Genomic DNA, 41,390 nt, shown 5'->3' on the forward strand with positions numbered 1-41,390 from the left:
CTCGTTCCTCACCGCGGTCCTGGTCGAACTGCCGCTCGCGATCATCCTGATGACCGGTGCCTTGCGCATCCTGCAGATCACGGCCACCCGCCTGTACCTGCTCGAACCCGGTAAGCCGTTGTGGCGGGTTCCGTTGTTGCCGTGAGTATTACCGCTTGACCGCCTCGACGAAGTAGCCGCGCGGCACGTTCGGCACGTCCAGCGGCACCGCGGGCGCGAACCAGCGGTTCCACCGGTTGCCCGGTTCGGCCACGTCGGTGACCACCGCAGACCAACCCAGCCGCTCGCACAGTTCCCCGGGTTTGTCGGTGGCGAACAGCCAAGGTGCGCCGTTGCGAGCCATCCGCTCGCGGACCGCCGCCAGCACCACGTTCTCCAGGAGCGCCTTGCCGACGATGTCGTAGAGCAGTACCGAACCGGGCGCCGACATCGCGTCGACCCGCTCGAACACCGTGCGCACGGCCGACTCGTCGAGGTACTGCAGCAGCCCTTCGGCCAACCACACCGCAGGCACGCTCGGGTCGAAGCCGTTGGCCCGCAACACGTCGGTCCAGCCCTCGGCCAGGTTGACACCGATGGTCACCCGGCGGCAGCGCGGCTCGTCGCCGGCCAGCGCTTCGGCCTTGGTGGCGATCACCGCTGGTTGGTCGAGTTCGAAGACGGTGGTGCCGTCCGGCCATGGCAACCGGTAGGCCCGGGCGTCCATGCCCGCCGCGAGGATCACCACCTGGGTGAGTGGGGGCACCGCGCGTGACAGTGCCTCGTCCCAGAACCGGGTGCGCACGACGATCTGCAGCATGGACTTGTCACCCATTGCCGCGACGGACTCGGCAAGCATCCGCCGCCCTGATTCACCGGCGAGTTTCTCCGCGAACGGATCGGCGAACAGCCGGTCGGGACGTCGGGTTTCCTCGGCACGGATGGCTGCCACCAGGATGCCGGTGTCGGCGACAGCCTGCCCTGGGTTCTGGCCGGAGTTGGTCATGTCGCCATCATGCGCGCCCGGTCGGAGGCCGGTCTTGGATTTTTTTGCCGGCATGCATCTTGACCGATGTCGCTACGCGCATTAACTTGTTAGACAACAAGCAAGTGAAAGGTGCGGGTGACCATGCGAGCACTCGTCGGAGGTGTCGGAGTGGCCGGCGGGATGTGCCATGGTTGACCCGTCCGCGCGGCGCAGCCAGGAGCAACGTCGCGGTGAGGCCGAACGCAGGCTCATCACGGCGGCCGCCGAATTGGTGGGTGAAGTCGGGCCGTCCGGGGTCACGCTGGCCAACGTCGGAGAACGCGCCGGGTACAGCAGGGGGTTGGCCACACACCACTTCGGCTCCAAAGGCGCACTGATGCAACGCCTCGTGGAGACCGTCACCCATCAGTTCCGCGAAGCCATGTTCGACGAGTCGGGCTCCGATGCGCTCGGTGAACTGGAGACGCTGATCGGCATCTACTTCGCAGTGCTGTCGAATCCACAGCCCGTCAACCGGGCTCGGCTCGTGCTGTGGGCCGAGGCCGTCACCACCCCGTCGGAGGAGATCCGGCCCGCCATGGTGGCCGCCGACCGGGAATTCCGTGAAGAGATCGAGAAGCGATTGCAATTGGCCGTCGCGGCGGGCCAGGTGCCGGCATCGGTCAACCCCCACGGATTGGCCACCGTGATCATCGCCATGCTGCGCGGCGTAGCGCTGCAGGCGTTGATCGACGAGCACGTCGACCTGGCCGCGGCCCGGTCTGAAATCGAACGACTACTCACCACCCGACTCACCCAGGAGGACCCGTCATGAGCCGAATGTTCGGCAATATCAACCAGATCGGATACGTCGTACGCGACATCCACGCTTCGATGGACCGATGGGTCCAGTGCGGTGTCGGGCCGTGGTTCTACATCGAGAACGTCGTCACCGACTACTTCCGGTACCGCGGCGCGGATTCGGAGATGACCATGAGCATCGCGCTGGCCAACTCCGGTGACGTCCAGCTCGAACTGATCCAGCCCACCAACGACGCCCCGTCGATGTACCGCGACTTCCTGGCCTCCGGACGCGAAGGCGCACAGCACATCTCCTACTGGAGCACCGACTACCAGGGCCTCTACGACCGCGCCCTTGCGGCCGGTTACGTCGTAGGCCAGGAGGGATGCATCGGCGGTGAACAAGGCCGATTCGCGTATCTGGACACCGAATTCGACCAGGGCACGGTGATCGAGATCAGCGACATCAGCGGGCCCAAGGGACAGATGTTCGCCTACGTCCGCGAGGTCGCAGCCAACTGGGACGGCGCAGAGCCGATTCGGGTGCTGGGATGACCTCCGAATTCGCCTACCCGGATCTGGACACGCTGCCCGACGACTTGCGCGAGGCCGTCACCCGACGTGCGTCGCTGAACATCTTTCGCATGATCGCCCACAGCCCGAACCTGGCTCCGGGTTTTCTGTCCTTCGCCGCCGATGTGCTGCAGCACAATTCGCTGCCGCCGACGTGGCGCGAACTGGTCATCCTGCGCGTCGGCTATCGCTACGAGGCCGGCTACGAGACCTACCAGCACGTCAACATCGGCCGAGCTGTCGGCATGAGTGAGGATGCGATCGCTGCCGCGAAGTCCGGATCGCCTGACGGTCTCGACGAGCAGGAGGTCCTGCTGCTGAGGCTGACGGATACTCTGCTCGACCACCACACCCTCACCGATGCCGAACGCGACGACGCACTGACCGTGCTTACGGCCAACCAACTCACCGACTTCACCCTGACGGTCGGGTTCTACCAACTGGTCTGCAATTTCCTCAACACCTTCGGTGTCCGACCCGAGAGTGCTGATCGGTGAAGGTCCACCACCTCAACTGCGGGACCATGCGCGCGCCGGGTGCCCCGCTGGTCTGTCACGTGCTGCTGGCCGAGACCGCGAACGGACTGGTGTTGGTGGACACCGGGTTCGGCACGCAGGATTGCGCCGACCCCGCCGGGCGGCTGGGTGCGGCCCGCTATGCTTTCCGGCCGGTGCTGAGCCCGACCGAAACCGCGGTACACCAGATCGAAGCGCTCGGCTTCGACGCCGCCGATGTGCGGCATATCGTGCTCACCCATTTCGATCTCGACCACATCGGTGGCCTGGCGGACTTCCCCGATGCTCAGGTCCATGTCACCGCCGCCGAAGCGCGCGGCGCCGTACACGCACCGTCGTGGCGGGAACGGATGCGGTACCGCGCCGGGCAGTGGGCCCACGGTCCACGATTGGTCGAGTACCCCCCCGAGGGCGAGACCTGGCGTGGATTCGCTTCCGCAACACCGTTGGACGCGATCGGCGACGGACTGGTTTTGATCTCGTTGCCCGGTCATACCCGCGGGCACGCCGCCGTGGCCATCGACGCCGGACACCGGTGGATCTTCCACGCCGGGGACGCGTTCTACCATCCGGGCACCGTCGATCGGAGATCCCGCGTGCCGTGGGCGCTGCGGGCGCAGGACGTTCTGGTCAACTACGACCGAAAGCAGCTGCGCGACAACCAGGACCGGCTCTCGGAGCTGTACCTTCGGGGCGATCAGGACCTGCTGATCGTCTGCGCGCACGATCCCGGTCTCTATGCCCACGCCCAGGCGACCGCTATCGGCACCGGTCACTGAGGCCGACGTGACTGGGCAGCCACATGCGGCGCTGCGCATACTGCGTCGGCGTCATCGCGGTGAATGACCGGAATTCCCGGGTGAAATGGGCCTGGTCGAAGTAGCCGAGGCTGGCAGCGACATCCGCGCCGCGGTTCGTGCCGTCGTCGAGCAGCCGCAGGGAGGCCTGCAGCCGTCGCACCCTCAGGTAGGTCTTGGGTGGCAAGCCGACCTCGGTGCGGAACAGCCCGATCAACCGCTTCGGTGAAAGTCCGGTCAGTGCAACGGCATGCGCGACGCGCATGGACGGGTCGTGTTCGGCGGCCTCGAGTACCGCGGATATCCCGCGGTGCCGAGGCCGGATCCGGGCCAGCAGGAATGCCTCCACCAGCGCGAGCCGGGGCCGCACAGACGGCGCGTCGAGCAGTCGTTCGGACAGCTCGTCACCGGCGCGGCCCCAGACGTCGGCCAGCCCGACGCAGGAGTTCTCCAACTCGCCCAGGGGAGTGGTGAGTACGGCTCCGGGGTGGAAGTGGATCGTCAAAACGGTTTGGGCTGCGTCGATCTGGGTGACGTAGGAGATGTTGCCCGCGCCGGCGACGAAGGCGGGCGGTACGTCGAGGCGGGTGGTCCCGTCGGCGGCGTAGAAGTCGACCTGCTGTCGGGGGCTGAGGTCGATGATCACGGTCGCCGCGCCGCGGGGAAGCGCGCGGCTGCGGTGGGTCGGCCCGCCGGCGCGGTCCCAGTAGCCGAAGAAGTCGACGTGCGACGCCAGCGGTGCGCTGGGCCGGAACAGCTCGGGGCCGCTCACGGCACCTTTCGTCGAGACTCGATTCCGGCAAGCCCGTCGAGCATCGATCGCAGTTGCTCGATCAGTTGCTCCGGGCTCAGCCTGATGTCACCGGCCAGCCACGCGCTGATGGTCTGCGCCACCCCGCCGACAGCGAAATGGGCTGTGGCTCTGAGTTGTTCGTTGTCATCGAGGTTAAGCTCCGCTTCGGCGTGCTGGCCGAGCAGCATCGCGAAGAAGGTTGTCGACTCGACGCGCTTGCGGGCCAGCATCTCGTTGGAGAGCTCCGTGCTGAACAACAACCGGCCCACCCGCGGATCGTCGGCGATGGTGCGCACGATGTTGCCCATTGCTGCGCCAGTCTGTTCGGCCAGGGGAGCGGCCGCCACAACAGCTTGCGTGGATGTGGCGATGTCACCGATCACCCAGTCATATACCGAGGCGACGAAGTGGTCCTTGTCGGTGAAACTCTCGTAGAAGTACCGGGCGGCGAGGCCGGCCTGTCGGCAGACCGCCCGCACCGTGAGATCGGTGGCCTCGGCCGCCTCCGCGCCGAGTAGATCGAGCCCCGCCGTCAGCAACTGACCGCGCCGCTGGGAGAGGCGGGCGGTGGCGTCGACGCCGCGGTAGGGCCGGACGGGTGTCACCTAGATATCGTGACACATCTTGACACCTGTCAGACGTCCCGCCAATATCAGGAAACAGACGTTCTCAACTTTGCGACAGGGGTAATCATGACGGTCGACGAGCCGATCCTGCATGTCGAGCGCGCCATGGGCGAGCCGGCGCATCCGATGCTCGCGGCCAGGCGACGCAGGCGCGGCGCCACGATCGACGACGGTTTGATGGGTGTGGCCCTGCTGGCAGGCCCGGCGAACGTGATCATGCAGCTCGCACGGCCCGGCGTCGGCTACGGCGTGATGGAGAGCCGGGTCGAGAGCGGACGCGTCGACCGGCACCCGATCAAGCGGGCCCGTACCACCTTCACCTACCTGGCCGTGGCGACCCGGGGCACCGAGCAGCAGAAGGCGGCGTTCCGGCGCGCGGTGAACAAGGCGCACGCGCAGGTGTACTCAACCGAAGACAGCCCGGTGCAGTACAACGCGTTCGACAAGGGCCTGCAGTTGTGGGTGGCCGCATGCCTGTACAAGGGCGCCGTCGACGTGTACCGGATGTTCGTCGGGGAGATGGACCAGGCGACCGCGGACCGGCACTACCAGGAGGGTGTGGCGCTGGGGTCGACGTTGCAGGTGCCACCGGAGATGTGGCCCGCCGACCGGGCCGCGTTCGACCGGTACTGGCAGGAGGCGCTCGCCCACGTGCACATCGACGACGCCGTCCGTGAGTACCTGTATCCGATCGCCGTGGCGCGGTTGCGGGGCCTGAACCTGCCCGGCCCGCTTCGGCGGGCTTCCGAGGGTCTGGCCCAGCTGATCACCACCGGCTTTCTGCCGCAACGATTCCGCGACGAGATGCGGCTGCCGTGGGACGCCCGGCGGCAGCGCCGGTTCGACCGGCTCATCGCGGTCTTGCGTACCGCCAACCACGTGCTGCCCGCGATGGTGCGCCAGTTCCCGTTCAACGTGTTGCTGGTGGATCTGGATTGGCGGATCAGAACCGGCCGTCCGCTGGTGTAGCAGGCTACGTTACGCCGAAACTGGTTGCAGGGAAGGGCTTTTCATGCTTTGGGACGCCGGCTTGGCGCTCCAGACCGCCACGGCGAAGGCGATGGTGATCGGTCCCGGAGCCCCGACCATGCCGCCGGCGATGAAGCCGTTGATGGTGCCGTACACGGGTGCGGCCACCAGCGCGGTGATGCAGGCTGCTATCGGTGCGGCCGCCACTCCTGCGAGCATCCAGCGCCAGCGCTGTTCGAGGACTGGTGTGTTCCGAACGCGTGACTTGCCGACGCCGACCAGGGTGACACCGATGGCAAGCCATAGCGGCAGCAGGTGGAACCAGACGAACACCGGCGGCACCTCGGCCGGCAGGCGGCTGAACAAGGCTCCGTAGCCGATCGATCCGGCGATCGCCACGGCGAGCAGACCGGCGTAGACCGTCGGTGCCCCCGGCCGCACGGCGGCGGTAGTCGAGCTTCTCTGGTGGGTGAGCAGGAAGGCAACCGCGGCCCCGAACGGGGCGGCCACCCCCAGCAGGACAGCGGCAGCGCCGAGGTTGTCGAGCAGTTCGGGCTGCGGCACCAGGGGCTGGACTCCGATCCATAGCACGCGCAGCAGCGGTGCCGTCATCATGAGCGCGATGCTGTAGCCCATCCAGGCTCGGTGACTGATCACATCGCCGCGGCGGATCGCCACAAGGGCGTACCACGCGCTGGCAAGTGTGCCGAGGGCAAGCGTCCACAGTTGCAGGTCGAAGGCACCCCCGATGAAATGGGTTACCGGCGTCGTGGCGGCCAGGAACACCAGCGCGGTGAGCATGCTGATCGACATCAGGACCAGATAGGTGCGGCCGGTCCACCGATGGACGGCTGGGTGCCGGTTTCGCAGGCGTGCGGAGAACTGGAACATCGCCAGGCTCAGGGCCAGCGCGCCCAGCGTGGTGTGAATCAGCATGACCATGCGATGGTGCGAGTAGTCGACGTGCCGGACCGCTTCCACGGAGCCGGGCCCGACGGCATACGCGTGACCGTTGACCAGTGTGTTGACACTGTCCTGCAGGCGCGGCGCCGGGAAGAACAGGGGCCAGGTGTAGTTGACGGCCAGCGGCAGATACAACACGGCGACGGCGGCCACGACGCCGAAACCCACCCGGGAGAGCGTGATTCGGCGTTTGGCGGAGGCTCTGACGGAAGTTGTGGTCACGCCTGGTCGCCCCCGGCCTCGGTGAGCCGGATGATGGGGATGACCCGGTCCGTACGCGCGGCACGGTCGCGATAGTCGGCGAAGAGGGGGTAGACGCGATCGGCCAACGCCCACAGGCGCGTCTGCTCAGCGGGCTCGGTGACCTCGGCGGCCGTCATTGCCAGCCCGGGGTGGCTCCCCACCCGTACCTCGGGATGGGCCTTCGGGTTGAAGTACCAGGCTGGATGGTGTTCGCGACCGTAGCTCGACGCGATGACGATCACGTCGGCTCCGTCGTGGAAGTACAGCACCGCGTGGGTGCGTGGCAGGCGGCTCTTGGCGCCCGTCGTGGTCAGGAGCGTGGAGGGCAACATCAATGCCATCCCGATTCGTCCTCCGGTGACGCGCAGAAGCCACGGATCGACCTTCGGAGCGATGTTGATCGCGGTCCACCGGCCGGCCGAGGTTCGGAGAAACGCGACGTAGGCCCGTGATGCTGGTCCGATGGGGGCAGCCGGATCCACCCGCTGCAGATCTGTGGGCGACATGCGTGACCACTACTCCTGACGAAGGTTCGCGGCTCCATTGATTTTAGAGTCGCACTCTAGAACTCTATTTTAGAGTGCGACTCTAAAACTGGCAACGGGTCAGCCGTTTGTGACGCCGCTGATGATGATCGACCGGGCCTGCCGCAGGCATTGCTCGACCTCGTCGGGGGTCAGCCGCGATGCGTCCCGGCGTAGGGCGAGGGCAGCCACCCCGTTCCAGGCGCCGAACAGGAAGTACGAGAACAGCCGACTGTCCAGCGGCCGGATCTCCCCGCTGTCCACCGCGGCCTGGATCCGCTCCTCGAGGGCTGCGCGCAGCAGGTCCACCCGGGCGGCCACAGCGTCGTCCATCGAAAGTTCCGGCCCGCCAAGGGCATTGACCGACAGGTAGCGCGTCAGGGCGGGGTGTTCGACCAGCAACCGCATGTACGCCAGACCGGCCTCCTGGGCCTGGTCGAACGCACTGCCATCACCTGTGTACGCGGCCATGATCGATTCCCCCGCCACATCCAAGAGGCGCTGAACGGTCGCCGAGACGAGCGCGTCCTTGGTGCCGAAGTGCACGTACACCGACGCCGGCGAGATCCCCGCAACTGCAGCGACGTCCTCCATCCGGATTGCGTCGGCAGACCGCTCGGACAACAACCTTTCGGCGGCGTCCAACACCGCCGCCTGGGTCTTGAGCCGGCGACGCTGACCGCGGGCCCCGGGCTCGTTCGACGCCGCGCTGCTGGTAGTCACGTGTCGAACCTACTGACTGGCTCCGCGATCCGTTCCGCTGTCAGCTGCCGCGCGTACGCTCGCGGCCGTGAACAGCCGTACCGATAAGGACACCTGGGACATCTCCACCAGCGTCGGCCAGACCGCGTTGTTCGTAGCCGCGGCAAGGGCTTTGGAGGCACAGAAACCTGATCCGCTGGCCGTCGACCGGTATGCCGAGGTGTTCTGTCGCGCCGTCGGCGGCGACGCGGCCGCGGCACTCGACGACCCCGACGCGGACTTCCCGCTGCGCACCGAGTGGGGTGGACACTTCGTCAACTTCCAGGGCGCCCGCACCCGGTACTTCGACGACTACTTTCACCGCGTCGCGCAGGCCGGTGTGCAGCAGATCGTGCTGCTGGCGGCCGGCCTGGATTCCCGGGCCTATCGGCTGTCCTGGAGCGCGGGCACCGTGGTCTACGAACTCGACCAGCCGCGGGTGCTGCAGTTCAAACGCGAGACGATGGACAGCCACGGCGACATGCCGACGGCCGAGCGTCGCGAGATCGCAGTCGATTTGCGCGACGACTGGCCGCAGGCGTTGCGCAGCCACGGATTCGACCCGTCGAAGCCGTCGGCGTGGATCGCCGAGGGCCTGCTGATCTATTTGCCTGCGGCCGCGCAAGAACAGTTGTTCGCCGGCATCGACGCACTGGCTGCCCCGGGCAGCTTCGTCGCCGTCGAGGAAGCGATGCCGATGGATCGCGAGGTGTTCGGGGCCAAGCGTGCCGAGGGCCGCGTCTCCGGGCAGGAAACCGAGTTCTTCTCGCTGGTCTACAACGAACAGCACGCTCCCGCCGAACAGTGGTTCTCCGAGCGTGGCTGGACTGCGACCACCACCGGCCTGTCGGGCTACATCCACCAGCTGGGCCGAGAACTGCCTGATCCGGGCACTGACGCGCGGTACATGCTCGATTCCAACAGTCTGGTCACCGCCCGCAAGACGTGAGACGGCTCACGTCTCTTCCCGATACCGTGCGTCTCGACACTTAAGTTATGCAATGCTAACTTCAGCCAAAAGTTAGCTTAGGCATACATAAGGGAGAGAGACGGGGGCGAATGTCGCTTCCGCGCACGCATATGGGTAGTGACACGCTCGCCGCTCCGCTTCAGGGAGCACCCAGGCTCGACCGTGACGTGGTCAGCCGATTTGCCACATGCTGTCGCGCGCTCGGCTTGTCGGTCAACGACCGGCAACGCCCGGCGGATCTGGCCGCCGCTCGATCAGGGTTTGCCGGACTGACACACATCGCGCACGACCACTGTGACGCCTGGATCGGGCTGGCCGCCGCGGGCGACGTGTCGGCTCCGGTGATCGACTCGGTGTGGCGCACGGTAGCGAGTGCCGGCCTGCTGCAGCGGGAGATCGACCTCGCTGCGGGCGACCTCGGATTCACCTACGACACCGGTCTGTACCTGGGATTCCGGGCCACCGACCCGGACGACTTCCAGCTCGCGTACGCCGCGCGGCGCTGCGAGGCCGATGAACTGGCCGAGGCCGACGCACTCGTCGACGACGTCCTGACGCGACGGCCGGGATGGTTCAACGCGCGCTGGCTGCGGATCGCGATCAATCACCGCGCACAGCGCTGGTCGGACGTCGTGCGGCTGCTGACGCCCGTGGTGACCGACGAGTCCCTCGACGACGTAAGCGCCCACGCCGCCAAGACCACCCTCGGTATCGCGTTGGCCCGGCTGGGCATGTTCGCGCCCGCCCTGTCCTACCTGGAGGAACCGTCCGGCCCGGTCGCCGTGGCCGCCGTCGACGGTGCGCTGGCCAAGGCCCTGACCCTGCGCGGCCAGGGCGAGGACGACGACGCCAACGAAGTCCTGCAGGATCTGTTCGCCGCGCACCCGGAGAACAGGCAAGTCGAAGAGGCGCTACTGGACCCGACATTCGGTCTGGTCACCACCACATCGGCGCGCATCGACGCCCGCAGCAATCCATGGGACCCGGCGACCGAGCCGAGCGAGGACGAGTTCGTCGACCCGGGCGCCAAGGAGCGCAAGGCCCATCTGCTGGTCGAAGCCGAGGCCGAGCTGGCCGAGTTCATCGGTCTTGAAGAAGTGAAGTTTCAGGTCGCCCGGCTCAAAAGCTCGGTGGCCATGGCCATCCGGCGTCAGGAACGCGGCCTGGCCGTCGCGCAGCGGACCAACCACCTGGTGTTCGCCGGACCGCCAGGAACCGGTAAGACCACCATCGCCCGCGTGGTCGCCAAAATCTATTGCGGTCTGGGCCTTTTGAAAAAAGAGACGGTCCGCGAAGTGCACCGCGCCGACCTGATCGGCCAGCACATCGGAGAGACCGAGGCCAAGACCAACGCGATCATCGACAGCGCCCTGGACGGCGTGCTGTTCCTCGACGAGGCGTACGCCCTGGTTTCCACGGGTGCCAAGAACGACTTCGGTCTGGTCGCCATCGACACGCTGCTGGCCCGGATGGAGAACGACCGCGACCGGCTGGTGGTGATCGTCGCGGGCTACCGCAAGGATCTGGACAACTTCCTGGACACCAACGAGGGTCTCCGGTCGCGTTTCACGCGCAGCATCGACTTCCCGTCCTACAGCTCGCCCGAACTGGTGGAGATCGCGGTCCGAATGGCCGAGAAGCGCGACAGCCTGTTCGAGACCGCCGCCCACGACGACATGGAAAAGCTGTTCGGCCATCTCGCCGAGGCCACCACACCCGACGCCAACGGGGTGCCTCGACGCAGCCTGGACATCGCAGGCAATGGCCGCTTCGTCCGCAACCTGGTCGAGCGTTCCGAAGAGGAACGCGAATACCGGCTGGACCACCTGGAATCCGATGACTTCACCGACGAGGAGATGATGACGATCACGGCCGGTGACGTCCGTAACTCGGCCGCCCCGCTGCTGCGCGGCCTCGGTTTGACGGTGCCCGAATGAGCGAGCGCAGGTCGTTCAGCTCCCGCACGCCGGCCAACGACAACCCCGACCGCGTGCAGTATCGCCGCGGGTTCGTCACCAGGCACCAGGTGACCGGATGGCGATTCATCATGCGCCGCATCGCATCCGGCGTCGCGCTGCACGACACGCGCATGCTCGTCGACCCGCTGCGCACCCAGAGCCGGGCCGTGGTGACCGGCGCGCTGATCGTCGCCACGGGGCTGATCGGCTGCTTCGTTTTCTCGCTCATCCGTCCCGGCGGCGTCGCCGGGCACGACAAGGTGCTTGCCGACCGGTCGACCGCGGCGCTCTACGTGCTCGTCGGTGAGCAACTGCATCCGGTGCTGAACCTGACCTCGGCCCGGCTGATCGCCGGTGCCGCGGACAACCCCACCACAGTCAAGACCAGCGAGATCGACAAGTATCCGCGCGGCAACCTGCTCGGCATTCCCGGCGCACCCGAGCGGATGGTGCAGACCGCCGCGACGGACGCGGATTGGACTGTGTGCGAATCGGTTTCGGGTATCAATTCCGGCGTGACGGTGCTGGCGGGCCGACCGAGCACCGACGGTGAGCGGGCGGTGTGGCTGCCCGCTGATCGGGGTGTGCTGGTGCACAACGCTTCCGGGCCGAACCCAGGTGACTGGCTGCTGTGGGGCGGCAAGCGCAGCCCGATCGACGTGGGCAACCGCGCCGTGGCCGAGGCGCTCGGTCTCGGTGCCGATGTCCCCGCACCCCGACCGATCGCGGCCGGGCTGTTCAACGCGATCCCCGAGGCTCCGGCGCTGGCCCCGCCGGCCATCGTCGACGCCGGTGCGCCCCCGCACTTCGAACTGCCGATCCAGGTGCCGGTCGGGGCCGTGGTGAGTGCTTTCGCCACGGACAACAGCCTGCGTTACTACGCCGTGCTGGCCGACGGTCTGCAGCCGGTATCACCGGTGCTGGCCGCGATCCTGCGCAACAGCGACTCCTACGGGCTTGAACAGCCGCCACGGCTGAGCGCTGACGCGGTCGCCGCGGCACCGGTCTCTCGCGGCATCGACACCGCCGCCTTCCCCGAGCAGCCGATCCATCTGGTGTCGGCCTCGGCGGATCCTGTCACGTGCGCAGAGTGGACGAAACCGAGTGGGGCGAACGAGAGTTCGCTGAGACTGCTGTCAGGCGCAACGCTGCCGCTGCCCGACGGGCTGCACACCGTCGACCTCGTCGGCGCAGGCCGGGACGGCGCGGCCAACCGCGTCGCGCTGACCCCGGGCACCGGCTACTTCGTGCAAACCGTTGGCGCCGAACCCGGCTCGCCGACGGCAGGCTCGCTGTTCTGGGTGAGTGACACCGGCGTGCGTTACGGCATCGAGACCGCCGGCGACGACAAAATCGTTGGCGCACTTGGCCTGCGCAGCCCCGCCCTGCCCATCCCGTGGTCGGTGCTTGCCCAGTTCGCGGCCGGCCCCACCCTGTCCCGAGGCGACGCTCTGGTGGCACACGACGCCCTATCGGCTGATTCGGGCGCGGCCCGGTTGGAGGCCCATTCATGAGCAGGCTGATCTTCGAGCACCGGCGCCGCATCGCGCCGCCGACCACTCGCAAGGGCACCATCACCATCGAACCGCCGCCGGAATTGCCGCGGGTGGTCCCACCGTCACTGCTGCGCCGGGTGTTGCCGTACCTCATCGTCATCCTGATCGTCGGCATCATCGTGGCGCTGGTGGCCACCGGTATGCGGCTGATCTCGCCGACCATCCTGTTCTTCCCGTTCGTGATGCTGTTGGCCGCGACCGCGCTGTACCGCGGCGGCGGCGACAAGATGCGCACCGAGGAGGTGGACGCCGAGCGTGCCGACTACCTGCGCTACCTGTCGGTGGTCCGCGACAACGTCCGCACTCATGCGGCCGAACAGCGTGCGGCACTGGAGTGGTCGCACCCGGCGCCCGAGGTGCTCGCCACCATCCCCGGCACCCGCCGACAGTGGGAGCGTGATCCCCGCGACCGCGATTTCCTGGTACTGCGTGCCGGATTGCACGACGTGCCATTGGATGCCGCGATGCGCGTCAAGGACACCGTCGACGAGATCGACCTGGAACCGGTGTCGCACAGCACCCTTCGTGGCCTGCTCGATGTGCAGCGCACCGTGCGTGACGCGCCCACCGGCATCGATGTCACCAAGCTGGCGCGCATCACCGTGCTCGGTGACGACGTCGAGGTCCGCGCAGCGGTGCGAGCCTGGATCGCTCAGGCCGTGACCTGGCACGACCCCACCATGCTCGGTGTCGCGCTGGCCTCGCCCGGCGTCGACTCCGAGGACTGGTCGTGGCTGAAATGGCTTCCGCATGTTGACATCCCGGGGCAGGCCGATGGTGTCGGCCCGGCCCGCTACCTCACCGACGACGTGGCCGAGCTGCGCGCACTGCTGCAACCGGCGTTCAGTGACCGGCCGCCGTTCCCGGGGGAGACGGACCTGGCCGCCAAGCATCTGCTGGTCATCCTGGACGATCCCGATGCCGATCCAGACGACATCGCCCGGCGGCCCGGCCTGGCCGGCGTCACCGTGATCCACCGATCCGTGAATCTGCCCAATCGAGACCAATATCCGGACCCCGAGCGGCCCGTCCTGCGGATCTCCGAGGGCCGCATCGAGCGCTGGCAGAGCAACGAGTGGCAGCCCTATATCGACCATGCCGACGCGATGCCGGCCGCCGAAGCCGCACACATCGCCCGTCGGTTGTCACGCTGGGACTCCAACCCGGGTTATGTCCGGTCCACTGCGACCGGCGGTGCCACGTTCAGCACACTGCTCGACATCCCCGACGCCGCCGCGCTGGATGTGGCAGGCCTGTGGGCACCCCGCCCCCGTGACGAGGAGCTACGGGTCCCGATCGGTGTCACCGCCACCGGCGAGCCGCTGTACTTCGATCTCAAAGACGAAGCCGAAGGCGGCATGGGCCCGCACGGCCTGATGATCGGTATGACCGGTTCCGGCAAGTCGCAGACGCTTATGTCGATCCTGCTGGCGCTGTTGACAACCCACTCCGCCGACCGGCTGATCGTGATCTATGCCGACTTCAAGGGTGAGGCCGGCGCCGACATCTTCCGCAACTTCCCCCAGGTCGTCGCGGTGATCTCGAACATGGCCGAGAAGCGGTCGCTGGCCGAGCGGTTCGCCGATACGCTGCGTGGCGAGGTGGCCCGCCGCGAGCAGATCCTCAAAGAGACCGGCCGCCGCGTGCAGGGCAGCGCGTTCAACTCGGTCACCGAGTACGAGGCCGCCATCGCCGCGGGCCACGACCTGCCGCCGATGCCGACGCTGTTCGTGGTGGCCGACGAGTTCACCCTCATGCTCGCCGATCACCCCGAGTACGCCGAGCTGTTCGATTACGTCGCCCGCAAGGGTCGTTCGTTCCGCATCCACATCCTGTTCGCGTCGCAGACGCTGGATGTGGGCCGTATCAAGGACATCGACAAGAACACCTCTTACCGCATCGGTCTCAAGGTCGCCAGCCCGAGCATCTCGCGGCAGATCATCGGCGTCGAGGACGCGTACCACATCGAGTCGGGCCGCGATCACAAAGGCGAAGGCTTCCTGGTGCCCGCGCCAGGTGCAGTGCCGATCAAGTTCCGCAGCACCTACGTCGACGGCATCTACGATCCGCCCAAAGTCGAGAAATCGATTGTGGTACGCGCCCTTCCGCAGCCTGCGCTGTTCACCGCGAGCCGTGTCGAGCCGCAGCCCGACACCATCGTCGCGGCCGGCGGCGACGCAGACGAGGTGGCCGCCCTGCCACCGCGCAAGCTGATCACCACCATCGGCGAGCAGCTCGCGCAGTACGGTCCCCACGCGCCGGCGCTGTGGCTGCCACCGCTGGACGAGGCCATCCCGCTCGATGATGTGTTGGCCCGCACCGGGATCGACGCCGGTCAGCTGCGGTGGCCGCTCGGCGAGATCGACAAGCCGTTCGAGATGCGGCGCGATGCACTGGTCTTCGACGCCAACTCCTCGGCGGCCAACGTGTTGATCCACGGCGGCCCCAGATCGGGTAAATCCACTGCGCTGCAGACGTTCATCCTCTCCGCGGCCGCGCTGCACACCCCGCGTGAGGTGACGTTCTACTGCCTGGACTACGGCGGTGGCCAGCTGACCGGGCTGCAGGAGCTGGCCCATGTCGGAAGCGTCGCCACCCCGTTGGAGCCCGAACGGATCCGCCGCACCTTCGGTGAGCTGGAGCAGCTGCTACGGGCGCGGCAGAAGCAAGCGTCGGTGAGCGGGCAAGGCGCTTATACCGACGGCTACGGCGAAGTGTTTTTCGTCATCGACAACCTGTACGCCTTCAGCCGCGACAACACCGACACGTTCAACACCCGTAACCCGTTGCTGGCCAAGGTCACCGAACTGGTCAACACCGGTCTCGCCTACGGCATCCACGTCGTCATCACCACGCCCAACTGGCTGGAGGTGCCACTGGCCATGCGCGACGGGCTGGGCCTGCGGGTCGAACTCAAACTGCACGACGCGCACGACAGCATCGTGCGGGTGGTGGGCGCCCTGCGCCGCCCCGCCGAGTCGGTCCCCGCCGAGCAGCCCGGTCGCGGCCTGACCATGGCGGCCGAGCACTTCCTGTTCGCGCAGCCTTCGCTCACCGACATCGCGGTCATCAACGCCCGGCACCCCGGAATCAGTGCCCCGCCCGTGCGGCTGCTGCCCGCCGAGCTGACCCCGGCGGCGGTAGCCCCGCTGTACCCGGCGCCCGAGACGGTGGTCATCGGCCAGCGCGAAGAGGATCTGGCTCCCGTCGCCATCGACTTCGCGAACAACCCGCTGCTGACGGTGTTCGGCGACTCCAAATCGGGCAAGACCACCCTGCTGCGGCACATCATCCGGACCATCCGGGAGAACTCGCAGCCCGACGAGGTCGCTTTCACCGTGATCGACCGCAGGCTGCACCTGGTCGACGAACCGCTGTTCGCCGACAACGAGTACACCGCGAACATCGACCGCGTGCTGCCGGCGATGCTGGGGCTTTCGGCACTCATCGAAAAGCGCCGTCCACCCGCGGGTTTGACCCCGCAGGAGCTCACCGGATGGGGCTATACCGGGCACACGCACTATCTGATCGTCGACGACGTGGACCAGATTCCCGACGGGCCCGCCGTCAGCGGTCCGTTCGCCGGGCAGCGGCCGTGGACCAACATCGTCGGCCTGTTGGCCGAGGCGTCGGACCTCGGTCTGCGGGTCATCGTGACGGCCAGGGCGACGGGGTCGGCGCATGCGGTGATGACCGCGCCGCTGCTGCGGCGGCTCAACGACCTGCAGGCGACAACGCTGATGCTGTCGGGCAATCCGGCCGACAGCGGCAAGATCCGCGGCCACCGCTTCGCCCGCTTCCCGGCGGGACGCGGGATGTTGCTCGGCGATGGCGACGCTCCTGAATTCGTCCAGCTGGTCAACCCGTTCGGCGCCGATTCGGCACTGTCGGCCAACAACGGAACCAACACCACAGGAAAGGAATACCGATGACATTGCGGGTAATCCCGGAAGGGTTGACTGCGGCCAGCTCGGCCGTGGAGGCACTGACCGCGCGGCTGGCCGCCGCCCATGTTGCCGCCGCACCGGTGGTCTCCGCGGTGGTTCCACCCGCCGCGGATCCCGTCTCGCTCTTGACCGCAACAGGTTTCAGCGCCCACGGCGCCGAGCACAACGTGGTCGCGGCCCACGGCGTCGAAGAACTCGGCCGGTCCGGTGTCGGTGTCGGCGAGTCCGGCGCGAGCTACGCGACCGGTGACGCCATGGCGGCGTCGTCGTACCTGATCGCCCGCGGTATCTGAGATGACGGCCCCCGTGTGGATGGCCCTGCCACCCGAGGCGCACTCGGCGCTGCTCTCCAGCGGCCCCGGTCCCGGGCCGCTGCTCGCCGCCGCGGGGGCATGGCAAGCACTGAGCGCTGAATATGCCTCTGCGGCTGCTGAACTCACGAGTGTGCTGAGTGCCGTGCAGGCCGGGGTGTGGGAAGGCCCGAGTTCCGAGCAATACGCCGCCGCGCACGGTCCCTACCTGGCATGGCTGGCGCAGCAGAGCGCCAACAGTGCTGCGGTGGCGGTGCAGCATGAGACAGCGGCCGCGGCGTACACCACCGCACTGGCGGCCATGCCGACCCTGCCGGAACTGGCGCTCAACCACGCGGTGCACGGCGTCCTGATCGCGACGAATTTCTTCGGTATCAACACTATTCCGATCGCTGTCAACGAGGCCGACTACGCTCGGATGTGGATCCAGGCCGCGACCACCATGGGCACGTATGAGGCCGTGTCGGGTGCGGCGGTGGCTGCCGTGCCGAGCAGCACACCCGCACCCATGCTGTTGGCGCCCGGCGTAGGGGAGGCCGGTGATGCCGCCGCGACGGCACAGCAGCTCGCCACCCAGGCCCAGGCCGGCGATTCCGGTTCGTCGCTGAGCATTTCCGACTGGCTGTCCGATCTGCTCGAGCAGTACCTCAAGAACGTCCCGGGCGGGCAGGAGATCATCGACTTCCTCAAGGACCCCATCGGCAACCTCGGGAAACTCATCACCGATTTCCTGACCAACCCGTCGGGTGCCCTGACCACCTGGGGACCGTTCCTGTTCGCGGTCGCCTACCAGGTGTTCTTCAACCTGGTGGGCTGGCCGACGTGGGGCATGATCCTGGCGTCGCCGTTCCTGATCCCGGCGCTGGCCGCACTCGGCATCACCGGGCTGGTGTTGCTGATCGATCACGTCATGCAGCCGGCACCGGAGGTCGCACCCGAGGAGGTGCCACAGGACGCGGCCCAGCCCCGAGCCGAACAGCCGAACGTGTACAGCCTCGCCGGTGTGCCGTCCGGTGGTGGCGCGGCCACCGGAGCCGCAGGCGCCCCGGGCGGTGCCGCGTCGGCCGCAGGTGCTCCGGCGGCTCCCGCGGCTCCGGCCGCGCCGCTCGCGATGTACGCCGTAGCCGGTGGCGATCCGGGCGAAGGGTTCACTCCAACGTTGCGCGACAAGACCAGCGCGCAAGCACCGGCCTCGGGCATCCCGGCTGCCGCGTCAGGCGTCGCCGCTTCGGTGGCGGCACGGCGTAAGCGTCGGCGCAAGCGCGCCGCAGAGCTCGAGGACTACGGCTACGCCGACGCCTATATGGACTACGAGGAGCCGGGTCCGGACCCTGAACCGCGGCGCGAACCTTCTGTGACCGCCTCTGCGCGTGGCGCAGGACAGATGGGATTCACCGGCACCACAACGAGATCCGACGCGGTCGCCGGCGGCCTGACCACACTGGCCTCCGAGGGCTCGGGCCTGGGCGACGGTCCTGTCGCGCCGATGCTGCCGGGCAGTTGGGAGCCCGGCGATGCCCCTGACACACCGCAGGGGGGTCCGCGCCGCTGACCAGACCACACCCCGCACGTTCTCACCCACCACGCACCGTCACGAAAGGAAAATCCATGAGTCTGTTGGACGCTCACATTCCCCAGCTGGTTGCCTCCGAGGCCGCCTTCGGCGCCAAGGCCGCGTTGATGCGCACCACCATGGCCCAAGCCGAGCAGGCAGCCATGTCCGCCCAGGCATTTCACATGGGCGAGGCATCGGCCGCTTTCCAGGCCGCGCATGCCCGGTTCGTCGAGGTCTCCGCCAAGGTCAACGCCCTGCTTGACGTCGCACAGCTGAACCTGGGCGACGCCGCGAGCACCTACGTCGCGCAGGACGCAGCGGCCGCAAGCACCTACACCTCCGTCTGATCACCCAAGCCGAAGAGATACAGGAGTTTTCATGTCGCAGATCATGTACAACTACCCGGCCATGCTCGCGCACTCCAGCGAGATGACCGGCTACTCGGGTGCCCTGCACGCCGTCGGTGCCGACATCGCCAGCGAGCAGGCCGCTTTGGCCAGTGCCTGGCAGGGCGACACTGCGATGACCTACCAGGCCTGGCAGGCCCAGTGGAACCAGGCGATGGAGGAGCTGGTTCACGCGTACCGGTCGATGGCCAGCACTCACGAGATGAACACCATGTCGATGAGTGCACGCGATCAGGCCGAGGGCGCCAAGTGGGGCTGATGCACGGCCCGCGGTCCAGTGGTGGCTGACGCCGTCGAGCTGACCGCCGAGCAGGCCTGGTATCTCGCCGATGCGCTCGGTGCCGGGGCGTTCCCGTGGGTCTTGGCGATCACGCCGCCCTACAGCGACCCCGCGCACCGCGCGGCGTTTGTCGCCGAGCAGCGCGCCGAACTGACCCGCATGGGAGTGCTCGGCGCGGGCGGGCAGATCAGAACCGAAGTGGCCCAATGGGTTCGGCTGGCCTGTCGGCCCGCCCAGTGGCTCGACCTGAGGTTCGTCTCGGCATCGGGCGACCTGCTGCGCGGCATCGTCGCAAGGCGCGACGGCCGCAGCGTCGTGGTGTTGCGCAACGCGCAGCTGGTCACCGTCACCGAGCTCGACATCAGCCACCCACATGCGCTGGTGCCGGTTCTGACCGCAGGACTGTCGCATCGCAAGCCGGCGATCTTCGAGGAGTTCGCGATGCCCGCCGCGGCGGGCGCCCGCGCCGACGAGCAGATCCGCACCGGTACACCGCTGGCCGAGGTGCTGGCATTCCTGGGGATCCCGCGGTCGGCGCATACCGTCGTGGAGTCGGTGTTCGACGGCCGGCGTACGTATGTCGAGATCGTCGCGGGGGAGCACCGCGACGGCCACCGCGTGACCACCGACGTGGGGGTGAGCATCGTCGACACGAGCGCGGGTCGTATCCTCGTTGCTCCGACCAAAGCATTTGACGGGGAATGGATTTCAACGTTCACCGCGGGCACTGCCGAGGCGATCGCCGTGGCGGTCGAACGGCTGACCGCGGCGCTGCCCGGCGGGCGCTGGTTCCCCGACCACCCGCTCACCCGCGACTTCACCGAAGCCGCACCAACCAATCGACCCAGAGAGAACGAATGCCCGACAACACTGTGATGCCGATCGTCCGGGTGGCCGTGCTGGCCTCCGGAGACGACGGTGGTCGGCTGACCGAGATGGCGCTGCCGTCGGAGCTGCCGCTGCGCGAGATTCTGCCCGCGGTTCAACGGATCGTGCTGCCTGTGAGCGAGGACGGTGCGGCGCCGGACCCGGTGCGCCTGAGCCTGGCTCCGGTGGGTGGGGCACCGTTCAGTCTCGACGCCACCCTGGACACGGTCGGCGTCGCAGATGGCGATCTGCTTGCCCTGCAATCGGTTCCCGCAGGACCGCCCGCGCCGCGCATCATCGAGGACATCGCCGATGCCGCGGTCATCTTCTCCGACGCGCGCCGGCGGCCCTGGGGCCCTGCACATATCGCTCGCGGCGCGACGCTGGCGCTGATCGGGCTGATCCTGATCGGGACGGCTCTCGCTGTCGCCCAACACCTCAGCACCGGCCGGTGGCTGGGCCTGGCCGTGGTAGCGGGCATCGCCGTGGGCACCGTGCTGGCTGCCCTGTCCACCCGCGGCCACGCACCGGTGCTCTCGACCGCACTGTCGGTGACCGCGCTTCTTCCCGTCGGGGCCGCCCTGGCTCTCGCGGTGCCGGGCGGATTCAGCGCGCCCAGTGTGGTTTTGGCCGCCGCCGGGGTCACAGCATGGGCGTTGATCAGCATGGCCGGGTCGCCCGATGATCGCGGCATCGCGGTGTTCACCGCCGTCGCGGTCGCCGGGGTGGGTGTGCTGATGGCCGCGGGTGCCGCGTCGCTGTGGGAACTTTCGGCCACTCTTCTGGGCTGTGCCCTGGTGCTCGTCGGCCTGCTGGTGACCGTGCAGGCGCCGCAACTGTCGGCCATGTGGGCACGGTTCCCGCTGCCGGTGATCCCTGCGCCCGGTGACCCCACTCCGTCGGCGTTGCCGGTCTCGGTGCTGGCCGACCTGCCGCGCCGAGTCCGGGTCAGCCAGTCGCACCAGACGGGCGTTATCGCCGCGGGCGTGTTGCTCGGCGTGACCGGATCCCTGGCACTGGTTGCGGGGCCCACCGCGTCGCCGTGGGCCTGGTACGTCGTCGTTGCGGCTGCGCTTGGCGCGGCACTGCGGGCCCGCATCTGGGATGCCGCGGGATGCAAGGCCTGGCTGCTGGGCCACTCGTACCTGCTGGCTGTGGCAGTGCTCGTGGCCTTCGCGATCCAAGGTCGGCACGAGGCGGCCTGGTGGGCGCTCGCGGCGCTTGCCGCGCTTGTGCTGGCCTGGGTGGTTGCCGCGGTCAGCCCACGGGTGGTGTCGCCGGACACGTACTCCCTGCCGATGCGCAGGCTGGTCGGGTTCCTCGCCACCGGTGTCGACGCCTCGCTGATCCCGGTGATGGCGTATCTGGTCGGGCTGTTCAGCCTGGTACTCGACAGGTGACGCAGTGATCCGCAAGAACCTCGGCGTCACGGCGGTTGCCGCGCTGGTGGCGCTGATCGGGTGCCCATCCGCGGGGGCCATCAGCCCGCCGGTGGTCGACCCGCAGGCCGGCCCGCCACCGGGCAGCACCGGTCCGCTGCAACCGATGATGCAGCGCACCGCGTGCAGTACGACGGCGGTGTTGCCCGGCAGTGATCCCGGTGCGGTCAGCGCAAACCAGTTGGCGCTCAACCTTTCCGGCGCCTGGCAGCACAGCCGCGGCGAAGGGCAGACCGTCGCCGTGATCGACACCGGTGTGCAGCCGGGGCCGCGGCTGCCCAACGTGGAACCCGGCGGTGACTACGTCGAGTCGACGGACGGGCTCACCGACTGCGACGGGCACGGCACCGCTGTGGCCGGGCTGATCGCCGGACAGCCTGGGGCTGACGGGTTTTCGGGCGTGGCCCCGGCTGCGCGGCTGATCTCCATCCGGCAGAATTCCCCACGGTTCGCGCCGCGCACTCCCGGCACCGACGCCGTCGTCCGCGCATCGGCCGACGTCGCAAGCCTCGCACGCGCCGTGGTGCGGGCGGCCGATCTGGGCGCCCGGATCATCAACATATCGGTGGTCACCTGCCTGGCCGCGGACAAGCCCATCGACCAAACGGAACTCGGTGCAGCACTGCGGTATGCGGCCGTGGAGAAGGACGCGGTGATCGTCGCCGCCGCGGGCAACAACCGCGGCGGAGTGAGCACAGGGGCGGCATGCGAATCCAACCCGCTCTCGACTGCGGGCACCGGTGACCTCAGGAACTGGGGCGCCGTGACCTCGGTGTCGATACCGTCGTGGTGGCAGCCGTATGTGCTGTCGGTCGGATCGCTCACCGCCGGTGGGCAGCCGTCCGGGTTCACCATGGCCGGGCCCTGGGTGGGCATCGCGGCGCCGGGGGAGAACGTCGTCTCGGTGAGCAATGCACCCGGCGGAGGGCTGGCCAACGCCGTGCACACCGAACAGGACAAGCTGAACCCGTTGAGCGGCACCAGCTACGCGAGTGCCTATGTCTCCGGGGTGGCCGCGCTTGTGCGCAGCAAGTATCCAGGTCTGACTGCTCGGCAGGTGGTGCACCGGCTCACGGCCACCGCGCACGGCGCAGCCCGGTCTCCGTCGAACCTGACCGGAGCCGGTGGGGTAGACCCGGTCGCCGCACTCACCTGGGACGTCGCTGGCCTCCCCGCGGACGGGCCTGCTGTGCCGACCACCAAACCCATTGCCGCGCCGGCAGACCCCGCACCGCGCGACAACACCCCCCGCACCATCGCGTTCGCAGGCACTGCGGTATTGGCAATCGCAGCTCTGGTCGCGCTCGCGGTGCACCGACGGAAGGACAACACCACATGACCGCCCGCCTCGCGTTGGCGTCCCTGTTCGGCGTGGCGGCGGTGCTGGCGCGCCCCTGGCAGAGCCCGGTGGAACGCTGGGTGCTCGGCGTCTCCCTCACCGCGGTATTGGTGCTGATCGCCTGGTGGGGCGGGCTGTTCCTGACCACCCGGATCGGCTGTCTGCTGGCGATGCTGCTGAGAAACCTGTCGAAAGGTAAGGGGGACAGGGGTTTTGCTCCTGCTGTCGAAACCATCGTGTTACGGGTGGACCCCGCTGCCGAGGCGCAGCTGCCCATCGTGGTCAGCTATCTGAACCGCTACGGCATCCGGTGCGACAAGGTGCGGGTCACCCACCGCGACGTCGACGGCGCCCGGCGCAGCTGGATCAGCCTGACCGTGGCCGCGACCGACAACCTAGCCGCGCTGCAGGCCCGCTCGTCGCGGATTCCGTTGCGCGACACCACTGAAGTGGTGGGCCGTCGGCTGGCCGACCATCTGCGTGAGAACGGCTGGACCGTCACCGTCGTCGACGGCGTGGACACTCCGCTGCCGGACCCGGCCAAGGAGGCGTGGCGTGGGGTCAAGGACGAATCCGGTTTCGCCGCGGCCTACGGCGTCGCGGTCACCGACTCACTGGCCGACACCCTTGCGGCGGTGCGCGGGCTGCCGGCGCGGCAGGTCTGGACCGTGCTGGAGTTCACCGGAGACCCGTCCGAGCCGCAACTGGTCGTCGGCTGTGCGGTGCACACCGACGAGCGTCCGGGCGCCAAGGCCCCGGTGCCGGGACTCACCCCGCAGCGGGGACGGCACCGCCCTGCCCTGCGGGCGCTCTGCCCCCTGTCCCCGCATCGTTTGGACGGCAGGCCGGTCGACGCGCTCGACGTGTTGTTCGAGGGTCCGGTCGTCGAACCGGAAATTGTGCGGGAGACCCCGGTAGCGTCCTGAGCTCGGAACGCCTCCTGTCTCCGGCGAAGGGAAAGGCCACGACCTGAGGGTCGTGGCCTTCGCCATTGCTGTGCCGGTGCCCCCAGCGACAGCTGCATCTTCGATGCCGGTGTCCACTGCAGGTGTGCAGACCCGCTGGACGAGGCGGTTGTCATGCTAGGAGGCGCGGCGACGTCCGGTCAAGAAGCAAACGCCAAGCAAATACACAGGACGTTTACAGGCCTGGTTGAGCGCGCTTCTCTGTCGAAATCGCTGCACGCAGCAAACAGCGCCGAGAGGGTGCTTGATGTTGGCGCCGTTGCCGGTCGAGGCGGTGAAGTCGGTTCCGGTGGCTGCTGGAGTCCTTTCCGCTGCGGGTAGTGCGGGTCGGTCGTCGTGCAGGTCGACGTCTTCCAATTCCCTTGCTCCACAGGTGTAATGGCCTTCACATGGCCGTTCAGGACGATGTCGCCAACCGTGGCGCGCGCCTGGCGACAATGCCGTCGTGTTGCAAATATCCGATCACACAGCGGATTACGTCGATGTGAGTCAGCGCGGCCGGCGCGATGGGTCGATGAAGGGGCATCTCGTGCAGGACCCGCGCGAGGTTCGCAGATTCTCTGTAACTACCCTGTCGGGTAGTTGCAGCTCCGAAATCCCGCGGTTTCCAAGGTAACTAGATTGTTGGTTTTGAGTCGCACGGGTGCAGCGCCGTGGCATGATCGACATTGACGGACAACATGATTAGCCCCAGCCTGAGTGGAGCGCACCATGACTGATACCGATGCCAAGCCCGTTGTCGTTGTGGGGGTTGATGGTTCGCAGTGCAGCAAGGATGCGCTTCGCTGGGCCGCCAACTACGCCGAATTGGCCGGTGCCACGCTGCGCGCTGTGATCTCGTACAAGACTGAGCTCTACGTCGGTGGCTCGCCCAATGCGGGGCTTGCCGCCCAGGCGCGCGAGGCTCTCGATGAGGCGGTCAGCAATGTCCTCGGTGCGAAACCGTCGGTATCCGTGACCTCCGATGTGATCGCGGGCCATCCCGCCCAGGTGCTTGTCGAGGCGTCGCGCTCAGCGGACTTGCTGGTGGTCGGAAGCCGTGGCCACGGTGCCTTCGTCGGCATGTTCCTCGGATCGGTCAGCAACCACTGCGTCCATCACGCGAAGTGCCCGGTGGTGGTCGTCCATCATGACGACGACCACGCCTGAACAGCCAAGCCGGCTTGGTCGGCTTCAGCGCTCTGCGTGCTGTCCGTGATCGGGGCGGACCTGGGCTCAGATCGTCGATCGCGTTGCTCAAATCGCCGGTGCGGTGTTGTGCAACGTGTTCTACCAGCGGGTGCACCGCCTGGTCTTTTCAGCTTTTCCCCAGCCTGCGGCGGGCCGTTGTGGGTGCCGACGGGGTAGGTGATCTGTTTCGTGGGCGGTACGGCAGAGGCGAACAGCGGGGTGCCCGAGCTGCCCGGTGACGGCACGCGTCAGCAACGCCGACAGGTGGGCGGCGTCGCCTGAAATTCCTTGTGTGACAGGCAGGATGCGCTGCTCGCGGGGGTTGCCTCGGTATACCTCGAGGAGCTTCGTAGGGCCACCGAATTGACCAAACATCGGCCCCTATTGACACACCAATAAGAAACGTTGTTTCCTTACAGGAACCTTGCCGTGACCTGTGCCACAGCCAAGGTAGGGGGTGAGAAGTCTCTCTCTCACAGAAAGCTGGAAGAAGGATCGAGTTGAGCAACAACGATGTAGCTACAGACGATTTCCTGGACTATGAACATGGGAATCTGCAATCCGGGACGAACTGGTGGGGCGCCTTCGTCATCGGTCTCGCCGGCACCATCCTGGTCACGGGTGCGGCGCCCGCGTTCCTGACCGTTTTCGGCGCCTCGTACATCCCCTTCATCACCTTCTTCACCCTCACCGGTGTGGTGCTCTGTCTGCTGTTGGCCGAACTGTCCGCCATGATGCCTGGCCGCACCGGCGGATCGCCGTCCTACGCCTATCCGGCGTTCAAGATGCGATTCCCGCGACTAGCGCCGCACGTCAACGGCATGACGGCGTGGATGTACTGGGTGGGTTGGATGCCCGTCGCGCCGCTGAACATGATCCTGGCGTCCTTCTACATCACCCACCTTCTCGGTCTTGACGCCACCAAGGGCTTCACCCCGATCAGCACCTTCATTCCCTGGTGGACGCTGGTAATCACGATCGTCGGCCTGCTCGTCTTGTCGATCCCGGCCTACCTGGGCATTCGCTTCGGAACCTCGATGGCGACGGTTCTGGCGGTTTTGTCGATGATTCCGCTGACCTTCCTGTCCATCGGCTTCATCTTCAACCCGGGCAAGACGAATTGGCACGAGCTCGCCGGGTTCCCGCATCTCGACGGGTCGAGCTTCGGTAGCCCGGTCGGCGGACACTCCGCCTGGATCATGTACATCGCCTACGCCTTCCCGCTGCTGTGGACGGTCATCGCGTACGAAGCGGCTGCGTGCTACATCGGTGAGTGCAAGAACCCGCATCGCGACGCCAAGATCGCGATGACCCTGGAAGGTGGCTACGGGGTGTTCGTCTACACCCTGCTGCCGATCTCCTTCGTTGTCGTTCTCGGCGCGGGTGCCCTTTCCAATCCGGATCTCGTCGACCCGAAGACAATGTTCGTCACCTTCGCCAGCACGATCTTCCCGGGTGTGGCCGGCGCAGTGATGGAGTGGCTGATGGCAGGCATGCTGATCGTGGCGCTGGTGCTGTCGGCGCTGAATTCACTGATGGGTTGCTCGCGGTCGCTCTACCAGATGTCGCTCGACGGTCAGTTCCCGAAGTTCTACCAGCACCTCAACAAGCACCACGTGCCTGACCGCGCCATGATGACCAACGTCGTAGCGAGCATGCTCATTGCCTTTATGGGTGGCGCCATCGAGATCTACGCGTTCTCCAACGTCGGCTACCTCGGCTCGTTCGTACCGGTGCTGATCGGCTACTACCTGCTCCGTAAGGACCGGCCGAACCTGCCGCGTCCGTTCCGGTTGCCGGAGCCGTTCAAGTACCTGGCGCTCGCGCTGGCCGCGCTGTACTTCTTCGTGTGGCTGGTGGGCGGCATCATCTACTCCAACATCGGTGGCCAGGCCGTCTACTACTACCTCGGCGTGGCAGCGATCTTCCTCTACCTACCGCTTTACTGGTACCGCAAGCGCGAGGATCGTAAGAGCATGGTGAACCAGCCGGTCGCGCCGGGTCAGACACCAGAACCGGAGATGGTGAAGTAGCCGTGTTTCGGAACCGCCAGAATCGTCCACGTCGCTCTCTGCCGCCTGTGGCGCCGGAGAATGCCGCTGAGATCCTGCTCGCCTCCGAGGGCCGTCCCTTTACCGAGGATGCTCTGAAGCTTGCGGCGCGGATGTCTCGTGAGGGGCGTGGGCGGGCCATGGTGATCACGGTCGCGCGGCTGCACGGCACGAGTTTCGGCCTGCCCAATCCGGGTCTGCAGCCGAACCGGCGGGAGATGGCAGAACAGGAGGAGATTGTCGAGAGCGCCATCGCCAGGCTCAAGAAGCTCGGCGTCCCCGCCGACGGGCACATCGCCATCACCCGCAGCCCCCGAAAGAGCATCCTCAAGGAGGCTCGGCGGTGCCACTGCTCCGCGATCGTGATGGGGGCTGATCCGAAGCGCAACGCATTCGTTTCCTCACTGATGTGGAGCCAGGAACCGCATCGGGTTCGCAGACGGGCCGACATTCCGGTCCATCTCGTGGAGACGTCGCCGTAGCCGTCCGGCAGTCGTAAGCACGACAATGCGGGGTGGTCTCAACTGTGAATGTTGAGACCACCCCGCATTGTCATGTCAACCCGAACAGGCGTGCCGCGTTGTCGTGCAGCACGTTGCGCAGCCACGCGTCGTCGACGCCGGGCAGGTCGGTGAGGGTACGGATGGCATCGACATAGCTGTAGGGAATGTTCGGAAAGTCGCTGCCGAACAGGATCCGGTCACCCATGGCCCGCAACCGCTCGGCATCCGCACGCGGGAACGGCATGGTGGATTCGACGAACGGCGTGAACGCCATGGTGGTGTCGAGCCGCACATTGTCGAAACGTTCGGCGATATCCAGGAATTCGCTGTACTCGGGCATCCCCATGTGCGCGACGATCAATGCCAACCGGGGGTGACGGGCCAACAACTTCTCGATCCGCAGCGGGCCCGTGAACTCGCCGGGCACCGGTCCGGACCCGCAGTGGATGATCACCGGGATCCCGGCGTCCTCGACGGCTCCCCATACCTCGGTGAGCAGCGGATCGTTGGGATCGTAGCGGCCGACCTGAATGTGGGCCTTGAACACCTGCGTCCCGGCCGTGATGGCAGCGGCGACGTAGTCCGCGGCGCCGGGTTCGGGATAGAAGGTCGCGGTGGCCAGGCAGTCCGGGGTGTCGGCGGCGAAACCGGCGGCCCATTGGTTGAGCCACGCCGCCATGTCGGGCTTGTGCGGATATACCAGCGACGAGAACCGGCGCACCCCGAACGAGCGCAGCGTGGCGACGCGCTCGGCTTCCTCGGCCCGGTAGGTGATGGGCCATTCCCGGCCGATCATCGGGCCCTGCGCGTCGAAGTACTGCCACACCTTGTCCATGACGTTCTTCGGCATGAAATGGGTGTGGACGTCGATCATGCCGGGCAAGCCCAGAGATGACCAGATCTGTCGTACTGACTCTGACTCGCTCATCGTCTGCGACCATATAACGCCCCGCACGTCGGCTGCCGCACGCCAGGAGGACGATGGAATCCCGCACGCGAGGAGGACCTGTAACCGATGTGGAACCCCGATGTCTATCTGGCCTTCGCCGATCACCGTGGGCGACCGTTCTTCGACCTGATCGGTCGGATCGGCGCGGACAATCCCCGCCGCGTCGTCGATCTGGGCTGTGGGCCGGGCAATCTCACCGTCACCCTCGCGCAGCGCTGGCCGGGCGCGGTGGTGGAGGCTTGGGACAGCTCGCCGGAGATGGTGGCCGCGGCGCAGGAGCGGGGCCTCGACGCCCGCATCGGCGGCATCGAACAGTGGTCGCCCGAACCCGACACCGACGTGGTGATCTCCAACGCCGTGCTGCAGTGGGTACCCGCTCATCGTCAACTGCTGGTTCGATGGGCTGCGCAGTTGGCGGCAGGGTCGTGGATCGCGTTTCAGGTGCCCGGCAACTTCGATTCACCGTCGCATCAGGCGGTGCGCGAGGTGGCGCGGCGTCCGCATTTCGCGGATGCGCTGCAGGACATGCCTTTCCGTGAAGCCGATGTGGTCGATGCGCCCGAGCGCTATGCGGGTCTGCTGACCGACGTGGGATGCGTGGTCGATGCCTGGGAGACCACCTATACGCACCAATTGACCGGTGAGACACCGGTATTGGACTGGATCACCGGAACCGCACTGACCCAGGTGAAGGGCCGTCTCACCGAGGAGGGCTGGAAGCAGTACCGGGAGGAGATCATCCCGCTGCTCGCTGAGGCCTACCCGCGGCGAGCTGATGGCATCACGTTCTTCCCGTTCCGGCGGGTGTTCGTCGTCGCGCACGTGGGCTGATTACCTCCGACGTAATCGACAGGCATACGTACTCGTTCGACGATGGATGCATGCCGACACTATTGACCGCAGACCGCACCGACATCCACTACACAGACGCCGGAACGGGCCCGGCGGTGGTGTTCACCCACTCGTGGGGACTCAACTCCCGACAGTGGGAGGACATCGCCGAACGCCTCGTACAGTCGGGGTTTCGGTGCGTGCGCTATGACCGCCGCGCCCACGGCGCGTCCGGTATGTACGACGGTGAATGGACGCTGGATCTGCTGGCCGACGACCTGGCTGTCCTGCTGACGCATCTCGACGTCAAAGATGTGACGCTGGTGGGTCATTCGTTGGGGTGTGGCGAGATCGTGCGGTACCTCAGCCGACACGGCACCGCCCGGGTGAGCGGCGCGGTGTTCGTCGCACCGCAGTTGCCGCTGCTGATCAAGACAGCTGACAATCCGGATGGTGTCGACGAGACCATGCTCGATGCGCTGCTCGCGCAGCTGCAGGCCGACGTGCGGCAGTGGTGCATCGACAACGCTCCGCCGTTCTTCGGCGCGAACTACCCTGTGCCACAAGAAGTTCTGGACGAGACCATCGAGCAGATCGTCGCGGTCCCGGTGCGCACCCTGGTCGCCACCCAACGGCTGGGCGCCCGCACCGATTACCGCGCCGAACTCGTCGACCTGGATCTGCCGGTTCTGGTGATCCACGGTGACGCCGACGTCTCGGCGCCCATCGAACTCACCGGGCGGCGCACGGCAGCCCTGCTACCGCAGGCGGAGCTCATCGAGATCCCGGGTGCCGCACACGGGCTCTACGTCACGCACGCCGACGCGATTTGTGAAGTTTTAGCCGCCTTCGTCACGGCAAAAACTCCACAGATCACCGGTTAGCGACGCGACTCGAGCAGCTCGATCACCTGGGCGACGAGAGTGTCGATGTCGGCTTCGGTGGTGTCGAGCACCAGGTCCGGGTTCTCCGGCGCCTCATAGGGTGCGTCGACGCCGGTCAGTCCGCGAAGCTCGCCGGATCTGGCCCGGGCGTAGAGGCCCTTGGGGTCGCGCCGCTCGCATTCGGCCAACGAGGTCGCGACGTGGATCTCGAGGAACGGCAGCTTCGCGGCATCGTTGAGCGCCCGTGCGGTGTCGCGGTCGGACTTCAACGGCGACACCAGCGAAGCCAACGCCACCACACCGGCATCCGCCAGCAGCCGGGTCAAATGCCCGACGCGGCGGATGTTCTCGGTGCGGTCACCCGCGGAGAAGCCCAGATCATCGGACAAGCCGTGGCGCAGGTTGTCACCGTCGAGCAGGTAGGCGACCTGGCCGGCCTCGACCAGTGCCCGTTCGACGGCCACCGCCAGCGTCGACTTGCCCGACGCGGGCAGCCCGGTGAACCAGATGGTGGCGCCGCGCTGCCCGGTCTTGCCCCAGCGGTAGGTGCGGTCCAGTGACGACGGGTGCCATTTGATGTCGGAGCGGTTGTGCCCGCTGGGTTTGACCTCCCGCGCGTCGAGGATGATCCCGGCGCCGACGGTGTCGTTGGACACCTCGTCGATGAGGATGAACGCGCCATTGTCGCGGTTCTCGGCGTAGGGGTCGGCGACGACGACGGAGCTGGTCCGCAGCGTCACCGAGCCGATGTCGTTGAGCGCCAACTCCACTGGGCCGTCGACCTCGTCAAGGGTCTCGGGGTCCAGCTTGGTGTGCAGCTCCTGCACCGTGGCCCGCACCGTGCGCGTGCCCTGTTTGAGGGCCAACCGGTCGCCGGCCCGCAGGGGCGCGTCGAAGAACCAGCACACCGTGGCGTCCAATTCGCGGGCCAGCACAGGCAATACGGCCTGCTCGGAACCGCTGACGAAGACGTCGCCGCGCCCCACATCGATATCGTCGGCGAGCTCGATCGAAACCGACAGCGGTGCAACACCTACCGGGCGATCATCGTCGAGGGTGTCGAGTGCCGTCACCGTCGAGCGGTTCCCGGCAGGCAGGCTCAGGATGGAGTCACCGACACTGAGCGTGCCGGCCGACAGCCGCCCCGTGTAGCGCCGGCGCTGCTCGGAGGTGGGGCGCGAAACCCATTGCACCGCCAGGCGCAGGCTCGCCGGATCCGGGTGTGGCGCCGACAATTCGATGTCTTCGAGGTAGTCCAGCAGTGTGGGCCCCTCGTACCACGACGTGCGCTCGGACCGGTGCACCACATTGTCGCCGTGCTTGGCGGCGATGGGGATGACGGTCAGGTCGGCACCGCCGAGCCGGTCAGCGACCTGATGCAGTTCACGCTCTACCTCGGCGAACCGTTCCTTGTCGAAATCGACCAGGTCGATCTTGTTCACGGTGGCGACAAAGTGCTTGATGCCCAACAATTTCGCGATGCGGGCGTGCCTGCGGGTCTGGCGCAGCACCCCGGCGCGAGCGTCGACCAGCAGAATCGCGACGTGTGCGTTGGATGCCCCGGTGAACATGTTGCGGGTGTAGCGCTCGTGGCCGGGGGTGTCGGCGAGGATGTAGCTGCGGGTTTCGGTCGAGAAGAACCGGTACGCCACATCGATGGTGATGCCCTGCTCGCGTTCGGCGCGCAGCCCGTCGGACAGGGCGGCCAGATCGGCGACGCCTTCTTCGTCAGTGACGGCTTCCAGGTGATCCAGCGGCAGGCTGTCGGTGTCGTGCAGCAACCGGCCGATCAGTGTGCTCTTGCCGTCGTCCACGGACCCGGCGGTGGTGATGCGCAACAGTTGACGGGTACTCATCAAAAATAGCCTTCCCGTTTCCGGTCCTCCATGGCCGCTACCGACGTCCGGTCGTCGGCGCGGGTTTCGCCGCGTTCCGACACTGTGGCAGCGGAGATCTCGGTGATGACACCGTCGATCGTGGTCGCTTTCGAGCGCACCGCGCCGGTGATGGTCAGGTCACCCACGGTGCGGTACCGAACCCATTCGACGGCTGCCTTTTCACCGTCGGTCGGCTGCGCATATTCCGACACCGCGAGCAGGATGCCGTCGCGTTCGAACACCTTACGTTCGTGCGCGAAGTAAATCGACGGCAGCTCAAGGTTTTCCAATTGGATGTAGCGCCAGATGTCCAGCTCGGTCCAATTGGACAGCGGGAACACCCGGACCTGCTCGCCCTTGCGGATCCGGCCGTTGTAAAGCGACCAGGGCTCAGGCCGCTGGGCCCGGGGATCCCACTGGCCGAACTCGTCGCGGAAACTCAGGATGCGTTCCTTGGCGCGCGCACGTTCTTCGTCGCGACGGGCGCCGCCGAACGCGGCGTCGAACCCGCCGGCCTCCAAGGCGTCCAACAGGGTTCGGGTCTGCTGCCGGTTGCGCGACGCGCCCGGGCCCGGGTCGGCGACCCGGCCGCTGTCGATGGTCTCCTGTACCGATCCGATGATCAGCTTGTGCCCGACGCCGGTGGTACGGCGGTCACGGAACTCGATCACCTCGGGGAAGTTGTGGCCGGTGTCGACGTGCAGCACCGGAAACGGCAGCGGTGACGGCCGAAACGCCTTCTCCGCCAATCGAAGCAACACGATCGAATCCTTGCCCGCCGAGAACAGCAGCACCGGGCGCTGCAACTCGGCGACCACCTCGCGGATGATGTGCACGGCTTCGGCTTCCAGTAGCCGCAGCTCGTCGACCTGGGTCAGGCCGGAATACGTGAGCGTCACAGTGGCAGTCCCTCCTTCTCGGCATCCGAGCGGTAGCGGTCCACCCACTCGTCGGAGCGTTGATCGGCCTGACGCTCCAGCACCGGTGGGGGAGCGAGCCGAGGGTCGAGGTTCAGCGCCTCCAGCACGGTGGCCACGACCTCGGTGAGGTTGCGCCACAGGAACGGGTACGAGACGTCGATCGGTTTGATGTCCTCCTCGGCGAACCAGGAGCGCCACCCCTCTTCCTGCGCTCGCAGCAGGGTGACGACGTGTGCGATGGCGCCGGCGTGGTACTCGGCGCGGGCGTCACGCACCGGGTCGGGCCTGCCGCGCCACACCCGGGTCTGCACGGCCCGCCAGAACGACACCGCCTGGGACACCACGTCGGGGCGGTACACGTGGATGAGCACAGGATCGCTGCCGACGACATCGCGGATTGCCGACAGCAGCCCGGGCCCGGACCGGTCGGGCAGTCCCTCTGCGCGGTCGAGCAGCAGCGGCGTCTGGTTCCACATCAGCTTGCCGCCCCACACGCCGTTGGGAGTGCGGCCCACGGTCTGGATGTAGTCGCGCCAGATCGTCGCCGGCGCCAGATCGGGCTTGCCCTCGTCGAGTGGATCCAGCAGACGAAGGATCGACTCGTCCTCCACGCCTGCGAACCACTGCCGCGGCTGGGGCGACTGGCTGGTGGTCGGCAGGTATTGGAAGAACTCCTGCGGTTCCCCGGCTACGCCGGTGGCGCGCAGGGATTCCACGAGCAGCGTGCTGCCGCTGCGCTGTGATGCGAGCACCAGGTAGGCGGTGGGATGGTCTGGCATGGGCGAAACTCTAATCCCATTTTGTTTGCGACGCCTATTTGATACGGTCGCTGATATTTATATTCACCGTGAACAAAACTATTGTTCGTCTTGTCGCGTTTCGGCGAGGTTGCGATCGGTCGCGATGGCCGATCTGCTGGTGGCGGGACGGCCGTGAATATGAAGATATGTCTCGGTATATCGCTCGGATATCCGGGTACCGGCGAACTCCGATGGAATGACGTCGTGAGTCTTTTGCCGCCAGTCGTTCAGCTGGATGGCCAGCTCGTCGGCAATTGCCTCGTCTTTGTCGGTGGCACCGGGTCCGAGCAGGTTATTCGACTCAGTTGGGTCGTCGGCGAGGCGGTAGAGCTCGCGGGCCGGACGGGGAGCGCGGGTCAGGGGCTCGAGGATGCGGCCCGGAGGGCTGTCCGCGATATCCCACGGGAGGTCCAACAACGGCCGTTGCGCATAATTCTCGATATAACTGTATTCCTTCGTGCGGATCGCGCGAATGGGGTCGAAAGAATCGTGGAAAGTTTTTGTTGTGTACACCGCGGCGCGCACCTCGGTGCCGTCAGATGAATTTTCCAGAAGATTGCTGGCATGGGATAGCCCGTCCACTTCTGCGGGAATCTCCACCCCGAGCAGGTCCAGCAGGGTGGGCAGCAGGTCGACCCCGCTGAACAGGTCTTCGTAGCGCTGCGGCGCGATACCCGAGCCGGTCGGTGGCCGCACGATCAGCGCGATGCCGGTGCCCGCGTCGTACAGCGTCGATTTGGCCCGCGGCAGGGCCGGGCCGTGATCGGTCATGAACACCACCCAGGTGTTGCGGTCGAGGCCATTCGCGGCCAGTGCGTCGAGCAGCTCACCCACCTTGGCGTCGGCCAGGGTGATCGAACCGTAGAACTCGGCGAGGTCTTCGCGTACCTCGCCGGCATCGGGCAGATAGTCGGGGACACTCACCTCGTCCGGATCGGCGGGGACATAACGCTCGGGCGGGTAGGGGCGGTGCGTTTCGAAGAAGCCCGTCGTGAGCATGAAAGGTTCTCGCGGGGGCTGGGCCAGCCATTCGGTGGCTTTCTCGGTGACGTACTCGCAGAAGGAGTTCGACACGTCGAATTGCTTGTAGCCGAGCGTCGTCGGATACGAGGTTTCGTGCTGCATGCCGAACAGTGCTGTGTACCAGCCGGATTCCGCCAACAGATGAGGCAGGGTACGCACACCCGCGTGGTATTCCCAGCCGTGGTGGGCCAATCCGAGAATGCCGTTGCTCTGCGGGTAGCGGCCGCTGAACAACGAGCCGCGCGACGGCGAACATAACGGCGCGGTGGCATGCGCGCGGGTGAACAGGATGCCCTCGGCGGCCAGCGCATCAAGTCGTGGGCTCGACACATCCGGATGTCCGTAGACACCGAGATAACGTCCGAGATCGTGCCAGTGCACGATCAGCACATTGCTCTTCGAGCTCACGTCCACCTCCTCATCTTTCGAGGCAACCATCCCACAGCGAGAATTTCATCTGTTGTTGGCTTTTGCTCACCACGATCGAAGGGCTAGGCAACGCGCGGCGGTCTACTTCCAGGCGAAGACGGGTTGCTCCAGCTCATCGACGCGGTCATGGCGGCCTTCCAGACACAGCCACCGCAACTGCAACAGCACCGCGCCGGTGGGGGCATGGATCAGATCGTTGCCGAGCGGGATCTGCACCACCGGCTTTGGGCTCTCGGGGATGGAGATGTAGCGCGGCGAATCCTCGCGTTGCAGCTGGTGCAGACCGACGCGGTAGGTCGCGACCACTTCGGCGGGGGACGGGCGCGGGTCCAGCCGGCCGCCACCCCAGATCACCACCGGGGTGATGACGTAGCCCGACCGGGTCGGATAGTCGTCGAGCTGGCCGAGTACGGCGCTGCCGGGCAGTTCGATGCCGACCTCCTCGTGCAGTTCGCGCAGCGCGGCGTCGACCGTCGTCTCGCCGGGGTCGAGGCGCCCGCCCGGCAGCGCCCACTGGGCGGCGTGCGAGTTCATCCGGGTCGCCCTGCGGCACAACAGGAACGCCGCACCACCCGACACGTCGACCATGCGGCCGTCGAGGTTTGCCTCCGGCATCGGCCGGCCCCCGATCCATTCGTCGACCGGTGCCGGGTCGACCCGGTCCTCGCCAACTGCCGAGTCCACCAACACCACTGCCACCGCCGCGTGCCTCTTGGTCGGGTCCGTCACGGTGTACCGATCGTGGCTCGCCAGGTTGGCCTGGATCTGCCGGCGCAGCGCCTCGTCGTAGGTGATGGTCATCGTCTGACCATAGGCGGCGCTCATGGGTGGCCCGGCGGCGCGCTTGAATGAAACGGTGAGCAGACGAACCGGATTGCTGATCGCGTCGGCGTTGATCGCTGTCGCGGTATACGCACTGATGTGGATCGGCTACGCGCAGAACTGGGCCTGGCTGGCCGAGTTCGACGACGCCGGCCTGCGGGTGCCCTACCGGTACGGGGCATCGCATCCCGCCTGGATTGCGGGCTGGGACGTGTTCTGCACGGTCCTGAGCCCGGTCACCTTCCGGATCGTGGCCCTGGTGCTCATTGTGCTCGCCATCCTGCGCCGACAGTTGCGGCTCGTGCTGTTCTTGCTGCTCGCCGTCGAGTTGAGCGCACTGCTCACCGAGGTGGCCAAGAACCTCGCCGACCGGCCTCGTCCGGTCACGGCGCTGGCCTACGCCCCGTCGACGTCGTTCCCATCCGGGCACGCACTGGGCGTGATGCTCGGCGTGCTGGCCCTGCTCGCCGTGGCCTGGCCGCTGCTGCGGGCACCAGTGCGCACGTGGCTGGCGGTTGTGGGCGCGGTGGTCATCGTCGCGATCGGGGTGGGCCGGGTGGTGCTCAACGTGCACCACCCGTCCGATGTGGTGGCCGGTTGGGCGTTGGGGTACGCCTACTTCGTCGTGTGCTGGCTCGCGGTGCGGCCCTATCCGGCGGTCACCGAAGTGGACGGAACACCGGCAGCGCCCGGTATCGCACGCTGAAATCGGCTTTCGAGCAGGCCTCTCCGACTTCGCCGTCGTGCGCAAGCACCGTGGGCCCGTCCAGGGTGGTGAACCGAAACTCGGGCACCTGGAATTCGTGGTAGAGCGGGCTGCGCACGAGCCGGCCCAGGGCGATCGCCGTGGCGATCCGCAGACCGCTGAATCGCCTGCCGCTCTCCAGGATCCGTACATCGAGCAGCCCGTCGTCCATGCGTGGACGTATCGACGGCGCGAACCCTGACGGCAGATACGTCGAATTGCCCAGGAAGAACAGCGAAGTCTGCACCGTCTTGTCGTCGTAGGCGATGCGGACCGACCGATCGCGGCGCAACGTCAGATACGCCGCGTACGCCCCGGCCAGCCGCTTGCCGATCTTGCCTTCGAGCTTCTCACGCACCCGGACATAGTTCGGATAGGCACCGATGCTCGCGGTGTTGATCACGGTCTGGTCGTCGTTGAGGCGAACCAGATCCACATACGCAGCGTTGCCATCGCGGATGGCGTCGACCGTCTGCGTGACCGTGGCACACCCGATGTCCTTGGCGAAGTGGTTGAACGTCCCGCCCGGGAAGACCGCCAGCGGAACCCCCGCGTCGAATGCGACTCCGGCTGCGCAGGCGACGGTGCCGTCACCACCGCCGACAGCGAGCACCTCACCGCGGGCCGCGGCGTCGCGCATCACCTGCACGACGTCGTCCTCGCCATCGAGTTTGACTATCTCGATGTGCGGCAACGCCTTTCGGACCTCGTCGATGACGCGACCGCCGGTGCCCTCACCGGAGTCGGGGTTGATCACCAGGACCACGCCGTCCCCGTCCGGCCGGGGATCGGTGTGATAGCGCAGCGGCTCGGCCGCCGGGATCGCCGAGGTGGGGATGGTGGGCACGACCCTGGCGCCCAGGATGGCGATGGCTGCTCCGATACCGAACCCGGCGAAGACGTCTCCGGGATAGTGCGCGCCGGTGGCCACGCGGGACAGCCCGACCAGGCCTGCGAGCAGGCCCAGCGCGAGCCCGACGGGCGGGCTCTCCAGGCCGACGCCCACCGCGAACGCCGCGGCGCTCGCAGAGTGGCCCGATGGTAGGGAATGCGAGGTGGGGATGCGTCGGGAGCGCCGCGCCAGGGGGATCAAGGTGTGGTCCGGCCGCGGCCGGTGCCAGAGCCGTTTGGCGATCTGGTTGGTCACGAGACTGGTGACGGCCAGGCTGGCCACGCCCCGGACGCTGCCGCGCCGCACCGACGAGCCGCCAACTACTCCCAGCGCAGCCGCTATGGCCAGCCACAGCTTCGAGTGGTCGGCAGCGTTGGTCAGCCGCGGCATGGCTTTGTCGAGCAGCGGGCTGGGGGATTCTGCGACAGCTTCGAACACCTCGCGGTCCAACGTCCCCAGGTCTCGGGCGATCTTTCGCACGTCCATCAATTCAACTTACCGACCGTCCGCGACCTGATCGTGTCCAAACCTTTACGGCGACGATAGCGTTGCCAGCGACGATAGTTGGGTGCGACGACTGGGAGCCCTGCTATGCGCCGCGGTGTTGGCTCTGGCGGGCGCGCCGGTGGCAGGCGCTGTCGAGCCGTGGTTCGGCAACTCGGTGGGCACCGCCACGCAGGTGATTTCCGTTGTCGGCGTTGGTGGTTCGAAAGCCATGATGGATGTCTATCAGCGGGACGCCACCGGCTGGCAGGCCGTCGCCGCAGGCATCCCCGCCAGTATCGGCGCCAACGGCATGGCTGCTGAAACCCACGACGGCAACATGGCGACCCCGATGGGCGTGTTCTCGCTCGACTTCGCGTTCGGCACCGCGCCCAATCCCGGCGGTGGGCTGCAGTACGTGCAGATCACCGACAACAACCACTGGTGGGACGGCGACGTCAAGAGCCCGACCTACAACACCATGCAGGTGTGTCAGAAGGCGCAGTGCCCGTTCAACACCGATCCGGCCAGCGGGACCGAGAACCTGAACATCTCGGCCTACAAGCACGCCGTGGTGATGGGCGTCAACAAGGCCCGGGTCCCCGGTAACGGTGGTGCGTTCTTCGTGCACACTACCGATGGCGGGCCCACCGCGGGGTGTGTGGCGATCGACGATGCCAAACTTGTGCAGATCATGCAGTGGCTGCGGCCCGGTGCGGTGATCGCCGTCGCCAAGTAGCCGTCAAATATGCAGGGCCGTACCGGGTTTGAGGTTGAAGTTCAAGCCGTCCAGTGACATCGTGGCGTCGTAGGTGCGGTCGTATCCGGTGCCGCTGATCTTCCAGCCATCACTCGTGCGGCGGTAGGTGTCGTGGTAGAACGCCGCGCCGATGAGCATGAAGTTGAACGCCGGTGCGATCACCCGGTCCTGCAGGTACCACGTCGCCGTGGCCTCGTCACCGGTCACGGTGATTTCCGGGTGGGAGACGTGGTGCTCGGTGATGGTCTCCGGGCCCAGTGACTGCCGCATATAGTCCACCAGGGCGTCGCGCTCGGTGAAATGCAGCGACTCGCCGAGCGATTGCCCGTAGTCGGCGACGACGTCCTCGGTGAGGGTGTCGGCGAATTCATCCCAGTTCTTGGTGTCCAACGCGCGCAGATAGCGGTATTTGACCTGCTTGACGTCGTCGATGTCGCTCATGCCCGCCATTGCAACACAATCGCCCGGGGCGGGTACAGAGTGCGCCCACAACGGCATTGTTAGGGTCGTCATGGCGCGGCGCGCAGGGGCAATGCGGTATGTGGGCACCGGTATAGAGCGCGCTGTGAATGCCATGTGGAGTCCAAAAGCGCGATGGCGGAACGTGTTCGATTCGATTACGAAAGTGTGTCAGGGGTCTGAGTGCGTGCCGAACCGACTACTGTGATTCCCGTTATGAGCGACCCGCTTGGGTTGTCGATCGGGACCACCAACCTGGTTGCGGCGCGCGTCGGCAATCAACCTGTGATACGGCGATCGGTATTGACCTTGTCGGCAGACCGCACGCCGCAGGTCGGCGCGCCCGCCGACGGGCACGGCGTGACGTTGGCCGGGTTCGTCGAACGGGTCGGTGACCCGGTTCCCCTGGTAGCGCCCGACGGGGCCTCGTATGCGGCCGATGCCCTGCTGGTCGAGGCGCTCGACGCGATGGTTGACGCCGCAGGCGGCCCGTCGCCACAGCTCGCGATCGCGGTTCCCGCGCACTGGGGGGCGCCGACGCTGCGCGCGTTGCGCAGCGCCATGCGGACCAATCCGAACCTTTCTCACGACGGGATGCCCGCGCGGCTGGTCTCCGATGCCGTGGCGTCGCTGACGGCGTTGCGGGCCAACCCGGGCCTGCCGCTCAGCGGCGTGGTGGCGCTGCTCGATTTCGGTGGGGGCGGCACAAGCATCACATTGGCCGACGCGGGAGCGTCCTTCGAGCCGATCGACGAGACCACCCGGTACACGGACTTCTCGGGTGACCAGATCGACCAGGCGCTGCTGACTCATGTGCTCGACGGCGTCGCGCAGGCCGGTGGTATCGACCCCGCAGGCACCACGGCGGTGGGATCGTTGGCCCGACTGCGGGAGGAGTGCCGACAGGCCAAGGAACGGTTGTCGGCGGAGACTGCCACCGACCTCATGGTCGAACTGCCGGGATACTCCGCGGCTGTCCGGGTGACCCGTGCCGAGCTCGAAACGCTGATGCGGCAGCCACTGGCCGGTGCGCTGGCGGCGCTGGAAACAGCCTTGGAACGCAACGGGATTGGCTGGCCTGCGGTGGCCGCTGTGGTCACCATCGGCGGCGGTGCCAATATTCCGCTTGTCACCCAACAACTTTCGGAGCATTCGCAGGCTCAGGTGGTGACGACGCCGCAGCCCGCGCTGGATGCCGCGATCGGTGGCGCGCTTGCCGCGGCGTATTCGGCTGACGCCGACGTGCAAACCGGGGTCGCTCCGACCCTGGAAGCCACCGCTGCGACCCCGATCCCCGATATGACGCCCCAGGAACCGGATTCCTCGACGTTCCGGGCGCTGGCCTGGTCTCAGGACGACACCGACGACGACGTCGTGCCCTACACCGGGCCGGACCTGGACTCCTTCGGAACCCACACCGCGGCGCGCCCCACCGTGCACTACGTGCCGCGGACCGGTCCGATCGAAGAGCCCCGCTCCGCGTGGCAGAAGCTGCCGGTGGCGGTGTTCGGCGTCGCCGCCGCGTTGGTGATCGTCGCCATCGGCGGCGTCACCTACGCGCTGACCAGTGCCACGGACACCGCGACGACATCGGTAGCACCGCCCCCGCCACCACAACCCGTGACACAGAAGTAGCCGTGTTTCGGAACCGCCAGAATCGTCCACGTCGCTCTCTGCCGCCTGTGGCGCCGGAGAATGCCGCTGAGA

39 protein-coding genes and 1 pseudogene (1 of these 40 only partly in view) are annotated in these 41,390 nt (G+C 67.0%); 26 read left to right on the forward strand and 14 right to left on the reverse strand.

The features are described 5' to 3' along the window. A protein-coding gene (locus A5784_RS36000; RefSeq protein WP_064949633.1) for a hypothetical protein crosses the window boundary here: on the forward strand, positions 1–145 show its final stretch. Its footprint begins 404 nt before the window's first position; 145 of the gene's 549 nt are visible here — the last part of the coding sequence; its start codon lies off the left edge, out of view; the stop codon is at positions 143–145. 3 nt (positions 146–148) lie between these two features. On the opposite strand, the gene A5784_RS36005 is transcribed toward A5784_RS36000, so the two are convergent. Continuing rightward, entirely contained in the window at positions 149–985 is an 837-nt protein-coding gene (locus A5784_RS36005; RefSeq protein WP_064949676.1) for an SAM-dependent methyltransferase, read from the reverse strand. Positions 986–1,154: 169 nt separating this feature from the next. Here A5784_RS36005 and A5784_RS36010 point away from each other — a divergent pair, with 169 nt between their 5' ends. From A5784_RS36010 to A5784_RS36025, 4 genes are read left to right on the forward strand one after another with little or no spacing between them, the layout of a single operon-like run. Continuing rightward, a complete protein-coding gene (locus A5784_RS36010) occupies positions 1,155–1,781 on the forward strand; it encodes a TetR/AcrR family transcriptional regulator (RefSeq protein WP_064949634.1) in 627 nt (208 codons plus the stop codon). Then, positions 1,778–2,302: a VOC family protein gene (locus tag A5784_RS36015; protein ID WP_064949635.1), complete on the forward strand. Its 525-nt coding sequence runs from the start codon at positions 1,778–1,780 to the stop codon at positions 2,300–2,302. Before A5784_RS36010 ends, A5784_RS36015 begins: the two co-directional genes overlap by 4 nt. After that, positions 2,299–2,817, forward strand: coding sequence for a carboxymuconolactone decarboxylase family protein (locus tag A5784_RS36020; protein WP_064949636.1), 519 nt, complete (start codon positions 2,299–2,301; stop codon positions 2,815–2,817). The genes A5784_RS36015 and A5784_RS36020 overlap by 4 nt, the downstream gene beginning before the upstream one ends. Next, positions 2,814–3,614 (forward strand): MBL fold metallo-hydrolase, encoded by an 801-nt coding sequence (locus tag A5784_RS36025; RefSeq protein ID WP_064949637.1) that lies wholly within the window; start codon positions 2,814–2,816, stop codon positions 3,612–3,614. Before A5784_RS36020 ends, A5784_RS36025 begins: the two co-directional genes overlap by 4 nt. On the opposite strand, the gene A5784_RS36030 is transcribed toward A5784_RS36025, so the two are convergent. Further along, the gene (locus A5784_RS36030) at positions 3,595–4,404 is read right to left on the reverse strand and encodes a helix-turn-helix transcriptional regulator (protein WP_064949638.1); all 810 of its coding nucleotides are present in this window, start codon (positions 4,402–4,404) and stop codon (positions 3,595–3,597) included. The two genes, A5784_RS36025 and A5784_RS36030, sit on opposite strands and share 20 nt — an antisense overlap. Next, positions 4,401–5,030, reverse strand: coding sequence for a TetR/AcrR family transcriptional regulator (locus A5784_RS36035; protein ID WP_064949639.1), 630 nt, complete (start codon positions 5,028–5,030; stop codon positions 4,401–4,403). The genes A5784_RS36030 and A5784_RS36035 overlap by 4 nt, the downstream gene beginning before the upstream one ends. An 87-nt stretch (positions 5,031–5,117) precedes the next feature. On the opposite strand from A5784_RS36035, the gene A5784_RS36040 reads away from it, so the two are divergent. Continuing rightward, complete coding sequence (locus A5784_RS36040) at positions 5,118–6,020, forward strand: oxygenase MpaB family protein (protein WP_064949640.1); 903 nt, start codon at positions 5,118–5,120, stop codon at positions 6,018–6,020. A gap of 9 nt (positions 6,021–6,029) precedes the next feature. Here the strand turns inward: A5784_RS36040 and A5784_RS36045 are convergent, their stop codons facing one another. The 3 genes from A5784_RS36045 to A5784_RS36055 all read right to left on the reverse strand — a co-directional run bounded on the left by A5784_RS36045 (position 6,030) and on the right by A5784_RS36055 (position 8,473). After that, on the reverse strand, positions 6,030–7,205 hold the full coding sequence (locus A5784_RS36045; RefSeq protein WP_156750961.1) for a DUF2306 domain-containing protein: 1,176 nt from the start codon (positions 7,203–7,205) through the stop codon (positions 6,030–6,032). Then, positions 7,202–7,732, reverse strand: coding sequence for a nitroreductase/quinone reductase family protein (locus A5784_RS36050; RefSeq protein ID WP_064949642.1), 531 nt, complete (start codon positions 7,730–7,732; stop codon positions 7,202–7,204). The genes A5784_RS36045 and A5784_RS36050 overlap by 4 nt, the downstream gene beginning before the upstream one ends. A 99-nt stretch (positions 7,733–7,831) precedes the next feature. Continuing rightward, positions 7,832–8,473, reverse strand: coding sequence for a TetR/AcrR family transcriptional regulator (locus A5784_RS36055; RefSeq protein WP_064949643.1), 642 nt, complete (start codon positions 8,471–8,473; stop codon positions 7,832–7,834). A 67-nt stretch (positions 8,474–8,540) separates the two neighbouring features. Between A5784_RS36055 and A5784_RS36060 the strand changes: the two genes are divergently transcribed. From A5784_RS36060 to A5784_RS36130, 15 genes are all read left to right on the forward strand, one after another. Then, a complete protein-coding gene (locus A5784_RS36060) occupies positions 8,541–9,440 on the forward strand; it encodes a class I SAM-dependent methyltransferase (RefSeq protein ID WP_064949644.1) in 900 nt (299 codons plus the stop codon). A 188-nt stretch (positions 9,441–9,628) separates the two neighbouring features. Further along, on the forward strand, positions 9,629–11,398 hold the full coding sequence (eccA, locus tag A5784_RS36065; protein ID WP_064949677.1) for a type VII secretion AAA-ATPase EccA: 1,770 nt from the start codon (positions 9,629–9,631) through the stop codon (positions 11,396–11,398). Continuing rightward, entirely contained in the window at positions 11,395–12,933 is a 1,539-nt protein-coding gene (gene eccB, locus A5784_RS36070; protein ID WP_064949645.1) for a type VII secretion protein EccB, read from the forward strand. The genes eccA and eccB overlap by 4 nt, the downstream gene beginning before the upstream one ends. Then, the gene (gene eccCa / locus A5784_RS36075) at positions 12,930–16,907 is read left to right on the forward strand and encodes a type VII secretion protein EccCa (protein ID WP_064949646.1); all 3,978 of its coding nucleotides are present in this window, start codon (positions 12,930–12,932) and stop codon (positions 16,905–16,907) included. The genes eccB and eccCa overlap by 4 nt, the downstream gene beginning before the upstream one ends. Next, positions 16,904–17,215 carry a PE family protein gene (locus tag A5784_RS36080; protein WP_064949647.1) on the forward strand — a complete coding sequence of 104 codons (312 nt, stop codon included), beginning with the start codon at positions 16,904–16,906 and terminating at the stop codon, positions 17,213–17,215. Before eccCa ends, A5784_RS36080 begins: the two co-directional genes overlap by 4 nt. Position 17,216: 1 nt before the next feature. Next, positions 17,217–18,785 carry a PPE family protein gene (locus A5784_RS36085; protein ID WP_064949648.1) on the forward strand — a complete coding sequence of 523 codons (1,569 nt, stop codon included), beginning with the start codon at positions 17,217–17,219 and terminating at the stop codon, positions 18,783–18,785. Between the two features lie 56 nt (positions 18,786–18,841). Beyond that, positions 18,842–19,135, forward strand: coding sequence for a type VII secretion system protein EsxG (gene esxG, locus A5784_RS36090; RefSeq protein WP_029373989.1), 294 nt, complete (start codon positions 18,842–18,844; stop codon positions 19,133–19,135). 31 nt (positions 19,136–19,166) lie between these two features. Continuing rightward, a complete protein-coding gene (locus A5784_RS36095; protein WP_064949649.1) occupies positions 19,167–19,454 on the forward strand; it encodes a WXG100 family type VII secretion target in 288 nt (95 codons plus the stop codon). A gap of 18 nt (positions 19,455–19,472) precedes the next feature. Beyond that, a complete protein-coding gene (locus A5784_RS36100; protein ID WP_064949650.1) occupies positions 19,473–20,351 on the forward strand; it encodes an ESX secretion-associated protein EspG in 879 nt (292 codons plus the stop codon). Continuing rightward, complete coding sequence (gene eccD, locus A5784_RS36105; protein ID WP_064949651.1) at positions 20,333–21,742, forward strand: type VII secretion integral membrane protein EccD; 1,410 nt, start codon at positions 20,333–20,335, stop codon at positions 21,740–21,742. Before A5784_RS36100 ends, eccD begins: the two co-directional genes overlap by 19 nt. A gap of 4 nt (positions 21,743–21,746) precedes the next feature. Beyond that, positions 21,747–23,120 (forward strand): type VII secretion-associated serine protease mycosin, encoded by a 1,374-nt coding sequence (mycP, locus tag A5784_RS36110; protein ID WP_064949652.1) that lies wholly within the window; start codon positions 21,747–21,749, stop codon positions 23,118–23,120. Then, positions 23,117–24,046: a type VII secretion protein EccE gene (gene eccE / locus A5784_RS36115; RefSeq protein ID WP_064949653.1), complete on the forward strand. Its 930-nt coding sequence runs from the start codon at positions 23,117–23,119 to the stop codon at positions 24,044–24,046. The genes mycP and eccE overlap by 4 nt, the downstream gene beginning before the upstream one ends. A gap of 750 nt (positions 24,047–24,796) precedes the next feature. Then, entirely contained in the window at positions 24,797–25,234 is a 438-nt protein-coding gene (locus A5784_RS36120) for a universal stress protein (protein WP_064949678.1), read from the forward strand. A 521-nt stretch (positions 25,235–25,755) separates the two neighbouring features. Continuing rightward, positions 25,756–27,288: an APC family permease gene (locus tag A5784_RS36125; protein ID WP_064949654.1), complete on the forward strand. Its 1,533-nt coding sequence runs from the start codon at positions 25,756–25,758 to the stop codon at positions 27,286–27,288. A 47-nt stretch (positions 27,289–27,335) separates the two neighbouring features. Next, positions 27,336–27,788 carry a universal stress protein gene (locus A5784_RS36130; protein ID WP_064949655.1) on the forward strand — a complete coding sequence of 151 codons (453 nt, stop codon included), beginning with the start codon at positions 27,336–27,338 and terminating at the stop codon, positions 27,786–27,788. A gap of 70 nt (positions 27,789–27,858) precedes the next feature. On the opposite strand, the gene A5784_RS36135 is transcribed toward A5784_RS36130, so the two are convergent. Beyond that, positions 27,859–28,737, reverse strand: a complete 879-nt coding sequence (locus tag A5784_RS36135) for an amidohydrolase family protein (RefSeq protein ID WP_064949656.1) — start codon at positions 28,735–28,737, stop codon at positions 27,859–27,861. A gap of 87 nt (positions 28,738–28,824) precedes the next feature. Between A5784_RS36135 and A5784_RS36140 the strand changes: the two genes are divergently transcribed. Both A5784_RS36140 and A5784_RS36145 read left to right on the forward strand, forming a co-directional pair. Beyond that, positions 28,825–29,589 (forward strand): trans-aconitate 2-methyltransferase, encoded by a 765-nt coding sequence (locus A5784_RS36140; protein WP_064949657.1) that lies wholly within the window; start codon positions 28,825–28,827, stop codon positions 29,587–29,589. Between the two features lie 50 nt (positions 29,590–29,639). Next, positions 29,640–30,473, forward strand: a complete 834-nt coding sequence (locus A5784_RS36145) for an alpha/beta fold hydrolase (protein ID WP_064949658.1) — start codon at positions 29,640–29,642, stop codon at positions 30,471–30,473. Here the strand turns inward: A5784_RS36145 and cysC are convergent. The 5 genes from cysC to A5784_RS36170 form a co-directional block, all read right to left on the reverse strand. After that, positions 30,470–32,329, reverse strand: coding sequence for an adenylyl-sulfate kinase (gene cysC, locus A5784_RS36150; RefSeq protein WP_064949659.1), 1,860 nt, complete (start codon positions 32,327–32,329; stop codon positions 30,470–30,472). The two genes, A5784_RS36145 and cysC, sit on opposite strands and share 4 nt — an antisense overlap. Continuing rightward, entirely contained in the window at positions 32,329–33,249 is a 921-nt protein-coding gene (gene cysD, locus A5784_RS36155; RefSeq protein ID WP_064949660.1) for a sulfate adenylyltransferase subunit CysD, read from the reverse strand. The genes cysC and cysD overlap by 1 nt, the downstream gene beginning before the upstream one ends. After that, a complete protein-coding gene (stf0, locus tag A5784_RS36160; RefSeq protein ID WP_064949661.1) occupies positions 33,246–34,049 on the reverse strand; it encodes a trehalose 2-sulfotransferase in 804 nt (267 codons plus the stop codon). Before stf0 ends, cysD begins: the two co-directional genes overlap by 4 nt. A gap of 78 nt (positions 34,050–34,127) precedes the next feature. Then, on the reverse strand, positions 34,128–35,531 hold the full coding sequence (locus A5784_RS36165; RefSeq protein WP_064949662.1) for a sulfatase family protein: 1,404 nt from the start codon (positions 35,529–35,531) through the stop codon (positions 34,128–34,130). A gap of 72 nt (positions 35,532–35,603) precedes the next feature. Next, positions 35,604–36,323, reverse strand: coding sequence for an NUDIX hydrolase (locus tag A5784_RS36170; RefSeq protein ID WP_064949679.1), 720 nt, complete (start codon positions 36,321–36,323; stop codon positions 35,604–35,606). Between the two features lie 55 nt (positions 36,324–36,378). Here A5784_RS36170 and A5784_RS36175 point away from each other — a divergent pair, with 55 nt between their 5' ends. Further along, on the forward strand, positions 36,379–37,050 hold the full coding sequence (locus tag A5784_RS36175; RefSeq protein WP_064949680.1) for a phosphatase PAP2 family protein: 672 nt from the start codon (positions 36,379–36,381) through the stop codon (positions 37,048–37,050). On the opposite strand, the gene A5784_RS36180 is transcribed toward A5784_RS36175, so the two are convergent. Further along, a complete protein-coding gene (locus tag A5784_RS36180; protein WP_064949663.1) occupies positions 37,004–38,467 on the reverse strand; it encodes a bifunctional phosphatase PAP2/diacylglycerol kinase family protein in 1,464 nt (487 codons plus the stop codon). The two genes, A5784_RS36175 and A5784_RS36180, sit on opposite strands and share 47 nt — an antisense overlap. Positions 38,468–38,549: 82 nt before the next feature. On the opposite strand from A5784_RS36180, the gene A5784_RS36185 reads away from it, so the two are divergent. Next, a complete protein-coding gene (locus tag A5784_RS36185) occupies positions 38,550–39,203 on the forward strand; it encodes a L,D-transpeptidase family protein (protein WP_064949664.1) in 654 nt (217 codons plus the stop codon). Positions 39,204–39,206: 3 nt separating this feature from the next. On the opposite strand, the gene A5784_RS36190 is transcribed toward A5784_RS36185, so the two are convergent. Continuing rightward, the gene (locus tag A5784_RS36190) at positions 39,207–39,674 is read right to left on the reverse strand and encodes a nuclear transport factor 2 family protein (RefSeq protein WP_064949665.1); all 468 of its coding nucleotides are present in this window, start codon (positions 39,672–39,674) and stop codon (positions 39,207–39,209) included. Positions 39,675–39,899: 225 nt separating this feature from the next. Between A5784_RS36190 and A5784_RS36195 the strand changes: the two are divergent. Further along, a pseudogene (locus A5784_RS36195) lies at positions 39,900–41,312 on the forward strand (Hsp70 family protein); the annotation flags it as partial. Positions 41,313–41,390: the final 78 nt, after the last annotated feature.

Source organism: Mycobacterium sp. 852013-50091_SCH5140682 (genome assembly GCF_001665685.1).
Lineage (GTDB): Bacteria > Actinomycetota > Actinomycetes > Mycobacteriales > Mycobacteriaceae > Mycobacterium.

Coding starts and splice junctions, on each gene's coding strand:
- A5784_RS36015 (WP_064949635.1), top strand. CDS start 1,778: ATGAGCCGAATGTTCGGCAATATCAACCAGATCGGATACGTCGTACGC.
- A5784_RS36085 (WP_064949648.1), top strand. CDS start 17,217: ATGACGGCCCCCGTGTGGATGGCCCTGCCACCCGAGGCGCACTCGGCG.
- A5784_RS36020 (WP_064949636.1), top strand. CDS start 2,299: ATGACCTCCGAATTCGCCTACCCGGATCTGGACACGCTGCCCGACGAC.
- eccCa (WP_064949646.1), top strand. CDS start 12,930: ATGAGCAGGCTGATCTTCGAGCACCGGCGCCGCATCGCGCCGCCGACC.
- esxG (WP_029373989.1), top strand. CDS start 18,842: ATGAGTCTGTTGGACGCTCACATTCCCCAGCTGGTTGCCTCCGAGGCC.
- eccB (WP_064949645.1), top strand. CDS start 11,395: ATGAGCGAGCGCAGGTCGTTCAGCTCCCGCACGCCGGCCAACGACAAC.
- A5784_RS36095 (WP_064949649.1), top strand. CDS start 19,167: ATGTCGCAGATCATGTACAACTACCCGGCCATGCTCGCGCACTCCAGC.
- eccD (WP_064949651.1), top strand. CDS start 20,333: ATGCCCGACAACACTGTGATGCCGATCGTCCGGGTGGCCGTGCTGGCC.
- A5784_RS36050 (WP_064949642.1), bottom strand. CDS start 7,732: ATGTCGCCCACAGATCTGCAGCGGGTGGATCCGGCTGCCCCCATCGGA.
- cysC (WP_064949659.1), bottom strand. CDS start 32,329: ATGAGTACCCGTCAACTGTTGCGCATCACCACCGCCGGGTCCGTGGAC.
- A5784_RS36165 (WP_064949662.1), bottom strand. CDS start 35,531: ATGGTTGCCTCGAAAGATGAGGAGGTGGACGTGAGCTCGAAGAGCAAT.
- A5784_RS36135 (WP_064949656.1), bottom strand. CDS start 28,737: ATGAGCGAGTCAGAGTCAGTACGACAGATCTGGTCATCTCTGGGCTTG.
- A5784_RS36010 (WP_064949634.1), top strand. CDS start 1,155: ATGGTTGACCCGTCCGCGCGGCGCAGCCAGGAGCAACGTCGCGGTGAG.
- A5784_RS36120 (WP_064949678.1), top strand. CDS start 24,797: ATGACTGATACCGATGCCAAGCCCGTTGTCGTTGTGGGGGTTGATGGT.
- A5784_RS36140 (WP_064949657.1), top strand. CDS start 28,825: ATGTGGAACCCCGATGTCTATCTGGCCTTCGCCGATCACCGTGGGCGA.
- A5784_RS36080 (WP_064949647.1), top strand. CDS start 16,904: ATGACATTGCGGGTAATCCCGGAAGGGTTGACTGCGGCCAGCTCGGCC.
- eccE (WP_064949653.1), top strand. CDS start 23,117: ATGACCGCCCGCCTCGCGTTGGCGTCCCTGTTCGGCGTGGCGGCGGTG.
- A5784_RS36180 (WP_064949663.1), bottom strand. CDS start 38,467: ATGGACGTGCGAAAGATCGCCCGAGACCTGGGGACGTTGGACCGCGAG.
- A5784_RS36005 (WP_064949676.1), bottom strand. CDS start 985: ATGACCAACTCCGGCCAGAACCCAGGGCAGGCTGTCGCCGACACCGGC.
- A5784_RS36145 (WP_064949658.1), top strand. CDS start 29,640: ATGCCGACACTATTGACCGCAGACCGCACCGACATCCACTACACAGAC.
- A5784_RS36190 (WP_064949665.1), bottom strand. CDS start 39,674: ATGGCGGGCATGAGCGACATCGACGACGTCAAGCAGGTCAAATACCGC.
- stf0 (WP_064949661.1), bottom strand. CDS start 34,049: ATGCCAGACCATCCCACCGCCTACCTGGTGCTCGCATCACAGCGCAGC.
- A5784_RS36040 (WP_064949640.1), top strand. CDS start 5,118: ATGACGGTCGACGAGCCGATCCTGCATGTCGAGCGCGCCATGGGCGAG.
- A5784_RS36170 (WP_064949679.1), bottom strand. CDS start 36,323: ATGACCATCACCTACGACGAGGCGCTGCGCCGGCAGATCCAGGCCAAC.